Raw genomic sequence first — 57671 nt, forward strand, 5'->3', positions numbered from 1 at the left:
CGGCTCCTGGTGGCCCTACCGCCCCGCCGGTCACCCGGCGACCCCGGCCGGGGACCCGGTCGAACTCACCGCGATCCCCTACTACGCCTGGGCCAACCGCGAGGACGGCGCGATGCGCGTCTGGCTGCCCACGTCCTGATCCGCGCACCCGCGCACACCTCTCCCCCCGTCTCCCGACAACGAGGTCACCCCGTGAGAAGCACCCGCCGCACCCTGACCGCAGCCATAGCCACCGCCTGTGCCCTCGCCACCGTCACCGCGTGCGGCGGCGGCTCCGGCTCCTCCTCGTCCGGGTCGTCCTCGACGTACACCTTCTGGGACCCCTACCCGCAGTTCGACGCCTCCTCCGACTGGGGCAAGCGCGTCACCGCGTGCGGCACCGAGGCCGGGGTCAAGGTCAAGCGCACCGCCTACGACACCACGGACCTGGGCAACAAGGCCCTGCTAGCCGCCCAGCAGGGCAACGCGCCCGACGTGATGCTGGTCGACAACCCGGTCGTCTCCACCCTCGTCGAGGCCGGCATCCTCACCCGAACGAGCGACCTCGGCCTCGACACGGCCGCGATCCAGAAGAACATCATCGGCGCGGGCACCCTCGACAACGCGGCCTACGGCATCCCCATCGGCGCCAACACCCTCGCCCTCTACTACAACAAGAAGGTCCTGTCCGCGGCCCATGTCGACCCGGCCGGCATCAAGGACTGGCCCTCCCTCACCGCGGCCCTCAAGAAGATCAAGGCCTCGGGCAAGAAGGGCATCACCTTCTCGGCGATCAACACCGAGGAGGGCAGCTTCCAGTTCCTGCCGTGGTTCTGGGGCGCCGGCGGTGACCTCACCCGGCTCGACTCCCCCAAGGGCGTGGCGGCCCTCACCCTGTGGAAGCAGTGGGTCGACGCGGGATACGCCCCCAAGGACGTACTGAACAACACCCAGACGACGAGCTGGCAGGAGTTCGCCACCGGGGACTACGCCTTCGGCGAGAACGGCACCTGGCAGCTCGCCAACGCCGAGAAGGCCGGATTCCCGTACGGGATCGTCAACATCCCCGCGCAGAACGGCGGTTCGGCACCGGTCCCCACCGGCGGCGAATTCGTCACCGTTCCCGTCCAGAAGGACACCGGCCGCTACGACACCACCAAGAAGATCGTCGGCTGTCTGACCAGCGCGGAGAACCTCCTCGCGAGCGACACGACGCTGACCTATGTGGCGCCGACCGCGGCGGTCCAGGCGCAGCAGGTCAAGGCGAACGCGAAGCTCAAGCCGTGGGTGGCCGCGGTGGCGGCGGCGCGCGGCCGCACCAGCGGCGGCCTGGGCACCAAGTACCCCACGATCTCCCAGCCGATGTGGACCGCCGTACAGGCGGCCCTCTCCGGCTCCAAGAGTCCCGCCGCGGCCCTGTCCGACGCCCAGACCGCGGCCTCCAAGGGCTAGCCCACCAGCACTGTTTCGCCCCGCCGCCCCTACCCGACCCGAACCTGGAGCCTCGCCGGCCGGGGCTGTGACCGTCCGGGTCCCGCACCCGCAGCCGGGTACGCGCGTGAGGGGCCGTGCCGGTACATCACATGCCCGCAGGCCGGACGGATCACCACCCACGAACACGTAGCAACCCCGCTGAGATCCGTTCGGATGCGGGCGGATGTACCGGCACGACCCCGCCCCACAACGCACCCGCCACCCGCCACCCGGCACCCGCACCCGCACCCGCACCCGGCAAACCGCAGAGGCATCGCATGCTCACCCACCACCACCGAAGCCGGCTGACCGCGCTCGCCTTCCTGGCCCCGCTGGCCGCGTACCTCGCCGCCTTCTACGCCTACCCGCTCTACCGCAACCTCGACCTGAGCCTGCGCGACTACACCGTCCGGTCCTTCGTCGCGGGCGACGCCCCCTTCTCCGGCTGGGACAACTTCTCCACGGTCCTGAACGACCCGTCCTTCGCCCCGGCCATGTGGCACACGACGGTCTTCACCTTCGCGTCCATCGCCGTGCAGTACGCCGCCGGCCTCGCCCTCGCCGTCTTCTTCGACCGCAGGTTCCCGCTCGCCCCCACCCTGCGGGCCCTGTTCCTGATCCCCTGGCTGCTGCCGCTGATCGTGTCGGCGTCGACCTGGTCCTGGATGTTCAACAGCGAGTCCGGCGTGGTCAATTACGCCCTGCACCTGATCGGCGTCGCGCCCGTCGGCTGGCTCACCTCACCGCACTGGGCGCTGGCCTCGGTCATCATCGCCAACATCTGGATCGGCGTCCCCTTCAACCTGGTCATCCTCTACAGCGGCCTCCAGAACATCCCGGCCGAGCTGTACGAGGCCGCCGCCCTGGACGGGGCGAACGCCTGGCAGCAGTTCCGCCGCGTCACGTTCCCGCTGCTGCGCCCGGTCTCGGCGATCACCCTGCTGCTCGGCCTCGTCTACACCCTCAAGGTCTTCGACCTGATCTGGATCATGACCAAGGGCGGCCCCGGCGACTCCTCGACCACCCTGGCGACCTGGTCGTACCAGCTCGGATTCGGCACCCTGCTGCCCAAGTTCGGCCCCGGCGCCGCCGTCGGCAACATCCTCATCGTCATCGCCCTCGCCTTCGGGCTGCTGCACGTCCGCGTCCAGAGGAGGCAGGAATGGTGAACTCCCGTACGGACAGGCGCCGTCACACCGTGCTCGGCGTCGCCCTCACCGCGCTCATGCTCTTCCCGGTGTACTGGATGCTGAACGTGTCCCTCACCCCGCAGCGGAACATGCGCAAGAGCCCGCCCGACCTGATCCCGCTGCACCCCACCTTCGAGGGCTACCGAGCCGTCCTGAACGACCAGTTGCCGTACCTGGGCACCAGCCTGCTCATCGGCCTCGGGACCGTCGCCCTCACCCTGGTCCTCGCCGCACCGGCGGGCTACTCGCTCGCCAAGCTGCGCCCGCCCGGCGCGGGACCGCTCGGACTCGCGCTCCTGGTGGCCCAGATGATCCCGGGCATCGTCATGGCGATGGGCTTCTACGGGTTCTTCCTGGACCTCGGGATACTGAACTCCTGGTGGGGCCTGATCATCGCGGACTCCACCATCGCCGTGCCGTTCGGCGTCATGATCTTCGCCGCGTTCATGTCGGGCATCCCCGGCGAGCTCATCTCCGCGGCCCGCATCGACGGCGCCGGCACCTGGCGGATCTTCCGCTCCGTCGTCCTGCCGGTGAGCCGCAACGCGATCGTCACGGTCTCGCTCTTCGCCTTCCTGTGGGCCTGGTCCGACTTCGTCTTCGCCAACACCCTCGACGGCGGTGGCGACATGCGCCCCATCACCCTCGGCATCTACCACTACATCGGCAACAACAACCAGGAATGGAACGCGATCATGGCCACCGCCGTCGTCGCGTCGATCCCCGCCACTGTCCTGCTCGTCCTCGCACAGCGTTATGTGGCCGCGGGCGTGACCGCGGGCGCGGTGAAGGACTGAGCAGGCGTTCCCCGCTCCCCACTTCAGGAGGCTCCTCCATGAGCCGCACGAGCCGCTTAGCCCGGACCCGACGAGTCCTCACACCCCCACCGGTCACCACACCCACACCCACACCCGTCACCGCACCCGCACCCGCACCGGACACCAGAGCCGGAGCCACCTCCCCGGCCGTCGTCGCCGGACTCCATCGGGCCCGTGCGCTCGCCGCCCTGGTGGCGTTCTCCCTGGCCTCCGGCGCCGCCCTGTTCACCGCACCCGCCGCCCAGGCGGCCCCCACCGCGGCCACCACCCTGGTGGTGAACGCCGACCAGACCCTCCGTCCGGTCACCCACGTGGCGAGCGGCAGCCTGTACGGCCTCGCCGACGCGAGCACCCCGGCCGACGGTCTGGTCACCCCGCTCAAGCCGAACACCTTCGTGCAGATGGCACCGGGCGGTTCCCAGCTCCCCAACGGCGAACCCGCCCCCGGGGGCGACGCGCTGAAGGTGGCGTCCAAGGCGGCGCGGGCCGGCGCCGGGGTCGTCGTCCGCATGCCGGACTGGTATCCGAACTTCCCCTACAAGTGGGTGAGCTGGAGCAACTGGCTGTCGGCCGTGGACACGCAGATCGCGTCGGTCAAGTCCTCCTCCGCCACGAACATCCGCGCCTACGAGCTGTGGAACGAACCCGACTGGACCTGGGACACCACGAACGCCGGTACGTTCGAGGCGGGTTGGACGCGCACCTACAAGGAGGTCCGCGCCAAGGACGCCACCACCCCGATCCAGGGTCCCAGCCACTCGGCGTGGAACCAGAGCTGGATGAGCACGTTCCTCACGGCCGCCAAGGCCGCCGGCACCGTGCCCGACATCATCGCCTGGCACGAACTCCAGGGCTCCCAGGACATCGCGGCACACGTCGCCGCGTACCGCTCCCTGGAAAGCGGCCTGGGCATCACCGCGCGGCCGATCGCCATCGAGGAGTACGGGACGCCCACCGAGGCGGGTGTGCCGGGTTCGCTCGTCGGTTATGTCGCCAAGTTCGAGCGGGCCGGCGTCCACGACGCCGAACTCGCCTTCTGGAACCACTACGGCACCCTCGGCGACACCCTCACCGACACCGGCGGATCGCCCAACGGCTCGTACTGGCTCTACAAGTGGTACGGCGACATGTCCGGTTCCATGGTCCCCACCACGCCCCCGGCGCAGACGGGCATCGACGGGGCCGCGTCCCGCACCGGGGACGGCCGGCAGATCAGCGTCGTCTTCGGCGGCGGCACCGGTTCGACCGCCGTGACGGTCAAGGGCCTCGGCTCCCTGTCCGCCTTCGGCAGCACCGTGCACGCCAAGCTGGAGTACACCCCGTCCAAGGGCCGCACCACGGCCGTGGCGGCCCCGTACACGATCTCGGAGGCCGACTACGCGGTCTCGAACGGGTCCGTCACCGTGCCCGTGGCCATGAACGCCTCGGACGGCTACCACCTGGTCCTCACCCCGAGCGGCAGCTCCACCTCGCTCGCCGGGACCTACCAGATCACCAACAAGAACAGCGCCCTCGCCCTGGACACCCAGAACGCGGGCACGGCCCAGGGCACCGCGGTCGTCCAGGCCACGTCCTCCACCGCCGCCGGCCAGTCGTCGTGGAACCTCTCCTCCGCCGGCTCCGGCCTCTACAAAATCACCGGCAAGGCGAGCGGCCTGCTGCTCGGCATCTCGAACGCGAGCACGGCGGCCGGCGGCACGGCGCTGATCTGGGGCGACAACGGCACGGCCGACCACCTGTGGCAGTTGATCCCCGCCGGTGACGGCTACTACAAGATCGCCAACTACAACAGCGGTCTGCTGCTCGGCGTGAACGGCATGAGCACCTCCACCGGCGCCCAGGTCCTCCAGTGGGACGACAACGGCACCGCCGACCACCTGTGGAAACTGACCTCGCGCTGAGGCCGGCTCCCCAGGTACGGGTACGCCCCCGGATGTCGGCCGGGGGCGCACTCGTGGAGACAACCGCTTCGGAAACGGCTCCGGACAGCGCTCCGGACACCGCTCCGCGCTAGATGAACGAGTTGATCTCGATCGTCTCGGTGCGGCCCGGGCCGACGCCGATCGCGGAGATCGGCGCGCCCGACATCTCCTCCAGCGCCTTCACGTAGTCCTGCGCGTTCTTCGGGAGATCCGCGAAGGTCTTCGCCTTGGTGATGTCCTCGGACCAGCCGGGGAGGTTCTCGTAGATCGGCTTCGCGTGGTGGAAGTCGGTCTGGGAGTACGGGAGTTCCTCGACGCGCTTGCCGTCGATCTCGTACGCCACGCAGACCGGGATCTCCTCCCAGCCGGTCAGGACGTCCAGCTTGGTGAGGAAGAAGTCGGTCAGACCGTTCACGCGGGTCGCGTAGCGGGCGATGACCGCGTCGAACCAGCCACAGCGCCGGTCACGGCCGGTCGTCACACCACGCTCGCCGCCGATGCGCCGCAGCGCCTCGCCGTCGGCGTCGAGGAGCTCGGTCGGGAACGGGCCCGAGCCGACACGGGTCGTGTACGCCTTGAGGATGCCGATGACCCGGCTGATCTTGGTCGGGCCGACACCGGCGCCCGTGCAGGCGCCGCCCGCGGTCGGGTTGGACGACGTAACGAACGGATACGTGCCGTGGTCGATGTCCAGCAGCGTGCCCTGGCCGCCCTCGAAGAGCACGACCTTGTCCTGCTCCAGCGCCTCGTTGAGGATCAGGACGGTGTCCGCGACGTACGGCTTGAGCCGGTCCGCGTAGCTCAGCAGCTCCTCGACGACCTGGCTCGCCTCGATGGCGCGCCGGTTGTAGAGCTTGGTGAGCAGCTGGTTCTTGACCTCCAGCGCCGCCTCGACCTTCTGGACGAGGATCGACTCGTCGTAGAGGTCCTGGATGCGGATGCCGACGCGGTTGATCTTGTCCGCGTAGGTCGGACCGATGCCGCGTCCGGTGGTCCCGATCTTCCGCTTTCCGAGGAAGCGTTCCGTCACCTTGTCGACAGTGACGTTGTAAGGCGTGATGATATGAGCGTTTCCGCTGATCAGCAGCTTGGAAGTGTCGACGCCGCGCTCGTTCAGTCCGTTCAGCTCGGAGAACAGGACGGACGGGTCGATGACGACTCCGTTGCCGATCACCGGAGTGCACTCCGGCGTGAGGATTCCGGAAGGGAGGAGGTGGAGAGCGTATTTCTGGTCGCCCACGACTACCGTATGGCCGGCGTTGTTACCGCCCTGGTAGCGAACCACATAGTCCACGGATCCACCGAGCAGGTCGGTGGCCTTTCCCTTGCCTTCGTCACCCCACTGAGCACCGAGCAGCACAAGTGCGGGCACAGGCGTACACCCCTTCCGGGCGGGGCATGTCCAAGGTCGGGGACGTACGCGGCTGGTTCTGGCTACGGCTGCGTACGCCGGCGACCACCATTGGCCGCGACCGTCGGACCGGATGCCCCGGAATAGACGAAGCCCCTGGCGCAAAGGCGCAAGGGGCTCTTGCACAAAGATGCTACCCGAGGAAGCGAGGCATGACCGAGGTGGCGGCTTCCGACCAGCTCCTGGTGGTCATCGACCCGGTCGCCCGACGGACCGACGGCGAGTCCGTACGGATCGCGAAAGACGTGCTCAGCGCGGGTGCGGCGACGAAAGTGTGCCTTCCGGAGGGGCCCGAGGAATTCGCCCGGGCGCTGATCCGACGGGGTGCTCGCCGCCCTGTCGTCATCGGTGACGACGGGGCCCTGCTGCGGGCGGTGTCCCTGCTGCACCGGCGGCGGGAACTGGCCACGTGCGCGCTGTCCTTCGTACCCGTGGGCGGTGGTCTGGCGCTGTCCCGTTCGCTCGGGGTGCCGATGGGGGCCGTCGCGGCGGCCAGGGCGGTCCTCGACGGGGCCGAGCGACGCCTCGACCTGCTCGTGGACGACAGTGACGGCGTGGTGCTCGGCGCGCTGCGCATCCCGTCGCTGCCCTCCCGGCCGCCCGCTCCGGTGCACGTGGGAGCCCCCGGAGAGGCCGGGGCGCACCCCTGGCTCCGCACCTGCCAGTCCCTCGTGCGGACCTTCGCCACCCGTCCGTCCCGGCTCGCCTCCACACCCGGACTCGGGCCCTCCCGGCTGCGGATCGAGGTCGACGGGGTGTGCGTGGTGGATCTGGACCAGCCCGTGGAGGCCGTGTCCGTGACGCCGGGCGGATCGGGAACCGGAGCCGAGATCGAGGTCCGCGCGGTGTCCGTGGGGGCCGAGTCCTCGCCCCTGCGGCTGCTGGGCCACAAAGTCACCGTCTCCGGCGCCGACTTCCGCTACCGCGCGGACTCCGTGGTGAGCGGCCCGGTCCGCACCCGGACCTGGACGGTACGCGAATCGGCCTGGGGCCTGACCCTGCCGACCCCACACTGACGCGAGACGGGTCCGCCCGGCCGACCGGGATACCGGTCCCCCACGACAGTGAGAGCCCGGCTCACTCGGCCGGGCGGGACCCCCGGCCCACCCTGTCCAGGCAGGACACCATCCGCTCCGGCCGACCGGGACACCCGTCCCCCACGACAGGGAGAACCCGGCTCACTCAGCCGAGCGGGACACCCGGCCCACCCTGTCCAGGCAGGACACCGTCCGCTCCGGCCGGGCGGGACACCCGTCCCCCACGACAGGGAGAACCCGGCTCACCGGCCGGGCGGGACACCCGGCCCACCCTGTCCGGGCAGGACACCGTCCGCTCCGGCCGACCGGGACACCGGTCCAACCTCACGGGGAGAGGCCGGTCCACCTGGCCGGGCGGGCTGCCGGTCAGGCCTGGTGGGGGCGGTTCACTCTGGTGGGGAGGCCGGCTTGCCCCGGCGGCACGGGACGCCGGTCCCCCCGCACGGGGCGGGACTCCGGACCACCCTGGCGGCACGGCACGGAGTCCGGGACCGGGGTACCCGGTACAGGCCCGTCACGCGTCGCCGTACAGCGTCTCGCGGTGCGCGCGCCAGCGTTCCATCATCGCGGCGATCTCACCGTCGATGAACTCGAAGAACGCGAGGGTCTCGGAGAGCCGCCGCCCGGCGGGGGTCGTGGAACCGAGGGAGTCGACGCCGACGCGCAGCGCGAGCTCCCAGCGCTTGAGCACCGCGTCGCGGTTGGTCAGGGCCTCGTACCACTGGTTGCTGTGCACCCGGTACCGCTCGCGCCGCGAGCCTGGTTCGCGCTCGCGCGAGACCATGTGCTGCTGCGCGAGATACCGCACCGCGCCGGAGACCGCGGCGGGGCTGACCCGGAGCTGCTCGCCGAGTTCTGCGGAGGACATCGCGCCCGCGTCGGAGGCCAGCAGTGCCGCGAAGACACGGGCGGGCATCCGCTGCATGCCGGCCTCGACGAGCTGTGCCGCGAATCCCTCGACGAACTTCGAGACCGCCTCCGGATCCCGTTCCGCCGCAGTCGGTTCGGCCATCTGTCGATCATCTCCCCTGCTCACGCGTCGCCGTCGAGTGTATCCAGGATTTATACGCTTCCTTAACTTCACAAATTTCTGAAAGAAGCGTACGTTCTGGGCCATGACGAAGGCAATCAGCGTCGCCGGACTGCACAAGTCGTTCGGCAGGACGCACGCGCTGGACGGCCTCGACCTGGAGGTCGAGGCCGGCGAGGTGCACGGGTTCCTCGGCCCCAACGGCTCCGGGAAGTCCACCACCATCCGGGTCCTGCTGGGCCTGCTGCGCGCCGACTCCGGCACGGCACGGATGCTGGACATGGACCCCTGGGCGGACGCGGTCGAACTGCACCGCCGGGTCGCGTACGTCCCCGGCGACGTGACCCTGTGGCGCAACCTCTCCGGCGGCGAGGTCATCGACCTCTACGGACGGCTCCACGGCGGAGGCCGCGCCCGGCGCGGCGGACAGGGCGGGGGACGCGCCGGCGGCCTCGACCCGGCGCGGCGCGCCGACCTGATCGAGCGCTTCGAACTCGACCCCACCAAGAAGGGGCGCACCTACTCGAAGGGCAACCGCCAGAAGGTCGCCCTCGTCGCCGCCTTCGCCTCGGACGTCGACGTGCTCATCCTGGACGAGCCCACCTCGGGCCTCGACCCGCTGATGGAAGAGGTCTTCCAGCGGTGCGTACGGGAGGAACGCGACCGGGGCCGCACCGTCCTGCTGTCCTCGCACATCCTGAGCGAGGTCGAGGAACTCTGCGACCGGGTCAGCATCATCCGCAAGGGCCGGACCGTCGAGAGCGGTTCCCTCGCCGACCTGCGCCACCTCACCCGCACCAGCGTCACCGCCGAACTCACCGGCCCGCCGAACGGACTCGCGGCCCTGCCCGGGGTGCACGGCCTCGACGTCCAGGACACCGGCGTCCGGGCGGACGGAGTCCGGTGCCGGGTCGAACTCCACGTCGACACCGACAAGCTCAACGCCGTGCTGCGGTCACTGACCGACTCCGGCGTACGGTCCCTGACCTCGACCCCGCCGACCCTGGAAGAGCTGTTCCTGAGCCACTACCAGGACGATGTCCGGGCGCCGGATTCCGAAGGGGCGACGGCCCGATGACCGCCACGACCGCCGAGCCGGCCGGCGCCTTCGCCGCGCGAGCCGGAGGCTCCCGCCCGCTGGCCGGCACCGGAACCCTGCTGCGGTTCGCGCTGCGCCGCGACCGCGTGATGATGCCGCTGTGGATCGGCGTGACCGCCCTGCTGGTGCTCTCCCTCCCGGCCTCGCTGAAGACCGTCTACGGCACCCCGGCCGAACGCGCCACCCTGGCACGGCAGATGCTCACCAACAACTCCCTGCGCGCCACCTACGGTCCGGTGTTCAGCGACTCGCTCGGCGGCCTCACCGCCTGGCGCATCGGTGGCTACGCCGCAGTCCTCGCCGCCGTCATGAGCTTGATCATCGTCGTGCGGCACACCCGGGACGAGGAGGAGAGCGGACGGCAGGAACTCGTCTCCGCCGCGATGGTCGGGCGACGGGCCCCGCTGACCGCCGCCCTGCTCGCCGCCCTGGTCGCCAACGGCGTCCTCGCCCTGATCATCACGGCCGGCCTCGCAGGACAGGGCGGCTCCGGAGCCCTCGCGCTGGGGCTCGGGATCGGCGCGACCGGGACGCTCTTCGCGACCATGGCCGCGATCGTCGCCCAACTGACGGAGAGCGCGCGGCTCGCCAAGGGCCTGACGGGCGGTCTGATCGGCGCCGCCTTCGTCCTCAGGGCGGCTGGCGACTCGGCCACCGACGACGGCTCGTCCGTGCTGACCTGGCTCTCCCCGGTGGGCTGGCTGGAGAACCTCCGCGCCTTCGCCGAGGAACGCTGGTGGGTCCTGGCACTGTTCGTCGCGGCCATCGCCGCACAGGGCGCAGTCGCCTACGCACTCGCCGGGCGACGCGATGTCGGCATGAGCTTCCTGCCCACCCGGCCGGGGCCCGCGAACGGCCGCCTCGGCACCGCCGGGGCACTGGCCTGGCGGCTGCAACGCGGCGCGGTGCTCGGCTGGAGCCTCGGCTTCCTCGCCGCGGGCGCGGCGTTCGGCGGCATCACCAAGGGTGCCGCGGACCTGGTCGGCGGCAACGCCAAGACCCGCGAGATCATCGAGCGGATGGGCGGGCAGGCCGGGATCACCGACGCCTTCCTGGCCGCCATGGTGAACATGCTGGGCATGGTCGCCGCCCTCTACGTCGTCTCCTCCGTGCTCCGGCTGCACGGCGAGGAGACCTCGCAGCGCGCCGAACCGCTGCTCGCCGCCGCCGTCGGCCGACTGCGCTGGGCCGGCGGACACCTCGCCATCGCCTTCGGCGGCGCGGCCCTCATCATGCTGCTCGGCGGACTCGGCCTCGGGCTCGGCTACGGCGCCGAGCTCGGCGCGATCCTCGGGGCCTGCCTGGTCCAGGTCCCGGCGATCTGGATCCTGGGCGGCGTCACCGTCCTGCTCTACGGCCTCTCCCCCCGACTGGCCCCCGGCGCCTGGGCCGCGGCCGGCCTCGCCCTCCTCCTCGGCTGGATCGGCCCCGCCCTGAACATCCCCCAGGCCCTCATGGACCTCTCGCCCTTCGGCCACCTCCCGAAGCTGCCGGGCGGCACGATGGCCTGGACACCGGTCCTCGTCCTCACCGCGATCGCGGCCGCCCTGACGGCGGCAGGACTGACATCCCTGCGCCGCCGTGACCTGACGACCTGACCACCTGACGACGTGACCACCTGACGACGTGAGGGTCGGCGCGGTCCTGCGGAGGACGAGACCACGCCTCCCGGCGGGTCGGTGACGCCGTCAGACCTCGACCGACAGGCCCTCCAGTCCGCGGATCACGAAGTTCGGCTTGCGGACCGGTTCCTCCGTGAGACGGAGAGCGGGTGCCTTGGTCAGGAGGGCGCGCATGGACGCCGCCAGTTCGAGCCGCGCCAGCGGAGCGCCGATGCAGTAGTGGATACCCGCGCTGAACGAGATGTGCGGGTTCTCCGCCCGGGACAGGTCCAGCGTCTCCGGGTCCGCGAACACCTCGGCGTCACGGTTCGCGGAGCCGAAGAGCATCGCGACCTCCGCACCGCGCGGAACCGTCGTACCGTCGATCTCGATGTCGTCGAGCACCCAGCGCTCGAACAACTGGAGCGGAGTGTCGTAGCGCAGCAGCTCCTCCACCGCGGTGGGGATCAGTGTGTGGTCCGCCCGCAGCGCCGCCAGTTGCCCGGGGTGCCGGAACAGGGTCCACCAGCCGGTCACCGTCGAGTTGACGGTCGCCTCGTGCCCCGCGTTCAGCAGCAGCACGCAGGTGGAGATCATCTCCTGCTCCGTGAGCCGGTCGCCCTCGTCGTGCGCCGCGATCAGCCCCGAGATCAGGTCGTCCGCCGGCTCCTTGCGACGGTCCTCGATCAGCCCGCGCAGATACGCCGTGAACTCCTCCGACGCCCGCACCGCCTTCCGCGCCACCTCCTCGGACGGATTCAGTTCGTACATACCGCAGATGTCCGCCGACCAGGGCCGCAACGGCGCCCGTTCGGACTCCGGGATGCCCAGCATCTCCGCGATCACCGACACCGGCAGCGGCTCCGCCACATCGGTCAGCAGATCCCCGCCGCCCGCCCGCACCAGCCGGTCGACGAGCTCACCCGCCAGCCCCTCCACATACGGCTTCAGCCGCTCCACCGTGCGCGGCGTGAACGCCTTCGACACGAGCCGCCTGATCCGCGTGTGGTCCGGAGGCTCCAGATCGAGCATCCCGTGATCGTTGAGCACATGGAACGGCTCGTGCTCCGGCGGCGGCGCCGTCCGCCCGAAGTCCTCGTGCGTGAACCGGTGCTGATACGTCCGGCCCAGCCGACGGTCCCGCAGCAGCGCCGACACATCCGCGTGGTGCGGCACCAGCCACTGGTTCGTCGGCTCGTAGTAGTGCACCCGGCCCCGCGCACGCAGCTCCTCGTACGCCGGGTAGGGGTCCGCCACGAACGCCGGATCCCATGGGTCGAAGGCCCGCGAACTCTCCAAAGCTGCCATGATCGGACGCTAGCCCGACCCACCCCCCGCTGACCAGGGCCGCTGCACTACGGGCCGCCGCCTCCCCGCCCGGCCGGGGTCACCTCGGGGTGACCAGGCGTGCCTCGTACGCGAACACCGCCGCCTGCGTGCGGTCCCGCAGGCCCAGCTTCACCAGAATGCGGCTCACATGGGTCTTGATCGTCGACTCCGCGACCACGAGCCGCCCGGCGATCTCCGAGTTGGACAGCCCCTGCGCGATCAGCACCAGCACCTCCGTCTCCCGATCGGTGAGATCCCCGTACGCCGCGTGCGCCGTCGCCGACATCCGGGGCTGGTCCGCGAGCTTGGAGAACTCCGTGATCAGACGTCTGGTGACCGAGGGAGCGAGCAACGCCTCCCCGGCCGACACCACTCTCACCCCGTCGGCGAGCTGGCGGGCCGAGGCGTCCTTGAGCAGGAAACCGGAGGCCCCCGCCCGCAGCGCCTGGTACACGTACTCGTCCAGGTCGAACGTCGTCAGCACCAGCACCTTCGCGGCGCCGTCCGCGGCGACGATCTCCCGGGTCGCGTCGATCCCGTTCATCTCCGGCATGCGGATGTCCATCAGCACGACGTCCGGCCGCAGCTCACGGACCCGTTCGACCGCCTCCCGGCCGTTGACCGCCTCGCCGACCACCTCGATGTCCGGCATCGCGCCGAGCAGCACGGAGAAGCCCTCGCGGACCATCATCTGGTCGTCGGCGATCAGCACGCGGATCGCCGGGCTCGTACCGCCCGTCATCCGGTCTCCTCACCCGACGGCACCGGCAGGAACACCGCCACCTCGTACCCTCCGTCCTCCATGACGCCGGCCGTCATCTCACCGTCCAGCATCGTGACGCGCTCGCGCATGCCCGTGATGCCGTGCCCCGCGCCGTGCGTGGACTTCTCCAGGGTCGCCGCCGGAGCGGGACCGTTCACTATCCGCAGGCCGAGCCCGCCCAGGACGTAGCCGATCTCGACGCGGGCCGACGCGCCCGGAGCGTGCCGCAGGGTGTTGCTGAGCGCCTCCTGCACTATCCGGTACGCCGACAGCTCGACGCCCTGCGGAAGTTCACGCACCGCGCCGGTGACCGCCTTGTCCACGGTCAGACCCGCGTCCCCCACATTGGCGAGGAGGGCGTCCAGATCCGCGAGCGTGGGCTGTGGCGCGTCCGGTGCCTCGTAGTCCTCGGCCCTGACCACACCCAGCACACGGCGCAGCTCGGTGAGCGCCGCCACCGCGTTCTCCCTGATCGTGACGAAGGCCTGCTCCAGCTCCGGGGGCGGGTTCTCCACCCGGTAGGGCGCCGCCTCCGCCTGGATGGCGACCACCGACATGTGGTGCGCGACCACGTCGTGCAGCTCGCGGGCGATCGTCGTGCGCTCTTCGAGCAGTGTGCGCCGGGAACGCTCCTGTGCCGTCTCCGACTGGTGGGCCGTCACCTCCTGCTCGGCCTCCCTGCGTATGTTCAGCACCGTGACGACCAGCAGGGCCAGCGCGGAGACGAAGAGCAGCGGGAACGTGTTGACGTTGTAGTAGCCCCCGCCGAAGAGCGTATCGGCGGTGAGGCTGTACCCGGCGGTCAGCAGCCACATCCACGCCGCGACACGGGGGCGGGACCGCAGGGCCACGACCGTCATCACGGTGACGTGCGCCAGGAAAGTTCCGGGCGCCCACGGCCAGTTGTTCCAGGCAGTCGTGAACATGGCGACGACCGGGGCCGCCGCGATCGAGATCCAGAAGGCGCCGACCGGGCGGACGAGGGTCGCCAGGACCGGGAGCAGGGCGAGGAGCCCGCACAGCAGGGGTGCGATCGAACCCCGGTCGGGGCCGCCGGCGGAGCTGTAGCCCGCGGCCATCGCTATCAGGCCGGCCGCCGCCACCGTCCCGTGCGGGATCCAGGCCGCCTTCGCGCGCAGGCCTCCGGGGAGCCGTCGGGTGAGCGGGCCGTCCGTACGCATGCGGGGGAGCGGGCGGTAGGCGAAGGCGTCGTGGAACATGTCCTGCCGCAGGCCGCGCACGGCGTCCGCGGCGAGGCGGTACTCCGGGCTGCGGGACTTGGTCCCGGCGCCGCCGCGGGGCGGGGGTGTCGTCTGCGTCTGGGTCGTCTCGGTCACGTTCAAAACGGTAGGCCCGGGTGGGGGGTGGGGTCGTCACCTGCGAGGAGGGTCCTTGGAGGTCCGTCTCAGGTACTACGGGTAGGGCCGGGGGATCCCGGGTGGACCGATGGTCCCCCGTGGGGCCGGGGCCGGGTGGGTCAGTAGCCCGTGGGGCGGATCAGGCCCGATTCGTAGGCGAAGACCGCGGCCTGGGTGCGGTCGCGCAGGCCCAGCTTGACGAGGATGCGGCCCACGTGGGTCTTCACGGTCTGCTCGGCCACCACCAGACACTGGGCGATCTCGGCGTTGGAGAGTCCCTGGGCGATGTGCGCCAGAACCTCGGTCTCCCGCTCGGTGAGGTCGCCGACGCGTTGCTTGAGAGGCGCGCGCGGGGTGGAGTCGAGACGGGAGAACTCGGCGATGAGCCGACGGGTGATGCCGGGGGCGAGGAGGGCGTCGCCGGCCGCCACCACGCGGACCGCTTCAGCGAGTTGATCGGCCGAGGCGTCCTTGAGGAGAAAACCGGACGCCCCGGCCCGGAGCGCTTCGTAGACGTACTCGTCGAGGTCGAACGTGGTGAGCACCAGGACCTTGATGTGCGGAGTGTCGGTGGTGATGCGGCGGGTCGCCTCGATGCCGCCGAGTTCGGGCATGCGGATGTCCATCAGGACGACGTCCGGCGCCAGTTCGGCGGCCTTGAGGATCGCGTCGAGTCCGTCGACCGCCTGACCGACCACCTCGATGCCCGCGTGGGTGTTGAGCAGCACGGTGAATCCCTGCCGCACCATCTGCTGGTCGTCGGCGATCAGTACGCGGATGGTGCCGCTCACGGTCGTCATGGCGTCTCTTCTCCTGTGCTGCCGGTGAAGCCGTCGTCGGGCCGGGCGCCATCGCGACCGGGACCGGAGTCGTCCGGAGCCGCGATGCCGTTGCCCGGGAGGAAGGCCGCCACCGCGAAACCGCCGCAGGACGTCTCCGAGGTCACGAGGGTGCCACCCAGCATCGCGACGCGTTCCCGCATGCCGAGCAGTCCGTGTCCCGCGCCCGGGGACGGCGGAGCGGGACGCTCGGGCCGCGAGTTGACGACTCTCACCTGGAGGCCCCGCGGGAAGTGCCAGAGTTCCACCTTGACCGCGGAACCCGGCGCGTGGCGCAGGGCGTTGCTCAGCGCCTCCTGGATGATCCGGTACGCCGACAGCTCGACGCCCGGTGCCAGCGGAAGCTGTTCCCCGGTGATCTCGGTGGTCACGTGCAGTCCCGCGGCGCGCGTGTTCTCGACCAGGGCGTCCAGACGGCCCAGCGTGGGCTGCGGAGCGTCCGGCGTCGCGCCCGCGCCCGCGCCGAGGCCGTACGGGTTGTCCGGATTCTCCGAGCGCAGCACTCCGAGCACCCGGCGCAGCTCGGTCAGCGCCTCCAGGGCGTTCTGCCGGATGCCTTCCAGGTTCTCCCTCAGTTCCTCGGTCGGGTTCTCGACCAGGTGCGGGGCGACCTGCGCCTGGATGGAGATCACCGACATGTGGTGCGCCACCACGTCGTGGAGCTCGCGCGCGATGCGGCTGCGCTCCTCCAGGACGGTGCGGCGGGCCCGCTCCTCCTCGGTCAGTGAGGCCTGTTCCACGAGTTGGGTACGGGCCTCACGGCGGCCGCGCAGCGCCGTGCCGAGCAGGACGACGGCGGCGAAGACGACGACCGCCAGCATTCCCGTCGGGTGATACGCCGGCCCCGGGAGCATGACCGCCGGAGAGTACGACGGTCCTCCGTCGAGGCCCTGCAGCCCGTAGGTGGCCAGACAGGTCAGGGACAGCGCGCCGGCAGCGACACGCGCGGGCAGCCGCAGGGCGAGCAGGAAGAGCACGAAGGCCTGCGCCGTGATCGCGGGCGTGCTCCACGGCCAGTCCGGTCCCGGTGACGGTCCCGGGATGTCCGCCACGATGTCCGAGCGGGCCGCCGCCGCGGCGATCACGCTCGTGCCCAGGGACACCCACCAGGCGGGCACGGGACGCCACAGCGCGAGCGCGACCGCCACGCCCAGAGCGAGGCCGCTCATCGTGCCCAGCGGGAAACCCAGTCGGTAGCCGTCGCTCAGCTCGTCCATGGCCGCGAGTCCGAGACCGAGGGCGATCAGGCACACCACGGCGTGCGGCAGCCTGCGCAGCAGGCGGGGCCGGGACAGCGGCGGCAGCGGCGCGGCCGCCGGCACCGCGAGCTCGGCCAGGATCCCGCGCAGGAACGGGAGAGGTGCCTGGACCAGCGCCTGTACCCGGGTTCCACGGGAGACACGAGTATCGCGTCGGACAACGGAGTCGCGGACGTCGGGCACGGTGGTCGGGCTGCCGCGCCGGGGTCCGGTCGGGGAGGCGGGTACCTCGGGCGGGCGTGCGGGGTCGTCCGGGAGCGTGGCGGGCTCGCTGTCCGGGGGCCGGTGCTCCTGGCTGGTCACGCCGTCAACCCTAGGCACGCGGCGCCGCCCCGGACGCTGCCGGGCCGGGACCGCGTCCGGAACGGTGGACGCGGACGACTCGGGACGGGCGGCCGACGGGGCGGCGGGGTCCCCGCTCGTGCACGCCGAAGGCGCACCAGCACAGGGCGAGGGCGCAGACGAAGACGGGCAGCCAGGCGGCTCTCGCGGCCACCCAGGCGAGCGAGTCGGGGGCGGTGTGCAGGCCGGGGAGCCGGCCCAGGAGCAGACCGAGGGCGGTGACGGCCATCAGGGACGTCTGGTGCCAGAGGAATATCGTCATCGCGGAGAGGTTGGCGAAGGCGGTCGCCGCCCAGACCGCGGGGCGCCGCATTCCGCGTCGCAGCGGCTCGCGCAGCAGCAGGGCGAGTCCGCACTGGGCGAGGCCGAAGGTGACGGCGGCCAGCGTCGGCGGGTTCAGGTTGGACACCGCGGACCCCGGTATGCCGACCATGGACGCCGGGTATCCGGCCCACGTCACCAGCACCACCGTCGTCACGACGCCGCCGCCGAACAGCACCCAGCCCGCGCGACGCCCCTCCAGCTCGCCGCGTGTCCAGGCGGCGCCCAGGGCGTACGGCACCAGCCAGCCGGCCGCGAGGTTCACCCAGCCGAGCCACGCCGGGCCTCCGAGCCCGAAGCGGATGACGTCCACATGGAGGACGACGGCCAGCGGCCACAGTGGACCGAGGCGGGTCAACAGCGGTGTCGCGGCGGTCAGTCCGGCGAAGACCACCAGGAACCAGAGCGGGGACAGCGCCAGTTTCACCAGCGTATGAATCGTGACGAGGTCCGCGCCGGACGCGAACAGGCAGGCCGTCGCGACCGCCCAGAGTGCCAGCACCGCCGCCACCGGCCGCAGAAGACGGCTCGTCCGGGCGCGCAGCCACTGCCCGTACGTCGTACCGCGTGCCTGCGCCGACGCGTAGCTCTTCGTCGCCAGATGGCCGCCCACCAGGAAGAACACGGCGAGCGTCTGGAAGGCCCAGGAGATCGGGGCCAGCCACGGCATTTGCTGCAACGGGCTCGCCGCGTGCAGGGTGCCGCCGTCCTCCACCAGCGCCGTCACCAGCCAGTGGCCCAGGACGACGCCCAGGATCGCGAGGGCGCGCAGGGCGTCGACGGCGCGGTCCCGCTCGACGGAGGTGGCCCGGTCGATGCGGCGGATCGCGGTCCGTACGCCGGTCAGGGCGGTCGTGCCGGTGATGTCACGCACGGGTGACCTCCGAGGGGTCGCCGAGGACGATGCGGGCGAGGTTGGCCAGGGACACCGAGCCCGGTGCGAAGTAGTCGCTGTGGCCGCCGGTGCCTGCCTGGAACACCCGGGCGCCGAAGGCCGGGGACACCGGGTCGGGGCCGAAGCCGACGGTCGTGCCGAAGAGGCCGAGGCTCGCGTGCGGCACGTGCGCGATCCAGTCGGCGGAGCCGCGGGCGGCCCAGACGCGGGCGGAGGTGCGCAGCGCGGCGGCGTCGGACGCTCCGGTGCCCGGGCTGCCGACGAGGACGATGTCGCTCACGTCCAGGCCCGGGGCCGCGCTGCCGCAGACCACCGTGCCGTACGAGTGGCAGAGCAGGGACACCCGCGCCGATCCGCCGACGACTCCGCGCAGTCGGTGCAGGAAGGCCCGCAGGAGCGGGGCCGCTTCCTTCGCTCGGTCCGTCGTCAGGACCGTGGTGCTCACGGTGCCCGGTGTCTCGTACCCGAGCCAGGCGAGGACGGCGCCGCGTCGGCCGAGCCGTGCCCGCAGCGCGGCCGCGCCGGCGCGGAAACGGTCGTACGTCTCCAGGGTGGTGTCCGAACCGGGGACCAGGACGGCCACGCGGTCGGCGTGGGCGAGGTCGCCGAAGACCTCGACGGCCCGGCCGGATCCCCGGCCGTCGAAGGAGAGGAAGCGGCGGGAGGGTGCGGTCATGGCGCGGTCGGCGGCGGCACGGGTGCGGTCGCCGTGGTCCGCGGCCATCCGTGCCGCCGCCGCGGCGTCGGCACGGTTCGCCTCGTATGCCTTGTCCAGCGTCGATGCCGTCAGCGGTGCGAGGACCGCGGGTGCCGGCGCGGGGATCTCCGGCCGGGCGGCCGCGGACACCGGGACCACGACGGCGGCCGTGACGAGCGCGGCGAGCGCCGTCCGGCGCAGCCGCCGGGCGATCCGGCCTCCGGCGCGACGGCGCGGGGGTTCCGTGGGGTGGCCCGGGTCCCCGGTGAGGGGGTGGCGCCCCGGGTCCGCGGGGTGGCCCGGGTCCTCGGCGCGACGGCGAACGGGTTCGGTGGGTGGTGTGCTCGGCCTGGCCCTCGGCGGGTCCGAGCGGGTGTCCGCTCTCCCGCGGGCGGTCGGTCGCGCCCGGAATTCCATGGTGTCCGTCCCTCCCCGTCCGCCCGTTCATCGGGCGCCGCTGGAAGGGAAATTACGGATCGTCACCTGTCGTCCGCGTCCCGCTGCGGACCTCATCCGGGAAGTAGCTCTCAGGTACTACGGGTATGACCGGGGTTCGAGAGGACGCCCAACACCCTTACCCATCAAGGGAGTTGAACAAGTTGAACAACTTCGAAGACTCCCTTCCCTCCCGGCCCGCAACCCGGCAGGCCGCCCGTCCACCCGGCAGGCCACCCGCCTACCAGGCCAGCTGGGCGATCTCATCGGCCACCACGGCGCAGGCGTCGGCGGCCGGGTCGATCAGCGGAAAGTGACCGACGTCGTCGAGGAGGGTCAGGCCGATCACCTCGCCCGCCCTGGCGGCCGCGTCCGCGTACGACTCGGCGACGGCCTGGGGCACGACGAGGTCGGTACGGCCCTGGACGACCGTGGTGGCGATGCCGGTCGGCAGCAGCCGCGCCGGGTCGGCGTACGGCAGGCGTTCCGCGAACGTGGCCTCCCCGCCCAGCAGTTGGCGGGACGCCCCACCGCAGACGGCGAGCTTCTCCGCGACCTGGAAGTCGGCGATCGGGGCGAGGGCGACGACGCCGCGCAGGGGTGCGGGGCGGTCGGTGCGCCAGGGCGCGTCGGCGGGCAGGAGGTGCCGGGCCGCCGCCCACAGGGCGAGGTGACCGCCCGCCGAGTGGCCCGTGACCACCATGCGCCGGGGGTCGGCCTGCGGGAGGGCCACGCGGACGAGCGCGGGAAGCGCGTCGAGTGCGGCCGCCACGTCGTCGAAGGTGTCGGGCCACCGGCCGGCGACCGGAGCGCCGGCCTCGGCCCCGGTGTCACCGCCGTCGGCGGTTCCGTCCCGGTCGCCGGTTCCGTCGGTCGGGGAACCGGCCTGCGCGGGGATCAGGAGCCTGGCCGCAGCGGGTGGCGTCTCCTCGCCGCGGCGGTACTCGACGTTCGCCACGGCGAGTCCGCGGCGGGTCAGGAAGTCCGCGAACGGAGTGATGTGGCGGCGGTCGTACGGGGCACGCCAGGCGCCGCCGTGCAGAACGACCACGAGCGGGGTGGGGACCGTCGGGTCGGGGTCGCGCGGAGCGTAGAAGTCGATCACCTGGTCGGGGTGGTCGCCGTACGCCATGGTGACGTCGGGGTCCACCGGCGGATGCGAGAAGGCTGACGCCTCTTCGGCGGCGTCGCGCGCGATCGCGGCGTCGTCGCCGTCCCGGGGTGCGGCGTCGTCCTGCATGCTCCAACCTCTCAGCGGTGAAACGGATTTGGCCGACGAGGGAACAATTCGGCCGTTTGCGGGGACGGTATCAGGCCGCGCACGTGGGTCGGCGGCGTGCTGTCGCTCTCGGTCAAGGGGGAACGGTTCTCCTTCCATGGCTCCGGGGCGCGGCAGGAACCCGGCGTACGGGTGGGGGCGGAGGGTGTCCGCCCCCTCCGCCCCCACCCGTCCCGCACTCGGGGCTCCGCCCCGGACCGCTCCTCAAACGCCGGAGGGGCTGCAATCTCCGCCCGGCGCGGGTTGGAGTCCGCCCGGCCGGGCGGACTCCAACCCGCGGCCGGTTCAGCCCAAAATCTCCGCCAGGACCCTCGCCGCCCGTTCCGTGTCCTGGAAACCGACGTACAGGGGGGTGAAGCCGAAGCGCAGGATGTCCGGGTGGCGGAAGTCGCCCACGACACCCCGGTCGATCAGGCTCTTCATCACGGCGCCCGCGTCGGCGCAGCGCAGGGCCACCTGGCTGCCCCGTTCCGCGTGGGCGGACGGGGTCACGGACTCGACCCGGCCCTCGGGGACGTACGCGGAGACGCACTCCAGGAAGAAGTCGGTCAGGGCGAGCGACTTGGCGCGGACGCTGTCGATCGAGACGCCCTCCCAGACCTCCAGCGCCGCTTCCAGGGCCAGCATCGAGAGGATGTCCGGCGTGCCGACCCGTCCGCGCAGGGCACCCGGTGCCGGGGCGTACGACGGGCTCATGCCGAAGGGGTCCGCGTGCGAGTTCCAGCCGGGGAGCGGGGAGTCGAAGCGGTCCTGGAGGCCGGCTCGGATGTAGAGGTACGCGGGCGAACCCGGGCCGCCGTTCAGGTACTTGTAGGTGCAGCCGACCGCCAGGTCCACCCCGTGCTCGTCGAGACCGACCGGCAGGGCTCCCGCGGAGTGGCACAGGTCCCACACCGATACGGCGCCCGCCGCGCGGATCGCGGAGGTCAGGGACGGGAGGTCGTAGCGCCGGCCCGTGCGGTAGTCGACGTGGTTGAGCAGCACCGCCGCCGTACGGGAGCTGAGCGCCGAGGGCACCTCGTCCGGGTCGACCGGACGCAGCTCGCAGCCCGTCATCCGGGCCGCCGACGCCGCGATGTACCCGTCCGTCGGGAACGTCGTGGCGTCGACGACGATCTCGTCGCGCCCCTCGCCCGCCATCCGTACGGCACCCACCAGCGCCTTGAACACGTTCACGCTGGTCGAGTCACCGACCACGATCTGTCCGGCCGCCGCGCCGACCAGCGGGGCGATCAGGTCGCCGATCCGCTCGGGCGCGGTCCACCAGCCGCTCTCCTCCCAGGAGCGGATGCGCAGTTCGCCCCACTGCCTGCGGACGACGTCCTCGACCCGGCCCGGGACCCCGGCCGACAGCGCGCCGAGCGAGTTCCCGTCCAGGTAGACCACGTCGTCGAGCACGAACTGCTCGCGCAGTCCGGCGAGTTCGTCCGCCGCGTCCAGTTCCGCCGCCCGCGCGCCCAGCGCTGACACAGCATCCGGCTCAGACACCCGCTCCGGCACTCGCTCAGCCACTGGCTCAGACATGGGACCTCGCCGTCCACAGCTCGGGGAACACGTTCTTCTGCGCGCGCTTCTCCAGCCAGGCCACCCCGGCGGAGCCGCCCGTGCCGGTCTTCGAGCCCATCGCCCGCCGGGTGGCGACGAGGTGGTCGTTGCGCCAGCGCCACACCAGCTCGGCGACATCCGTCAGCGCCTCGCCGAGCCGCGCGAGCTCGTCGCTGTCGTCACCGGAGTACAGAGCCGCCCAGGCGGCCTCCACCTCGGGCACGGGCTCGTAGCGCTTCGACACGTCACGCTCCAGCACGGAGGCCGGGATCGCGTGCCCGCGCCGCGAGAGCAGCCGCAGCACCTCGTCGTACAGGCTCGGCTCGTGCAGCGCCTTCTCCAGCTCGGCGTACACCCGCGAGGCCCCGCGGTGCGGGACGAGCATGGAGGCGGACTTCTCGCCGAGCAGGAACTCCATGCGCCGGTACATCGCCGACTGGAAACCGGAACCCTCGCCGAGGGCCGAACGGTAGGAGTTGAACTGCGCGGGGGTGAGCTGTCCGAGCGGGCGCCAGGACGCGTTGAGCGCGTCCAGCTCGCGCACGGACCGCTTCAGCGCGGCCACCGCGACGGGGACGTCGTCGGCGCGCAGCGCCTTGGCCGCCGTCTCCCACTCGTGGACGATGACCGTGAACCACAGCTCCATGACCTGGGTCGTCACCAGGAAGACCATCTCTCCGGGATCGTCGGAGAGGGTGTGCTGGAGGTGGGTGAGCACGTCCGCCTGTACGTAGTCCTCGTACGGCGTGGTGCCCTGGAAGTCGAGATGCGGAGTCTCGGGCTCCTGAGCCTGCGTGGGCTGAGCCTGGTGGGACATCGCTGTCTCCTGCAATGTGCTCCGGGTAGCGGTCCGCCCCTGCCGTTACCGACACGGGGGCCCCGGTCCCCATCGGGCATCCTCCACAATCGTCCCCCGAAACCGCAAGGTCCGCCTGGTCACACCAGGCGGACCCGCGGCGGAGCCCCCGTGGGCGGCCCCTGGCCGACCCCTAGCCCAGCGTCTGGGCCGCCGTCGGCGAGGAGTCCTTCAGGAACTGGCTGCAGCGCTCGTACTCCTCCTGCTCGCCGATCGCCTGCGCGGCGCGGGCGAGGGCGTGCAGGGCGCGCAGGAAACCGCGGTTCGGCTCGTGCTCCCAGGGCACCGGACCGTGCCCCTTCCAGCCGCTGCGGCGCAGGGCGTCCAGGCCTCGGTGGTAGCCGGTACGGGCGTAGGCGTACGACTCGACGACGCCGCCCCGCTCGAACGCGTCGTCGGCGAGCTGCGCCCAGGCGAGCGAGGAGGTGGGGTACTTGGCGGCGACATCGGCGGGGGCCGTGCCGTTCGCGAGGAGCTCGCGCGGCTCCGGGTCGTCGGGGAGATGGGTCGGGGGCGGTCCCCCGAAGAGGTTCTCGTGAATCGTCATGGGTTCCAGTCTGCTGCATTGCCGGTGATCGGTAACGGTTGCCCACGGCGCTCGGGGAACGATCCGTTCCGTGGTCGGACCTCGATCAGAGGCCGCCGCACGTGTTCACGCCAAACGGGGGAATCGTCATGCGTACACCGACCGCTGCCCGGATCGGCAGAAGTGGCGCCCCGGGCTCCCTCGCCGCCGCCCTTCCGTTCGCGACGACCGCCTGCGGACCCGGCGACGACACCGTCGCCGACACCGCCGGAACCTCCTCCCCGCCGGCCTCCGCCCCGCCCACGGCGACCGCGGCCTCGACCGCCGGCCGCGCGCCCGCGGCCTCCGCGTCGAAGATCTCCGCCGCCACCCCCACGGCCACCACCGCGGCCCTTCCGACGGCCCCGCCTGCAAGGGGTGGGCCGGTATCGACATCACGTTGTGCTGCCCGGCACGCGCGTCGCGAAGGACGGCTCGTACATCGCGGTCCAGGAGGGCACCTGGACCCTGCCCGCGGCCCGACGCCCCCGTCTGGCACGCGATGGGCCCGCGACGGGCCCGCGGCACGAGATACGGCTCTCCGGGACGGCGTCGATCTCCGTGGACGAACCGTTCTACGACACCGACGTGAACAGGCCGATCGACGTCCGCGCCTTCCTCGGCGAGGCCGACGCCTCCGCCCGTGCGAGCCGGATGCACTTCGCCTACCGGATCGACGCCTCCGGCACGATCACGAAGCTGGACCGGTGCTGGAAGGCGTAGAACCCGGGGAGCCGGGAGGACCGGGTGAGCCCGGGGCCCCGAGGACGCCCCGGGAGCGTTCCGGCTCCAGCGGGGGTGCCGTCACCGAGCCGTGCGTGTGGCACTCGGGGCGGAGACAGCCGGGCGCCGGGCGGCGTACGGCCGTGAAGGCCAGCACCGAGCCGATCACCAGCACGCCCGCGCACAGCGGCATCGCCCGGCGGAAGGCCGCGTCGAAGGCCTCCGCCGAGCGGTACGCGTCCGGTCCCATCCCGGTGAGCAGCGGCAGCGCGGCCACCGCGACGAGCCCGGCGGCGCGGGCCGCCGCGTTGTTGATCCCGCTGGCCAGGCCCGCACGCCCGACGTCCACGGAAGCCAGGACGGTCGCGGTCAGCGGAGCGACCAGGGTCACCATGCCGAGGCCCATCACGAGCAGCGCGGGCAGCACATCGGTCACGTACACGGCGCCCTCCCCCACGCGCAGCATCAGCAGCATGCCCGCGGCACACAGCAGCGGACCGACGGTGAGCGGAATGCGCGGGCCGATGTGCTGGGCGAGCTCGCCGGAACGGGCGGAGAACAGCAGCATCAGGACCGTGGTCGGCAGCAGCGCCGTACCGGCCTGGAGCGCGGAGTAGCCCGCCACGACCTGGAGCTGGAGCGCGGTCAGGAAGAAGAAGCCGCCGAAGGCCGCGTAGACGCAGAGGGTCACCAGGTTGACCACCGTGAACTGGCGCGAGGCGAAGATGTCCGGCGGCATCATCGGATCGGGCCGCCGCCGCTCGACGTACACGAAGGCCACCCCGGCCGCCACACCGCCGACCGCCGCCACCCACACCAGCGGGGAACCGCTCCTGGCCTCGATCAGGGCGTACGTCACCAGGGCGAGCGAGAGCGCGCCGAGGACGGCGCCCAGCACGTCGAACCCGCGGTGCGGCCCCCGTCCACCGCTCCCGGGTCCGGCCGGGGCTTCGGCCGTATCTTCGGCCGAGGCCCGGGCGGGAGCTCCGGCCCGAGCGGCTGTCGAGCGGGAGGCTCCCCCCACCGACTCCGGAACGTGCAGCAGGGCGATCGGGGCGCAGACCAGCGCGACGGGGATGTTCAGCAGGAAGACCCAGCGCCAGCCGGGCCCGTCCACCAGCCAGCCGCCCAGGAACGGCCCGACGGCGGCCCCGACACCCCCGAAACCCGACCACAGGCCGATGGCACGCGCCCGGTCGTCCGGGTGGAAGGAGGCCTGGATGATCGCCAGCGAGCCGGGGGTGAGGAGCGCCCCGCCGACGCCCTGGAGGACACGGGCGGCGATGAGCACGCCCACGTTCGGCGCGAGCCCGCAGAGCAGGGAGGCGGCCGCGAACCACACCACGCCGATGACGAAGACCCTCCGGCGCCCGAAGCGGTCCCCGAGCGAGCCGCCCAGCAGGATCAGCCCGGCCAGCGACAGCATGTAGCCGTTCACGGTCCACTGGAGGGCGGCGAGGCTGGCGTTCAGGTCCCGGCCGATGGTCGGCAGAGCGACGTTGACGACCGTCGAGTCCAGCAGGGCCATGCTGGAGCCGAGGACGGTGGTCAGCAGGATCCACTTCCCGGTCCGGGAGGCGATCCGCACCGCGGGCCCGCCGTCCGATACGTCCGATGCGTCCCGCGCAGGAACAGCCATACCTCGGAGCATACGGAAGGGCCCGGCACCGTGGCAGGTGCCGGGCCCTTCCCGGGGGACGGCCACCGGGTGGTCGTACGACCACCGGACGGCCCCCGGTCGACTACTTGAGGCGGGTGCCCGTGGAACGCAGGGCGGCGCAGGCCTCGGTCACCCGCGCGGCCATGCCGGCCTCGGCGAGCTTGCCCCAGGTGCGCGGGTCGTACTTCGACTTGGTGCCGACCTCGCCGTCGACCTTCAGGACAGCGTCGTAGTTGCGGAACATGTGGTCCACGACCGGGCGCGTGAAGGCGTACTGGGTGTCGGTGTCGAGGTTCATCTTCACGACGCCGTTCTCCAGCGCGGTGGCGATCTCCTCGGCGGTGGAGCCGGAGCCGCCGTGGAAGACGAAGTCGAACGGGCTCGCCTTGCCGTACTTGGCGCCCACACCCTCCTGGAGGTCCTTGAGGAGCTCGGGGCGCAGGACGACGTTGCCCGGCTTGTACACACCGTGCACGTTGCCGAACGAGGCGGCGAGCAGGTAGCGGCCCTTGTCGCCGAGGCCGAGGGCCTCCGCGGTGCGCAGGGCGTCGTCGACGGTCGTGTACAGCTCGTCGTTGATCTCGTGGCTGACGCCGTCCTCCTCGCCACCGGTCGGGGTGATCTCGACCTCAAGGATGATCTTCGCGGCGACGGCCTTGGCGAGCAGCTCCTGGCCGATGGCCAGGTTGTCGGCCAGCGTCTCGGCGGAACCGTCCCACATGTGGGACTGGAACAGCGGGTTCTCGCCCTTGGCGACGCGCGCGGCGGAGACGTCGATCAGCGGACGTACGTAGCCGTCCAGCTTGTCCTTGGGACAGTGGTCCGTGTGCAGCGCGACCGTGATGTCGTACTTCGCGGCGACGATGTGCGCGAACTCGGCGAGCGCGACGGCGCCCGTCACCATGTCCTTCTTGTGCTGACCGCCGAGGAACTCCGCACCACCGGTGGAGATCTGGATGATGCCGTCGCTCTCGGCCTCCGCGAAGCCGCGCAGCGCAGCGTGCAGGGTCTGGGACGAGGTCACGTTGATGGCCGGGTAGGCGAACTTGCCTGCCTTCGCCCGGTCGAGCATCTCGTTGTAGACCTCGGGGGTTGCGATGGGCATCTGTCCGCTCCTTGTATGTGCGGGTCTGCGTACTGCTGCTGCGGTACGACGGGACTGGTGCTTATGGCCCTGACCTAGGGGGGCGACGTCATCGTCGGCCCCATCTTTCCAGACATCGCCGGATGCTCCAGACCCCCATCCGACATGCGGGACCCGGCCGTCGGCGGGGTCCCGCGGGAGCTTCGTCAGTCGAGCCCCAACTCGCCCTTGGAGTAGGCGAAGAGGTACGGAACACCCGCTCCGGCCTCGATCTTCTCGGCGGCGCCGGTCGCACGGTCGACGATCGTGGCGACCCCGACGACCTCGGCCCCGGCCTCCCGGACGGCCTGGACGGCTTCGAGCGGGGAGCCGCCCGTGGTCGAGGTGTCCTCGACGACGAGGACGCGCCGGCCCTTGATCTCGGGACCCTCGACACGGCGCTGCAGACCGTGCGCCTTGGCGGCCTTGCGGACGACGAAGGCGTCGAGCCTGCGCCCGCTCGCGGCGGCGGCGTGCAGCATGGCCCCGGCGACCGGGTCGGCGCCCATCGTCAGTCCGCCGACCGCGTCGAAGTCCAGGTCGGCCGTGAGGTCGAGAAGGACCTGGCCGACGAGCGGGGCGGCCTCGCCGTCCAGTGTGATGCGGCGCAGGTCCACGTAGTAGTCGGCCTCAAGACCCGAGGAGAGGGTCACCTTGCCGTGCACCACGGCCTTGTCCTTGATCTGCTGCAGCAGCGCTCCGCGTACGTCACTCATGGACGCCAGCTTAGAGGCGCCGCCAGCTCCAGGTGGTGGCGGCTTCGAGGGGTTCGATCGGTGTGACCAGGCGGGGGTGGGTGTTGAGCCCGTTCGGCGGACCGGTCTGCGGCTCCACGCACACGGCCGCCTCCTGCTCGTCGTAGACGACGGCCCACTCCTCGCGGCTGCCGACCTTCAGCTCCAGCCGCCCCGGCCAGGTGAGCGTGACGTCGACGCCGCCCGGCATGCCGAAGCAGTCGTCCCAGGGGCCCGGCTTCGGGTCGACGCGGTTCCCGGTGGGCAGGTGGTCCTCGCCCCGCTCCTCCTGCCAGGCCGGCCGGAAGTCGACGCGGACGTCCTCGCCGCCGTCCCCCAGGTTCCTGTTGAACCAGGGGTGCCAGCCGATCTGGGCCGGGAACGAGTCCCCGTACGTCTCCACGGACATGGTGATCGTCAGAGCGTCCTCGGTGAGGGCGAAGGCCTGGGTGACGCGGGCCGGGTGCGGCCAGGGGTCCACCAGGTCGTACGTGATCACGGCATCGTCCGCGGTGACGCGCGCGGTCTTCCAGGCACCGTCGCGGGCGGTGCCGTGGATGGCGTGCGGCGGGGAGTTGAGCGGCATCTGCCGTACGGCGGCACCGTCGAGGAACCGGCCGTCGCGGATCCGCCCGCACCACGGGACCATCGGGAAGCACCCGAACTTCGCTCCCTGGCGCAGCAGTTCGACTCCGCCGACCCGCAGACTCCCGACCCGTCCGCCGTTCCCCGGCGCCACGGTCACCTCCGCGTCACCCGCGGTCAGCGTGATGTCTTCGTTACTCACGGGGTCGACCCTACTGGGGCAGGCGTGCCGTGTGGTCCGCCGCCCTCAACGGCGTCTGCGCAGCGCCCGGGACACCACGATCGCCGAGGCCAGCGCCAGGGCCGCCGCGGGGGCCGCCCAGCGCAGGGTGGCGCGGGCGGCGGTGGCCTCCGGGGGCGGCACGGGGGCGTAGCGGCCGCGCGGCGGCGCGTGGTCGACCTCCTCCGCGCTGCGTCCGATCATCGTCCGGCGCGCGTGGGCCGCCTCGGCCATCGCGTCCGAACGCCCCGGCCCCCCGACCTCCGCCACGAAGTCCTCCTCGTCGAACTCCTCGCCGGCGGACGAGGACCCGCCCGAAGACGGCACGCCCCCCTCAAAGAGCGGCCCCACCTCGCCCCCGTCCCCGACCTCGGCTTCGGGCCCGACCTCGGCTTCAACCTCGGCCCCGGCTTCGGTTGCGGCCCCGGCTTCGGGCCCGGCTCCACCTTCGGCCCCGGCTTCGGGCCCGACCTCGGCTTCAACCTCGGCCCCGGCTTCGGGCACGGCTTCGCCTTCGGCCTTGGTCCCGGCTTCGCCTTCGGCTCCGGCTTCCGGTTCGGCACCGGATGCGGAGTTGGCTTCCTGTCCGGGCCCGGACAGGGCTCCGGCTCCGGTCTCAGGTGCGGCTCCCGCCTCGGATCCTCCGTCAGGTTCGGATTCCGGTTCGGTGCCGGATACGGCTTCGGCGTCTGTTCCGGCTTCCGGACCGGTGCCGGATACGGCTTCCGGGCCGGGCACGGACGCGGACGCGGCTACGGCGTCGGCTCCAGCTTCCTGTCCCGGCCCGGACAGGGCTCCGGCTTCGGCGCCGGATGCGGGTCCGGCGTCGGTTTCGGCTTCCGGGCCGGGTACGGACGCGGCTCCGGGCTCAGCCTTGGGTCCTGGCTCGGGTCCAGTTTCCGGTTCGGGGCCGGACGTGGAGTCCGTTCGTGTCGCGAGGTCTGTGGCCAGGGATTCCGCGAAGCGGGTCAGCAGGCGCCGGCCCGCCGAGGACACCGCGTCGTGCGGGAGTTCGGCCACGCGGCCGTCAGCGGAGGCCGTGCCGCCGAACGCGAGGGTGGTACCGCCTTCGGCGGGCAGGAGCCGCAGGGTCAGCGCCAGTTTCACGGCGCCCCCGCCGCGCGCCTCCGTGGCGTCGCCCTCGACGGCGTACGAGTCGTCACCCTGGGCGGTGACGCGAAACGCGCCGCGATAGGTGATCGTGTGCCCGGCGACGCGGACCTTCAGCCGCCCGGCGACCCGCGCGGCCCCCGCTTCCCGCTCGCCCCCCGCAGGGGAGGACGTCCTCGCGGCGTCCCGCCCGGCGGTGGAGGCGGACGGCCCGGTACCGGGGACGGCGAGACCGGTACCGGAGACGGGCGGCGAACCCGTGTCCGTGTCCGGTGCGCTGTCGGAGACGGCCGACGCGTCCTGCTGGAGACCCGGGATCGCGCGGGCGACCCGGACGGGATCGGCCAGCGCCTCCCTCAGCCGCCCGGCCGGAAACGGAACGAACACCTCATGCTCCATGTCAGCCGAGCCTACCCAGCACGACCCGGAGCGCACTCGCGTATCCCGGGATTCCCGCGCCTCCACCTCAGTCGGTGTACCGCGGATGCACCAGCGTGGAAGGCGGGAGGGGGCGGAGGAAGCGGCTGCGGTAGGCGGCGCGCGCGTCCGCCGTGAGGGCCGCCTGGGTGAGGGTGCGCAGCCGCGGGCAGGAGATGTCCAGCCGCAGGGGGGCGGGCGTACGCGAGGCCAGGATGAAACCCCAGTCGCCCGCGGCGCCCCCGGAACCCCCCGAACCCCGTGCGTCGCCGGACCCGGCGGTGCCGCCTGCCCCGCGGTCGGGTCCGGCCGCGAAGCCCGGGTCCCGGCCGCCGACACGGTAGGGCCTGGTGAACAGCCCGGCCGCGCGGATCGTCGCGTCGACCGTCCAGAAGGCCCGGTGCCGGTCGGCCAGCGGGCCGGCGTGGACCACGAGGCGCCCGCCGGGGGCGAGCACGCGGCGGGCGAGGCCGTAGAACTCCTGCGAGTACAGCTTGGTGCTGGCGGTGAGGTCCGGATCGGGCAGGTCCGAGACGACGACGTCGTACGTCGAGCGGACCTCGCGCAGACGGCTGAAGACGTCCGCCGTCACCTCGTGCACCCGGGCGTCGTCGTACACATGGCGGTTGAGGGCGGACAGCGCGGCGTCGTGGCGTGCCAGCCGGACGACGTCCGCGTCGGGTTCGACGATGTCGACGCGGCGCACCCCGGAGTGGCGCAGCACTTCGCGGGCGGCGAGTCCGTCACCGCCGCCGAGGATGAGCACGCGCGCGTGCGGGCCGTTCATCGCGGGGTGCACGAGGGCCTCGTGGTAGCGGTGCTCGTCACGGCCGCTGACCCGCAGACGGCCGTCGAGGAAGAGGCGGAGCGGACGGCCGCGGGTGCCGCCGGTGAGGACGACCTCCTGGACGCCGGTGCGGAGCGCGACGCGTACGTCCGTCCCGTACAGGGCGTGCCGCGCGGCCCGTTCGAAGTCGTCGACCAGCATCGCGGCCGAGGCGAGGAGGCCGAGCACGACGACGTTGGCGACGACCAGGGTCCAGCGTGCGCGGCGGGTCAGGTCCCCCCGGAACAGGCCGAGCACGAGGGCCCCGCCGGCGACCGCGTTCACCGTTCCGGTGAGCAGCGCTCCCGTGAGCTGGCCCAGCAGGGGCAGCAGCAGGAACGGGAAGGCGAGGCCTCCGACGAGGGCGCCCACGTAGTCCGCGGCGAAGAGGTCCGCCACCGCGCCGCCGGGATCCTGGCGGCGGATGCGCTGTATCAGCTCCATGAGGAGGGGGACTTCGGCGCCGATGAGCAGGCCGATGGCGAGCGAGAAGGCCACCAGGAGGCAGCGGGGCCCGTCCGCCCACAGGCCGCCCCACGCGCCGGTCCAGGCGAACACCGCGTACAGGCCCATCGCGCTGCATCCGCCGACCAGCGCGAGCGCCGCCTCGACGGCGCCGAAACCGGCCGCGGCGCGCGGGCGCAGCCGCTTCGCGGCCAGCGAGCCGACCCCCATGGCGAAGACCATGACGGAGAGCACCACGGAGGCCTGGGTGACCGAGTCGCCGATCAAGTACGAGGCGAGGGCGACGAGTTCGAGTTCGTACACGAGTCCGCACGCCGCGCAGACGAACACCCCCGCCAGGACGAGGAACCTGCCGACGCCCGGCCGGACGGGCAGCCGCGCCTGGCCCTGGACGCCCCAGGGCGGCGGCACGCCGGGGGGAGCTGGCGCGTGCGGTTCGATCACGTCGTGAACGCTACGTCACGTCGCCACTACGTCTCGTCACCCACACGTGTGGAAACCGTTGCTCTTCCTGGCGCACGGAGTTGACCTGGGCATCTTCCCGGCCCCACGGCGCGCGAACCCCACATCCGCGCCTACCGGGTCCCACCGCTCGTCCGCCCCCCGGCGCCGGAGGCACTGAGGGCGTTCGTGCGTACGCCGACCCGCGTACGCGTCGCGACCAACTGGCCGTCCTGCGGATACGCATGCCACGTACGCCAATGGACCTGGCCCTCGTGGTACTGGGCGAGCATCGCGGTGAAGGCGTGCGGGCTGCCGGGGAAGATGCCGGCGAGACCCTGCGGATGGTCGGCGACCAGGGCCAGCAACTCCTGGGCGCGGCCCGCGAAGGAACCCGGCGACAGGATCTCGACGCGGGCCGCGAACTCGTACTCCCAGTCGTCGAACCGCTTCGCGACGCCGAGTGGCAGGGGTGTGCTGCTGCCGGCGATGCACGCGACGGTCTCCGAGCAACTGCCCCGCTCCTCCTCCAGAAGCACCTGGTGGGATGCGCCGAGCAGTCTCAACTGGAGTTTCGCTCCGGCGAGTTCGAGGTCGAGGGTGGCGAGGGCCGGCAGCGGTTCGCGGCCCAGGGTCCAGGCGAGATCGGCCGCGCGCGTGTCGGTGTACGAGGTTTTCAGGGTCGTGAGCATGGGTCGGCTCCGCTAGCACGCAAAGGTGAGGTGGGGTTCCGGCGCACCCGGTCAACACCGGGGGAACGGCCCGGTCAGCCCGGCCGGAAGGGCATCCGAAGGACGCGTCCGATAGGACCATCCGATGGACTTCCGAGGCCTGTCGGCCCAGGGCTGTCTGGTGCTGTACCAGGGCTGCTTTGGTGGTTTAGAGGGAATCATGAACTGTGGTGCCGCCACAGCGTTTTTACCCAACTTCGTGCGGTTTCCATCCCCCCGAGGGCTTCACAGCTCAACTGTTCAACAATGGCGTGCGCCCGGCGTACGGACGTGCCCGTCGGCATTCGTCGGCCGACGGGCACGTCCGTACGCCGGACGCGTTTTCCGCAGGGAGCTCAGCTGCCCCGTGTCAGCTGCCTCCGCCGCAGCCGCCCCCGCCGCACGAGGACCCGCCGCACGAGGACCCGCCTCCGCAGGACGAGCCTCCGCACGACGAGTGCCCCCCGCAGGAGTGACCCCCGCCTCCCCCGTGGTGCCCGCCCGACGAGCCGCCGGACGAACCGCACGAAGACGCGCCGTCCGCCCCGCCGGCCCACCAGCTTCCGGCACCGCCACCGCTGTTCCTGGAGCGGCGCCATCCCTTCCTGGCCCCGACGACGGCCCTCATGACGACAACGAGCACAACGACCGCCAGGATGATGCCGATGACCATGGCGTCACCCTCCTTCCGTTCCCCCGAAGCGGCCCCCCGTGGGCCGTTCTTCCCGTTTCCGGTGCTGCGTGACTGGGGGATGCCCGCACGCTCCACGGCGCAAAGCAGAGTTGAGGAACTCCAGAGCTTGGGCGCAGGATGGCCGGCATGACCTCCAGCGCGCGCCCCTTTCTGAACCGCCGGCTCGCCGAGTTCGGGACGACGATCTTCGCCGAGATGTCCGCTCTCGCGATGAGCACCGGCTCGATCAACCTCGGACAGGGCTTCCCGGACACGGACGGTCCCGAGGAGATCCGGGAGGCGGCCGTCCGCGCGCTGCGGGACGGACGCGGCAACCAGTACCCGCCGGGTCCGGGCGTCCCCGAGCTGCGCGCCGCGATCGCGGCGCACCACAAACGCCACTACGGACTGTCGTACGACCCCGACACCGAGGTCCTGGTGACGGCGGGCGCCACCGAGGCCATCGCCGCCGCCCTGCTCGCGCTCCTGGAGCCCGGCGACGAGGTGATCGCCCTGGAGCCGTACTACGACTCGTACGCGGCCTCCATCGCCATGGCGGGTGGGACCCGCGTGCCCGTGACCCTGCGCCCCGACGAAGGCGGAGATGGCGAGGGCGGCCACCGGCGCTTCCGGCTCGACCTCGACGAACTGCGCGACGCGGTCACCGGGCGGACCCGGCTGCTGCTGCTCAACACCCCGCACAACCCGACCGGCACCGTCCTCACCCGCGCGGAGCTGACGGAGATCGCGCGGATCGCCGTGGAGCGGGATCTGCTCGTGGTGACGGACGAGGTCTACGAACACCTCGTCTTCGACGACGCCGAGCACGTACCGCTGGCCGGCCTGCCGGGGATGCGCGAGCGGACGGTCACCATCGGCAGCGCGGGCAAGACGTTCTCGTTCACCGGCTGGAAGGTGGGCTGGGTGACCGCGCCGCCGGCCCTGGTCGGCGCCGTACGGTCGGCGAAGCAGTTCCTGACCTACGTGGCGTCGGGGCCGTTCCAGTACGCCGTCGCCGAGGCGCTCGCGCTGCCGGACGCGTACTTCGAGACCTTCCGCGCGGACATGCTGCGCAAGCGGGACCTGCTGGCGGCGGGCCTCACCGAGGCGGGCTTCGCGGTCTTCCGGCCGCAGGGCACGTACTTCATCACCACCGACATCCGCCCCCTCGGCGAGAGCGACGGCTTCGCCTTCTGCCGCGCCCTGCCCGAACGCGCCGGGGTCGTGGCCATCCCGAACGCCGTCTTCTACGACCACCGCGAACAGGGCGCGCCTTTCGTACGGTTCGCCTTCTGCAAACGCGTCGAGGTCCTCGCGGACGCGGCGGAACGGCTCCGCAAGGCATTCGCTCACTGACCGGCGCCGAACAGGCCGGTCGCCGTCCTCCTTCAGTGCAGCGTCCAGGCCCCGGCCACGAGAACGGTGAGGACGAGCAGGCCGGGGCCCGGAGGGAAGCCCCGGCCGCGCGGGGAGACGTGCTCGGTGGGCCGCAGTTCCGGGTGCGCGCGGAGCGCGGTGACCTCCTCGACCATGCGGAGGTAGGAGGGGTGAAGGCCGAGCAGGCGTTCCGCCCTCGGCACTCCCAGACCCGGCAGGCACCAGACGCCGCCGTCCCGCATTCCTATCTCCACGCTCCCTTCCTTCGTATAGCGGACCGACCGCAGCGATTCCCAGGGCACCTGCCGCACCCTCCACCCCCCTGACAGCCACAGCCCCGAACTGTCCGCTGTGACACGCCAGTTGAGCAGCTCGGCGGCGGACCGGCCCCATGCCACGAGGCCGAACAGGATGGCCGCGTGCCAGTCGATCCCATCCGTCACCAGTGAGCGGGTGACGGAAGCGACGACCGCCATCACGCACAGGGCCGAGACGGCACCACCGGCGCGCGCCAGGGCGCTGGGGCCCCAGCGCAGCGGGCGGCCCGTCGTGATCAGCGTCGCGGGAACGCGGTCCGGCGCGGGCGGGCCCTGCGGCTCCGAGTCCGGGTCCGCGGAGGCGGTGTACGAGTTCCCTCCAGTGGCGAGTGCCGGCTGCTCGCCGGGACGAGGCAGCCGTAGGTGAGCGGCCGTCCGCAGGACGACGGGCCGGTTGTCCGGGCCCGTCGTCACCAGGACCAGCTCTGCTCCCTCGTACGCCGATCCGAACATGACGGCCTCGCGCGGCCCGGTGCCGGCGGCGAACGGTTCCCCTCCGTCCGCTTCCCCGGCATGGCGCGCCGTCCCGTGCTCCCGTTTGCGCGGATGCCCGCGCTCGCCCCCACGCTCGTGTTCCTCCGCGTGGGACCGCTCCGGGACGAATCCGCCGACGAGAACAGGCGCACGGCCTGTCGTGTCGTCGCCTGCGTGGATCCAGGTCCTCCCCGCACCGTCCATGCGTTCCAGCACGCGCAGGACCGGAACCGGCGTACGGCGCAGCGCGGCGGCCCGGCGGCGGGCGAGAAGGCCGGTGGCGAGCAGGGAGAGACCCGGCAGGCCGACCGCCAGAGCCGCCAGTTGCCAGCCGACGGCGTCGTACGGCTCGGCCGACAGCCGCCGCCACGCCCCGTCCTCCAGCACGGTCACGGCGCCGCCGACGCGGTAGTCCTCCGGATAGAACGAATCGAGCGTGAGGCGCCGCGCGTCGTCGGTGCGCACCCGAACCGACTCGTCGTCCCGGCCGATCACCGTCGCCACGATCCGCACGGCACGATCCGTGTGGTGCCGGTCGGCGCGGATGCCGGCGAATCCCTGAGCCAGGCAGAGGGCGGCCGCCCCGAGAAGCAGCAGCCCCGCCGCGATCGGGATGGTTCCGCGCCGCAGCGGGCCCGGCGGCCCTGGCAGCGGGTGCCGCACGCCCGCGGCGCTCTCCGACAGGGCGCGCTGCCGACGGCGGGCGGCGATCCGTTCGAGGGCGGCGGCCCATCCGAACGCCAGGGCGACGAGCACGCAGACGTTCGCGGCCAGGGAGTTCGGCTCCGCGCCCCACAGTTCCACGCTCGCCACGACAGCCGCCAGGGCGGGTGCGGCGATCAGCGTCATCTCCGGCAGCCGGGCGAGCCAGTACACGAGTCCGGCGGCCAGACCCCATTCCGCCATGCCCACCCAGTCCGTGCCGCAGGGCGCGGCATCGCCGCACGCCGGGTCCGGCGAGGCCGCGATCGCCCACACCACGGTGATCAGCAGCGCCGCGATCGACCACAGGGGCCGCGCCCAGGGCGCGCTGCGGGCGCGCGACCACCGGGCTGCGTCCTCGGCGGACCAGACGCGCGCGCCCGCGGGAACGGAGCGGGCCGGAATCGGGGCGGGGGACGGGCCGGAGGCCGGAATCGGGGCCGGCGTCGGGGCGGGGACCGGAGCAGGGCCCGGGACGGGGTTCGGGGCCGGTATCGGGGCAGGGGTCTCGGACACGCGAGGATTATGCGGTACGGCCACCCGCTCGCCATTGCCGGTGCACGGCAATGTTCCGGCGCCCGAACCGCACGGCGCCGGCAGCTCAGGAGAACCGGAGGCCGAGGCCGGAACCGGCGCGGGAACCGGCGCGGGAACCGAACCGGCGCCGGAAGCGGGGAACGCGCGCGGCGGGGCCGTTTAACACCGGTGCCACCCCGTGTGCGGGCGGCGCGCCGGGACCCTTGGAACGAAACCCGCACGGACGCCCAAAGCTCGCGAATACCCCGTAGGGAACGCACAGTTCGGGTGTGACCCAGCCGAGTACCCTCGCTCGCCCCGCTCTCAGGGAGCCCGGCGACCGTGTCGTCCGTCCGTCCCGCGCCGTACGCAGTCTGCCGTCCGCCGCGATCACGGCGCTCGGGCTGTTCGCCGCCGTGCGCCTGGCCGGCCTCCTCGTGCTGGCCGGAACCGCCTGGGCCACCGGCAACCACCCGGTCGCCCTGCTCGCACGGTCCTGGGACTCGGCCTGGTACCTGGGGATCGCCGCGCACGGCTACGGCCGGACACTCCACTTCCATCCCACGGTCGTGCACAGCGACCTCGCGTTCTTCCCGCTCTACCCGGCCCTCGTACGGGCCGTCACCACGCTGACCCCGTTGACCGGGGGCTCGGCGGGCCTGCTGGTCTCCTGGCTCGCGACGGCGGCCGCCGTGTGCGGGGTGTACGCGATCGGGGCCCGCCTGTACGGCCGGGCGGTCGGTACCGCGCTGGTGCTGCTGTGGGGTCTGCTGCCGCACTCGGTGGTGCTGTCGATGGCGTACACGGAGCCCGTGCTGACGGCGTTCGCCGCCTGGTCGCTGTACGCGGTGCTCGACCGGCGCTGGCTGTGGGCGGGCTCGCTGGCCGCGCTCGCGGGGCTGTCCAGGCCGAACGGCTTCGCGGTGGCCGCGGCGGTCCTCGCGGCGGCGGCGCACGAGCTGTGGCGGAGCCGCGGAAAAGTTTCCCACAGGCTGTGGACGGGCGCCGCGCTCGCGCCGGTCGGCTGGGGCGGCTACGTGCTGTGGGTGGGGCACCGCGAGGGCGACTGGCTCGGCGGCTACTTCCAGGTGCAGCGGCTGTGGGGCTCGCGCTTCGACTTCGGGGCAGGGTCGCTCCATTTCGTGAAGCACCTGCTGCTGCGCGGGGACCGGTTCGTGTTTCCCATGACGATGGTGATCGTCGCGGCGGCCGTGCTGCTGTGCGCGCTGCTGATCGCGGACCGGGCGCCCATGCCGCTGCTGGTCTACAGCGGCCTCCTGCTGGTGATCGCGCTGGGCGGCTCGGGGTTCTTCGAGTCGAAGCCGCGCTTCCTGCTGCCGGCGTTCCCGCTGCTGCTGCCGCTGGCCCGCGCCCTGGTGCGGACGGCGAGAGCCCGCCCCTGGCACGCGACCCTGGTGGTCGGTGCCCTGGCCGGGCTCTCGTTCGCCTACGGCGCGTATCTGGTCGTGATCGCGCACACCCCGCTCTAGGAGCTGTCCCAGGGGCCGGTGCACGCCGTGCGGAGCGCCGCCGCGCGGACGGGCCTACTCGTCTTCGGCTTCGCCGTCGTCCTCGGGCTTCTCCGCCTCGTTGATCTCCTGCTCCAGGCCGAGCTGCTCGACGAGCCACTTGTCGAACTCGATGGCGGCGCGCACCCAGCTCACCGTGGAGGACACGAAGTGCTCCAGGCTGACGCCGGTGCCGATCAGCATCTGCGCCTCGCCGATCAGGCGGACGGTGCCGTCGTCGTGGGTGTGGCTGTAGACCTTGGGCCACAGGGTGCGGCGGTTCCAGTCGTCGATCGACTCAAGAAGCGCGTGCTTCTCGTCGAGCTGGTGCGGCCGGTCGTAGAACGTCCGCACCGAGAAGACCTGCTGGTCACCCTCGCCGCGGAACATGAAGTAGGTGCGGAACTCCTCCCACGGCGCCGCGAGGTCACCCTCGTCGTCGACGACGTACTTCAGCTCCATCTGTTCGAGGAGCTGCTTCACGAGGTCCTGATCCGGGACCACGGGGCCCGCGGGGCCGCCGGACTGCGGCTCGGGCTGGCCCCCGAAGTTCGGAATCGAGGACGGGTCGATGCTCACCGTGTATTTCCCTTCGTACGGATGGTGCCATCCTCCCCCATCCGGGGCGGGGAGCGGCAACCCCTGACGGGGCCTGTCCGCCGGTGGCTGACAAGATCCGGTCATCCACGGGTCCCGGGCCCGGCGGGGAGGGTCCGCGCGGGCACGCCGGGAGTCGCCCGCACAGCGGCCCCGTGAACACACGAAGAACCCGCGGCGGGTGCGCCACGGGTCCTTCGCCCGCCGGGTTCCGGTAGGAGAGATACCGGTACGGGGTTCGGGTAGGGGGTTCCGGTACGGGGTTCGGGTATCCCCCGACCGGCTAGAGCGTCTTGCCCGTCGCCGGGCCCACGATCAGGCCGTCGCCGAAGGCGTCCACACGGACCGTGTCGCCGTCCTTGACCTCGCCCGCCAGGATCTCCTTGGCCAGCCGGTCGCCGATGGCGGTCTGGACGAGGCGCCGCAGCGGGCGCGCTCCGTACGCCGGATCGTTGCCCTCCTCGGCCAGCCAGGCCAGTGCCGCGTCGGTGACCTCCAGGGTGAGCCGGCGCTCGGCCAGCCGCTTCGCCAGGCGGTCGATCTGGAGCCGGGCGATGCGCTCCAGCTCCGCCCGGTCGAGCGCGGAGAAGACGACGAGGTCGTCCAGCCGGTTCAGGAACTCCGGCTTGAAGGAGGCGCGGACGACGTCCAGAACCTGTCGCTTCCTGTCCTCCTCGGAGGACAGCGGATCGGCGAGGCTCTGCCCGCCGAGGAACTGGCTGCCCAGGTTCGAGGTGAGGATCAGGATGGTGTTGCGGAAGTCGACCGTCCGCCCCTGACCGTCCGTCAGGCGCCCGTCGTCCAGCACCTGGAGCAGGATGTCGAAGACCTCGGGGTGCGCCTTCTCCACCTCGTCGAGCAGGATCACGCTGTACGGGCGGCGGCGCACCGCCTCGGTGAGCTGGCCGCCCTCCTCGTAGCCGATGTACCCGGGCGGCGCGCCGACCAGCCGCGCCACGCTGTGCTTCTCGCCGTACTCCGACATGTCGATGCGGACCATCGCCCGCTCGTCGTCGAAGAGGAAGTCCGCGAGGGCCTTGGCCAGTTCGGTCTTGCCGACACCCGTCGGGCCGAGGAAGAGGAACGAGCCGGTGGGCCGGTCCGGGTCGGCGATACCGGCCCGGGTGCGCCGCACGGCGTCGGACACCGCCCCCACGGCCTCGGTCTGGCCGATCAGCCGACGGCCCAACTCCTCCTCCATGCGCAGGAGTTTCTGCGTCTCGCCCTCCAGGAGACGGCCGGCCGGGATGCCGGTCCAGGCGCCGACGACGTCCGCGATGTCGTCCGGCCCGACCTCCTCCTTGACCATGGTGTCCTTGCCGGCCTCCTCCTCGGCCTGCGACGCTTCCTCCAAGTCCCTCTCCAGGGTGGGGATCTCGCCGTACAACAGCTTGGAGGCGGTGTCGAAGTCACCGTCGCGCTGGGCGCGTTCGGCCTGGCCGCGCAGCTCGTCGAGCTTCTCCTTCAGCTCGCCGACGCGGTTCAGGGACTGCTTCTCCTTCTCCCAGCGGGCGGTGAGACCGCGCAGCTCCTCCTCCTTGTCGGCGAGGTCGCGGCGCAGCTTGTCCAGGCGCTCCCGGCTGGCGGCGTCGGTCTCCTTGCCGATCGCCAGCTCCTCCATCTTCAGCCGGTCGACGACCCGCTGGAGCTCGTCGATCTCGACCGGGGAGGAGTCGATCTCCATGCGCAGCCGTGAGGCCGCCTCGTCGACGAGGTCGATGGCCTTGTCGGGCAGGAAGCGCGAGGTGATGTAGCGGTCGGACAGGGAGGCGGCGGCCACCAGCGCCCTGTCGGCGATCTGGACCTTGTGGTGGGCCTCGTAGCGGCCCTTGAGCCCGCGCAGGATGGCGATGGTGTCCTCGACGGTGGGTTCGGCGACCAGCACCTGCTGGAAGCGCCGCTCAAGCGCCGGGTCCTTCTCGATCCGCTCGCGGTACTCGTCGAGGGTGGTGGCGCCGACCATGCGCAGCTCACCGCGCGCGAGCATGGGCTTGAGCATGTTGCCGGCGTCCATGGCGGAATCGCCGCCCGCGCCGGCCCCCACGACGGTGTGCAGCTCGTCGATGAACGTGATGACCTGCCCGTCGGAGTCCTTGATCTCCGCGAGCACGGTCTTCAGGCGCTCCTCGAACTCTCCCCGGTACTTCGCCCCGGCGACCATGGCGCCGAGGTCGAGCGAGACGAGCCGCTTGTTCTTGAGCGACTCGGGCACGTCGCCCTTCACGATCCGCTGCGCGAGCCCTTCGACGACGGCCGTCTTGCCGACGCCGGGCTCGCCGATGAGGACGGGGTTGTTCTTCGTGCGGCGGGACAGGACCTGCACCACCCGGCGGATCTCGTGGTCCCTGCCGATGACGGGGTCGAGCTTGCCCTCACGCGCCGCGGCGGTGAAGTCCGTACCGAATTTTTCGAGTGCCTTGTACTGGCCCTCGGGATCCGGGGTCGTCACCCGGCGCCCTCCCCTGGTCTTCTGGAACGCGTCCAGCAGCTTCTTCGCACTGGCGCCCTGCTGGGAGAGTACGTCGGCGATCGCACCGCCCTTCGCGGCGATCCCGATGAGCAGGTGCTCGGTGGAGATGAACTCGTCGCCGAGCTCCTTGGCCCGCTCGGCGGCGTCGGCGATGACGGCGAGCACCTCGCGGTTGGGCTGCGGGGGCGCGACGGTGGATCCGGTCACGCTGGGCAGGCTCGCGAGCACGCGCTCGGCGCCGGCCCGCACGGACGCCTGGTCGGCGTCCACGGCCGCCAGCAGATCGATGATGTTCTCGTTGTCCTGCCCCTCCAGCAGAGCGAGCAGCAGGTGGGCGGGGGTGAGGTCCGGGTGCCCCTCCTTCACGGCGCGGCTGCTCGCCGCGTTGATCGCGTCCCGGCTCCTGTTGGTCAGCTCGGCGTCCACGTTCGCGTTCTCCTCCTCCTGATGTTCCTGACCGTTTCCTGACTCGGCCAACGTACACAAAGTTGAGTCTATTCCACTCAAGGCTGCAAGGGGAGGGAAATGGACACCGGTGAGGCGTAGATTCGGGCCTCATGGCTTCCTATCCGGTGGACTCGCGGCAGCCCGACGCCGCCTACCTGAGCTTCTGGCGCGAGCGCCATCTGTGCACCCTGACCACCCTCCGGCCCGACGGCAGCCCGCACGTGGTGCCCGTCGGGGTTACATACGACCCCGAGGCCGGTCTCGCTCGGATCATCACCAACAAGTCCAGCGCGAAGGTCGGCCACGTGCTCGCGGCGGGGCCGGGCGGGGCGCGCGCGGCGGTCTGCCAGGTGGACGGCCCGCGCTGGGCGACCCTGGAGGGGCGGGCCCGGGTCTCCACGGACCCGGCACGGGTCGCGGAGGCGGTTCGGCGCTACGCGGAGCGCTACGAGCGCATGCCGTCGCCGAACCCGGCCCGCGTGGTGATCGAGATCGACCTCACGGCGGCGATGGGCCGCGGATGAGCCCGCGAACGCGCGACCCGCTGCCGGTTCCGGCCCCGGCCGGGAGGCGGGCGGACCCGGAGGTCCGCGCACAAACTGCAGCGGCGTCACCGTGTTCAGGTCACGGTGACGCCGCTGCGGGGGGAAGTACCTGCGCGATCTACTACGACGGGGGAATCGCGTCAGGCACTGCGGGGGGTGGCTGCGATGGTCTCGACGTCCGGGACGTCCGGTCCGGCCAACTGGTGGTCACGCTGGTCGAGGTTCACAAAGATCATTCCGTAGCGGATGGCGCACCGGACCGGCTGCGGCGCCCCCCGAGGCCGTCGCAGACACCGGTAGGCCCGTACGTCCTCGTCGTCGTCGCGGGTGACGACGACGGGCTCGCCGAACACGGTCACCATCAGCGAGTCACCGCTGTAGGGGATGGCGGTGGCCAGGTCGATGAAGTGCCAGCCGGATCGGTAGGCGGTGGCCATTTCTCGGCGGAAGGAACGGTCGTCGGGGGGAATGGTCATGCTTCTGCGCCCGCGGAGATGATCGTCCAGCCGCTGTCCCCGGGGACTGCCGCCGCCTCGACATCGGTCCAGCCGCTGTCCGCGGGCGTCGCCTCCGCACCGGTCCAGCCGCTGTCCGCCGCGCTCGCCTTCACGCTGGTCCAACCGCTGTCCAGGGCGACCCCCGTGCGGGCACCGCCGGCATCAAGACCCGAGCCCCCCAGGGCGCCGGACGCCACAGCGACAGAGAAGACTGCGGCAAGCACTGAACCAAGCAATCTCGCTCGCATAGTCGGCTTCGTCCTCACTTGATGGAATCTTCTCCCCCGTCGTCACAAGACGATGGCTCATTCAGGCACGTCAATGCCACAGGAGCGATGCATCATGTTCCTGCACGTTCAGGACCCTGGGGGGTGGAGATTTGACCACAAAGAACTCACAACCGACACATCCCCACGCTGTCACCACGTTGTGTGACGAAGGAGCACGCCTTTACGCCAGTGCGCTGCACTCCGGCCGCATCACTCGGGTCGAAGTGGAAACAGCCCCTTGCCTCTTGGAGTTCGCACTGCTTCATCCCGACCCCGACGACGAGAAGTGGCTGCGCCCGGTTCCGCCGTCCGTCGCGCTCGCCCAACGCCTGCAGCCCCTGGAACGGGAGATCCAGGAACGCCGACGGCTGGCGATCGAACTGACCGATTCCTTCGATCCGTTCATCGCGATCACCACCCAGAGCGCTGCGAGCATCCACGCGATCACCGTCCTGGAGGGGTTCGACCGGATCAACGCGGCACTCAATTCGGCCACCGCCGAGTGCCAGACGGAGATGCTGACGATCCAGCCGGGCGGCGGCCGGCCCGCCGACGCCCTCATGCAGGCACTGGAACGCGACAGACCGCTCACCGACCGCGGGGTGCGCATCCGCACGCTGTACCAGCACACCGCGCGGCACAGCCAGGGCACGCTCGCCTATGTGGAGCGCATATCCGGCGGCCGGATCCAGGTCCGCACGCTCGAGGAACTCATCGAGCGGCTGATCATCTTCGACCGGACCGTCGCCTTCATACCGGCCAGCGACGACCGGCGGGTCGCCCTCGAACTCCGCCACCCCGGCCTCGTGCTGTACCTGAGCAAGGTCTTCGAGCAGCTCTGGCAGCGCGCGGTCCCGCTCACCGAGGACGTCCCGAACGACGTCGGCCCCAACGGCATCACCGGCGTCCAGCGCTCCATCGCCAAACTGCTCATCGAGGGGCACGTGGACGAGGCCATCGCCCGCCGCCTGGGCATGAACGTCCGCACCTGCCGCGCGCACATCGCCAAGCTGGCCTCCGCCCTCGGCAGCGGAAGCCGGGCCCAACTCGGCTTCCTGATAGCCCAGTCGGGACTCCTGGACCAGCCCGAGGGAGGGGAGTGACCCGGGCCGGCTCCAGAGCTCCGGCCGCCTTCGCCCCGGCGGCGCAGGCCGGACACGGCCCGCCGTCCTCAACGGCCGGTCGGGGAACTCCGGTCAGGGACGACGGGGGCTCCCGACACGGCCTCCGCGACCGTGACCGTCTCCGCGACCGTGACCGCCTCCGGTCCGGGGGAACGCTGGGGCCCGTCCAGTCCCGCCTGGGCGATCCGCACGCCCAACTGCGTCCGGCTCGCCGCGCCCAGCGTCTCCGACAGCCGGGCGATGTGCGCCCGGCACGTCCGCACACTGATGCCCAGCCGTTCCGCGACGACCGCGTCCTGGTGCCCCTCGGCCAGCAGCGCCGCGATGGACCGCTCCCGGTGGGTGATCCCCTCGATGCCCGTCGAGGGCATGGGTGAGGTCAACGGGATTCCCAGCCGCCACAGCCGCTCGAAGACCGTCACCAGGTAGTCCACGAGCGCCGGGTGGCGAAGCTCCAGGGCGATCGTGCGGTCCGAGTTCGCGGGGATGAAGGCGACCGTGCGGTCGAAGAGGATGAGCCGTTCGACGACCTCGTCGAGCGTGCGGGCCTCCGCCGCGTCGCCCATCAACTCCATGTAGTTCAGCAGGCCTTGGCCGTGCCGGGCCACATGGGTGTACAGATCGCGCATGCGCACCCCGCGCCGGCGCATCTCCAGCGCCCGGTGCAGGCCCTCGACGAGTTCGTCCTCGCGCCGGATTCCGCCCGGCTGCACCGTCAGGACCTCCCGGGTGCACTCCTCGGTCGCCTTGTCCATGGCGGCGTGAATGCGCGGCAGCCCGTCGAGGACCCGGATCGCCACTCCTTCGGCCGGCGCGCGCACCCGGCCGCCGAGGCCCGCGTACCACTCGAAGGCGGACACCGCGTCGCCCATCCGCGCCTGACTCGCGCTGACTTCCTCGTACACGCCCCGCAGGAGCCGCGTCATGACCTCCTGGGGCGAGGTCGGCACCAGCCAGCCCATGTCGTCCGGATCGGGGTGCAGCAGCGCCAGTTCCAGCAGACAGGGCACCGACTCGGCGTCCTCCCGGGGAACCCGGCCACGCCGCACGGCCCGGGAGTACACCCGGTCGCCCGCGTCGCACAGTCGGTCAGCGCCGTGCGGATGCCTGTCCGTCCCGTGCCCGGCCATCTCCCACCCCTGGCTCCAGCTCCAACCCCTGGCGTGAGCCCCGCGTCAGGGCGTCCTCCGCAGCGCAACTATGCGCGGACGCGTCCGGCACCGCAACAAGGCTGTGCCGCCCACGGGCGTCCGTTCACCCCTTCTCATCCTCATAAATATCGACCTGCGCCGCCCTGGTTGCAACAAGCTGAACGGGGGTGCCACCCGGACGTCCGGCACATCGCGAACCGCCCGCACGGACACCCCGGCCGGCGTCACGACCTCGACCGGAAGACGCAACTACCCCTGATTTTTGGGGAGTTACGACTGTCACGCACGGCACGGCGAAGGCGGCGGCCGCGATACGCAGGCGGAAGCGGAAGCTACGACGGGCCGGCGGCCGTGACCGGAAGTTCACTCGGCCCGTAGATCGCGTGAGCGGCGCCCGTGACGAGGGCCCAGTAGCGGTCGCCGTACGACCAGTGCCACCACTCGGTCGGGTAGTTGACGAGGCCGGCGGCGGTCAGCGCGCCGGCCAGGAGCCGGCGATGGGCGCGCGCCGTCGCGGCGAGGCCGTCCGCGTCGGTGTAGCAGGCGCCGCCGCTCTCCTCGGGGTCCGCGTTCACGCGCGTGCCCATGTCCAGTTCCCGGCCGTCGGCGTCGACGAGGGTGAGGTCGACGGCGGCACCGGCGCTGTGCGGGGCGATCTCCGGCGGGGACACGAAGCGGCTCGTCGCGTCGCGCAGGCGTCCGGGGTCCCACCCGGGGTGTTCCGCGCGCAGTCCGGCGGCGTACCGGTCGAAGTAGAGGCGCTGCAACGACGGCGGCCGGTAACCCTCGACGAACAGCAGCCGCACGCCGTCCGGCAGCAGGTCCCCCGCCGCCACGAGCCGGTCCAGCACCCCTTGGCGCAGATGCGCGTACGCCCCGGTGGCGTCGCTTCTGCGGGCGTCGACGGGGAAGGGCTCCCTCGTCCGTACGTCGAGGAGCGGCTCGCCGCAGTCCACGACGGGTATGGCGGCGATCTTCGGGTCGGACATCAGCACGATCCTGGGCATGAGCCGATCATGCCCGACCGGCCTGTACGGGCCCAGGGCGCGCCGCGGACGCCGGGTGCGCGTGGAGGCCGGGGCCGACGGGTCCTGTGCCGCCGAACGGCCGCACAGCTCCCCTCAGGGGCCTCCTGTGCCGCCGGCCGGCCCGAGGCCCACGGGGAAACCCCATCGTCCCGGCACCGGGACGATGGGGGGAACGGCTCTACTTGATGCCGAGCGAGGCGCACGCCGACCGGTAGGGAGCCGTGCAGATCTCCTTGGCGGTGTAGATGCTGTCCTGGATGACCGTGTTCCTGATGTTGTCCGTGGTGAGGGCCACCACGGGCACGAGCTGGGCCGGGATGTTCTTGTTCGAGGGGCTGTCGACCTTGTCGCGGGTGAGCGCGTCGAACTCGATCGAGCGGCCCTGGACCCGGGCGACCGCCATCTCGGCGGCGGCGCTGGCCTCCTGCGGGTACGACTTGTAAACGCTCATGTACTGGTCGCCCTTGATGATCCGCTGCACGGCGACGAGCTCGGAGTCCTGACCGGTGACCGGCGGAACCTTGGTGACGCCATCGGCCTTGAAGGCGTCGATGACCGCGCCCGCGATGCCGTCGTTGGCCGCGTAGACACCGGCGATGTTGCTCAGACCGATGTCATGGATGGCCTGCACCATGTTGGCCTTGGCGTTCTCCGGCTTCCAGTCCTTGGTGTTGTACTGGGCGGCGATGATCACCTTGTCCTCGAGCTCGGACTTGGCGCCCGCCTTGAACTGCGCGGCGTTGGGGTCGGTCAGCGACCCGTTCATCATGACGATCTTCTTCGACGCGGAGCCGGAGCCCAGGGCGCCGACCAGGGCCTTGGCCTGGGTCTCGCCGACCAGCTCGTTGTCGAACGAGATGTAGGCGTCGATCGGACCCTGCGCCAGACGGTCGTAGGCGATGACCGGGATACCGGCCTCCTTCGCCTTGCTCACGCCCTTCGCGATGGACACCGAGTCCACCGAGTCCACCAGGATCACGTCGACCTTGTCGTCCACCATCTGCTGGAGCTGGCGGAGCTGCTTGGCGGCGTCGGCCTCGGCGTTCTCGTAGACGACCTGGCCCTTGCCCTCGGTGAGCTTCTTGACCTGCTCCCGGATGATCGGGTAGTCGAACTTGTCGTAACGGGAGTTCTCCTTCTCGGGAAGGAGCAGGCCCACCTTGATGTCGTCGCCCTTCGTGGGGCTTGCCGAGGTGCCGCTCCCACCGAGTCCGACCAGGCCGCAGCCCGCGACGGAGACGGAGACGGCGGCGGACGACGCCACGGCTATGACGGTACGGCGGAGGCCGGTGTTACGAGTGTTCACATCAGGTGCCTTCCGGGCGAGGTTGCAGCATTGCGACCCAGGTGGCTGAAAGCCAACGCGGCGATCACCTCAGCGTCAAGGAGTAACCACTTAACGAGATGGCAACGGCGTTTCGTGTTCCACAAGTGAACACGACGGGAAAAGACTACGCCCAACCTTCGAGCAATCCCCTCAGCTTCACCTTCCGTCATTCACTCCCGCGGCCAACTCCCGCTCCCGGGGGTCGTGATCGCCAACGGTTTTTAACCACCGTTGACGATCGGGCGGACCGGAGGAACGCCTGGACAGAGCCACCGGCACGACGCGCGCCCGCCCCACGGCCCCCGCGCCCGGCCCCGGGGCGGAGGATCCACCGCGCCGGGCCCGGCGGCCTCCGCCGTGACGAACCGCACACCGCTCAGCCATAAGCGGCATTTCGATCCGACCGCCGCATTCCCGGGCGCACCCGAAAGAACATCCCGGTCACTCATTCCAAAACGGTCAACGTCGCCATTCCGCTTGGACATCACATTCCGCACATTGCTTTCATCAAACGGACGGTCCAGGCAAACCTGACTTTCACCAACAAAGCAGTCCACCTCTCCCGCCACCGACGAGTTCAAGCCACCCGTGTCCACTTACGACCACTCGCGACCACTCGGGACAACGGGTGCTTCGGCCACGGGGGAGGGGGAGGCGAAGTGAGGTGAGCGCGTCCGGGCACGCGCAGGGGCCCGGAGGTCGATGACCTCCGGGCCCCTGTGGAGTCCGCGTCCTACTCGGGCGCCCGCTTGGGACGCCACACGACCAGCGCGCTGGTCTGCTGGACCTCCTGGTACGGGACCAGGTCCCGCCGGTAGGAGGCGTGCACGGCGGCCTCACGCTGCCGCATGGCGGCCGCGGCGCCGTCGAGGGCCGACTCCATCTCCGCGACACGGGACTGGAGCGCGGCCACCTGGTTCTCCAGTTCGATGATGCGCTTGATGCCGGCCAGGTTGATGCCCTCGTCCTGCGAAAGCTGCTGGACGGTGCGCAGCAGCTCGATGTCGCGGGCCGAGTAGCGGCGGCCCCGGCCCGCCGTACGGTCGGGAGAGACCAGACCGAGCCGGTCGTACTGACGCAGGGTCTGCGGGTGCAGTCCGGAGAGCTGGGCCGCCACCGAGATGACGTAGACCGGAGTCTCCTCCGTCAGTTCGTACGGGTTGCGTCGACGACCGGTCGTGTCCATGGCTCCGTCATGCTCCCTTCGCGGCCTGGAACAGCTCCGCCCGCGGGTCCTCACCCGCGGTCGCCTCGCGATACGCCTCCAGAGCGTCACGAGCCTTGCCGGACAGATCCTGGGGAACCGTCACTTCGACGGTGACCAGGAGGTCGCCCCGCGTGCCGTCCTTACGAACCGCGCCCCTGCCCCGGGCACGCATGGTGCGTCCGTTGGGGGTGCCCGGCGGCAGCTTCAGCGTCACCGGGGGGCCGCCCAGCGTCGGCACCTTGACCTCGCCGCCGAGTGCCGCCTCCGCGAAGGTGACGGGCACGGTGACGGTGAGGTTGTCCTCCTTGCGGCCGAAGACCGGGTGGGCGTCCACATGGACCGTGACGTACAGGTCGCCGGACGGGCCGCCCCGTTCGCCGGGCGCTCCCTTGCCGCGCAGCCGGATCCGCTGGTTGTCGCTGACACCCGCCGGGATCCGGACCTGCATGGTCCGGGACGACTTGGCACGTCCGCTGCCCTTGCAGATCTCGCAGGGGTTCTCCGAGATCAGTCCGCGGCCCTTGCAGTCCGGGCAGGGGTCAGTGAGCGAGAAGCCACCGCCCGAGCCGCGGGCGACCTGGCCGGTGCCGACGCACGTCGGGCACACACGCGGTGTGCCGTTCGCGTCGCCGGTGCCCGAACAGGCCTTGCAGGGCGCCTGCGAGGTCATGCGCAGCGGAACGGTCGCACCGTCCACCGCCTCCGTGAAGGAGAGGGTGACCTCGGTGTCGATGTCCTGGCCGCGCCGGGGCTGCGTACGGGTGCCCGTGGTGGCGCCGCCGCGGTTGAACAGACCTCCGAAGACATCCCCGATGCCACCGCCGAAGCCGCCGGCTCCTCCCGCTCCCTGGCCCTGGGCACCGCCTCCGAAGAGGTCACCCAGGTCGAAGTTGAAGTTGCCGCCGCCCGCGCCGGGACCCGGCCGGAAACCACCGTTGCCGAAGAGAGCGCGTGCCTCGTCGTACTCCTTGCGCTTCTTCGGGTCGCCGAGCACGTCGTTCGCCTCGGAGATCTCCTTGAAGCGCTCCTCGGCCTTGGCGTTGCCCTTGTTGGCGTCCGGGTGGAACTCGCGGGCGAGTTTCCGGTACGCCTTCTTGATCTCGGCCTCGGTGGCGTCCTTGGGGACGCCGAGGACCTTGTAGAAGTCCTTCTCGATGAAGTCCTTGGTGCTCATCCCCGACGTCCCTCCTCCCTCGTCCGTTCAAGCTCAGCCCTCGTCCGGGCCACCGCTCTCCTTGTCCTCGACCGTCTCGGCCGATTCCTCGGCCTTGACCGTCTGCGCCCCGGGCTGCGGCTCGGCGACAGCCACCCGCGCGGGGCGGATGGTGCGCTCGCCGAAGCGATACCCCGGCTGCAGAATCGCCACGCACGTCGTCTCCGTGACGTCCGGCGCGTACGAGTGCATCAGGGCCTCGTGGATCGTCGGGTCGAAGGGCTCGCCCTCCTTGCCGAACTGCTGGAGCCCCATCTTCGCCGCGACGGTCTCCAGCGATTCGGCGACGGACTTGAATCCGCCGACGAGCTCGCCGTGATCCCGCGCGCGGCCGATGTCGTCGAGTACGGGCAGGAGCTCGGTCAGGAGGCTCGCGACGGCGACCTCCCGGACCGCGATCCGGTCGCGCTCGACCCGGCGGCGGTAGTTCTGGAACTCGGCCTGGAGCCGCTGGAGATCCGCGGTGCGCTCGGTGAGCGCCATGCGGGCCTGGTCCAGCTGGGCCGTCAGGCCGACCAACTGTGCTGCTGCGTCCCCGTCCGGGGCCGCCGCCCCCTCCGCAGAGGGGGTGGCGGACTGCGGCTCGGCGTCGTCAGAGGTGGCGCCGGAAGGGACGTCGGGCTGCTCTTCGTAGCCCGGGGTCTCCTCCGTCACGCGGCACCGTCCCGGCGGTCCTCGTCGACGATCTCGGCGTCGACGACATCGTCGTCGGCCTTCGGAGACTCGGCGCCCTGGGCGTCGCCGCCCGCGGCCTGCGCGGCCTGGGCGTCGGCGTACATGGCCTGGCCGAGCTTCTGCGAGACCGCGGCGACCTTCTCGGTGGCGGTGCGGATCTCGGCGGTCTCCTCGCCCTTGAGCGCGGCCTTCAGCTCCTCGACGGACGCCTCGACCTCGGTCTTGATCTCGCCGGGGACCTTGTCCTCGTTGTCCTTGAGGAACTTCTCCGTCTGGTAGACGAGCTGCTCGCCCTGGTTGCGGGTCTCGGCGGCCTCGCGGCGGGCGTGGTCCTCGTCCGCGTACTTCTCGGCCTCCTGGCGCATCCGGTCGACCTCGTCCCGCGGCAGCGAGGAGCCGCCGGTGACGGTCATCTTCTGCTCCTTGCCCGTGCCGAGGTCCTTCGCGGTCACGTGCATGATGCCGTTGGCGTCGATGTCGAAGGCGACCTCGATCTGCGGGACACCGCGCGGGGCCGGCGGCAGACCGGTCAGCTCGAACATCCCGAGCTTCTTGTTGTACGCCGCGATCTCGCGCTCGCCCTGGTAGACCTGGATCTGCACGGACGGCTGGTTGTCCTCGGCCGTCGTGAAGATCTCGGAGCGCTTGGTCGGGATCGTGGTGTTGCGCTCGATGAGCTTGGTCATGATCCCTCCCTTGGTCTCGATACCGAGGGACAGCGGGGTCACGTCGAGGAGCAGGACGTCCTTGACCTCACCCTTGAGCACACCGGCCTGGAGGGCCGCGCCGATGGCGACGACCTCGTCCGGGTTCACACCCTTGTTGGCCTCGTTGCCACCGGTCAGCTCCTTGACGAGCTCGGCGACGGCGGGCATACGGGTGGAGCCGCCGACGAGAACGACGTGGTCGATCTCGGAGAGCTGGATGCCGGCGTCCTTGATGACGTTGTGGAACGGCGTCTTGCAGCGCTCCAGAAGGTCGGCCGTCAGCTGCTGGAACTGGGCGCGCGTGAGCTTCTCGTCCAGGTGCAGCGGGCCCTCGGCGGACGCCGTGATGTAGGGCAGGTTGATCGAGGTCTCGGTGGACGAGGACAGCTCGATCTTGGCCTTCTCGGCGGCCTCACGGAGACGCTGGAGCGCCATCTTGTCCTTGGCGAGGTCCACACCGTGACCGGAGCGGAACTGCTGCACCAGGTAGTCGACGACGCGCTGGTCCCAGTCGTCACCACCGAGGTGGTTGTCGCCGTTGGTGGCCTTCACCTCGACGACGCCGTCACCGATCTCCAGGAGGGACACGTCGAAGGTGCCGCCACCGAGGTCGAAGACGAGGATCGTCTGGTCGTCCTTGTCGAGGCCGTACGCGAGCGCGGCCGCGGTGGGCTCGTTGACGATACGAAGGACGTTGAGACCGGCGATCTCACCGGCTTCCTTCGTCGCCTGACGCTCGGAGTCGTTGAAGTACGCCGGGACCGTGATGACCGCGTCGGCCACCTTCTCGCCCAGGTACGCCTCGGCGTCGCGCTTCAGCTTCTGCAGGATGAAGGCGCTCATCTGCTGCGGGTTGAAGCTCTTGCCGTCGAGCTCGATCTTCCAGTCCGTGCCCATGTGACGCTTCACCGAACGGATGGTCCGGTCCACGTTCGTGACCGCCTGGCGCTTGGCGACCTCGCCGACGAGCACCTCACCGTTCTTCGCGAAGGCGACGACGGACGGCGTGGTCCTGGCGCCCTCGGCGTTGGTGATGACGGTGGGCTCGCCGCCCTCCAGAACGCTGACGACCGAGTTCGTCGTGCCCAGGTCGATGCCGACCGCACGTGCCATTTCAATTCCTCCAACAATGACTTGAGTGGAACGGACTCAAGTGTGCACGACACCCGCCTCCCGGTCAACAGACATGAGTCGTAGGGGCTCAACTCTTATCCGCTCCTTACACGCATGGCAGCCCTGACCTGCGCCTTTCGCGCAGAGTCAGTGCACCTTCACCGGCCCCGGAGCCTCCGGACGGGGCCGTCCGGGTCTGCCCAGAGATCTCGGGGCGGGTCCCCCGGGAGCGGGGATCGCATGCGGATGGGGGCGGCGCGGGCGGGGTCCCGGACGTACGGCCCCGGCGACGGCGACCAGCGCCACGGCGCCCGCCGGCCACCAGGCGGCCCCCGCCCCCAGCCACCCCAGATCGATGAGCAGCCCCACCAGCGCACCCGCGAACGCGGCGAGCCCCGTCAGGACCATGACCCCCTGCCGGGTGAGCCCCGCCCGGCGCAGCCGGTGCACCAGATGGTCCGGCGCCGGACGCAGCAGCGGCCGTCCCGCCCGGCGCCGCGAGACGAGGACCAGGACGGCGTCGGCACTGGCCACGGCCGTCAGAGCGAACCCGGCGCCGAACCCGGGCCCGGCCGGGCGCTCGGCGTGCACCTGCACGACCGACGAGGCCAGCACGAACCCGGCGAACAACGCCCCGCAGCGCCCCGGCGCGATCCGGGCCGGCGGCCAGCCGTGCATCAGGAAGCCGGTGAGCGCGGCGGCCAGCACGCTGAGCAGCGCCGCGAGCCCGTCCATGACCTCGGCGGCCGCGCAGCCGCTCAGCGCGAACGCGGTGATGACGCCGACCGTCCCCATCACCCCGTCGGCGTGGTCGAGCGAGCGGAAGGCCTGCGTGACGAAGACGACCCAGCCCACGGCCAGGACCCCGGCGGGCATGCCCAGTTCGTCATAGGGGACGGTCAGCGCGGCGGCGACGGCGACACCGGCCACGCACACCACGGGGGGCACGGGCAGCAGATCGGCGGCCAGGCCGAGCAGGGCGACCACGATCCCGGCGACCAGCAGCCGTCCGGCCTCCGGCCCGAGCGGGGCGGCACCGGTCCAGTTCCCGGCCCAGCCGACGAGCGCCGTCCCGCCCACCACGGCCACCCCGCCGAGCAGGGGAACCGGCCGCCCTCTCCCGGGCGCCCGGGGTTTCGCCCGGCGCGCGGGAAGCCCCGTTCCGTCGACCGCGCCGAAGCGCAGGGAGAACGACCGCAGCAGCGCGGCGAGCGCGGCGGTCAGGAGCAGAGCGGCGGTGGCGGCCGTGATTCCGTACAGCACGTCGCCAATTTAGGGGTAATTGTCACAGTATTGGGTGAATAACACGATCGGGTTTACGTGTCCTGTCGCCCCGGGGCGAACCGGACCTTCTGCCCGTCGCCCGCGCGGCCACTCAGGCATCCCTCAGCGACGCAGATCACCGCACCTCTGGCTACAGTGCGGCGAAGGAAGTGGGTAGTCTCAGACGGACTGCATAAGTTACCGCTTAGTAATCACTTCGAGGTCACGCTCGAAGCAACACCTCGCAGGCCCGAGGAGCCCCCGAATGCAACTCGCCGCGATCATTGTGTCGCTGGTCCTGACCGTGGTCGGCGTCGCGCTGATCGCGCGGGCCGTCGCGCAGATCTACCGGTTCATCAAGCTCGGCCAGCCCGTACCCGCCGGGAGCCGCACCGACGACTGGAAGGCCCGCAGCGTCACGCTGGCCAAGGAGTTCGTCGGCCACACCCGTATGAACCGGTGGGGGATCATCGGCGTCGCGCACTGGTTCGTGGCCGTCGGCTTCCTGACCCTCGGCCTGACGATCGTCACGGCCTACGGTCAGCTGTTCAAGGCCGACTGGACGCTGCCGGTCGTCGGCGGCTGGCTCCCGTACGAGCTCTACACCGAGTTCATCGCGCTGTTCACGACGCTCGGCATCATCGTGCTGATCGCGGTCCGTCAGCTCAACCGGCCGTCGAAGCCGGGCCGCAAGTCGCGCTTCGCCGGCTCCAAGACGGGCCAGGCCTACTTCGTCGAGGCCGTGATCCTCGTCATCGGCCTCGCGATCATGACCCTGCGCGGCCTGGAAGGCGCGATCCACGGTGTCGACCACTACGAAGCCGCGTACTGGGCCTCGTACCCCCTGGTCGCCGCCTTCAAGGGCCTGAGCTACGGAACGCTGCAGAACCTGGTCTACCTGACCGCCATGATCAAGCTCGGCGTCACCATGGGCTGGGCGATCACGGTCGGCCTGAACACCAACATGGGTGTCGCCTGGCACCGCTTCCTCGCCTTCCCCAACATCTGGTTCAAGCGTGACGCCAAGGGCGCGACCGCCCTCGGCGAACTGCTCCCGATGACCAGCGGCGGCAAGGCCATCGACTTCACCGACCCCGGCGAGGACGACGTCTTCGGCGTCTCCCAGGTCGAGCAGTTCTCCTGGAAGGGCCTGCTCGACTTCTCCACCTGCACCGAGTGCGGCCGCTGCCAGTCGCAGTGCCCCGCCTGGAACACCGGCAAGCCGCTCTCCCCCAAGCTCCTCATCATGTCGCTGCGCGACCACGCGCACGCCAAGGCCCCGTACCTGCTGGCCGGCGGCGGCAAGGACATGGAGGGCAACGAGAAGGCCTCCGAGGAGCAGCTCAAGGACGTGCCCGCGGCCGCCCTCGCCGAGGCCGAGCGCCCCCTCATCGGCACCGCCGAGGAGAACGGCGTCATCGACCCGGACGTCCTGTGGTCCTGCACCACCTGCGGCGCCTGCGTCGAGCAGTGCCCGGTCGACATCGAGCACATCGACCACATCGTCGACATGCGCCGCTACCAGGTGATGATCGAGAGCGCGTTCCCGTCCGAGGCGGGCACAATGCTCAAGAACCTGGAGAAGAAGGGCAACCCCTGGGGGCTGGCCAAGAAGCAGCGCCTGGAGTGGACCAAGGAGGTCGACTTCGAGATCCCCGTCGTCGGCCGCGACATCGAGGACCTCAGCGAGGTCGAGTACCTGTACTGGGTCGGCTGCGCCGGCGCCCTGGAGGACCGCGCCAAGAAGACCACCAAGGCCTTCGCGGAACTGCTGCACATGGCGGGCGTCAAGTTCGCGATCATGGGCGGCGACGAGAAGTGCACCGGTGACTCCGCCCGCCGCCTCGGCAACGAGCCCCTGTTCCAGGAGCTCGGCATGGAGAACGTCGCCGCGCTGAACATGGCCTTCGGCGAGTCCCTCAACGAGGAGGGCGAGGTGGACGAGTCCACCAAGAAGCCCAGGACGGCGAAGAAGATCGTCGCCACCTGCCCGCACTGCCTCAACACCATCGGCAACGAGTACCCGCAGCTCGGCGGCGACTACGAGGTCATCCACCACACCCAGCTTCTCCAGCACCTCATCGACGAGGGCAAGCTGCTCCCGGTGACCCCGGTCGAGGGCCTCATCACCTACCACGACCCCTGCTACCTGGGCCGCCACAACAAGGTCTACACGCCCCCGCGCGAGATCATGTCCGCCGTCCCGGGCCTGCGCCAGCAGGAGATGCACCGCCACAAGGAACGCGGCTTCTGCTGCGGCGCCGGTGGCGCGCGGATGTGGATGGAGGAGCGGATCGGCAAGCGCATCAACAACGAGCGTGTCGACGAGGCTCTGTCGCTGAACCCCGACATCGTCTCCACCGCCTGCCCCTTCTGCCTCGTCATGCTGACCGACTCGGTCAACGGCAAGAAGAACGAGGGCAAGGCCAAGGAGTCCGTCCAGGTCGTCGACGTCGCCCAGCTGCTCCTCGACTCCGTCCGTACCCCGGTCGAGGAAGAGCCCCCGGCGGGCACGGCCGACTCGGAGAGCGAGCAGGAACCGGAACCGGTGAAGTGACTCCGGGACCGGTGAAGCAGCGCCGCGGCCGACGGTCCGACACGACCGCCTGACGCGACCGCCTCGCACGACCGCTCAATACGACCGCTCGATACGACCGCTGAAGCGACTGGCCGACACAGCCGCCTGACCTGGCTTTCGGACACCGCCGACCGGCCTGATCGGATCGGTACGACCGACACCCCCGTGCTCTCCGGAGCGCGGGGGTGTCGCCGTATCCAGACTGGGTGCCTCATTGCCCAGCCGTTCTCGAGAGCCGCTCGGCGTCGGGCCGGAGTCGGGGCGGAACCGAGCGGGATCAAGCCGGAATCGGTCCGAAGGCAGGACTCTCGTGTCTCCCCTTGCACAGGAAACGCGAGATTCACCGAACACACGTACAACCCTTGCCGATCGTGGCGGGTCTCCTCACCATCGGCCGACCGTGCGCCCAGGGACTCCCCGGGCAGGAACGGACGGCCGCACCCATCAACTGGGGAGGCCTCCCGGGCGTCCCCGCGTGCCGCAGGAGAACCCCGCACATGCACAGACGCACCCCGGCGTTACTGGCCACCGCCCTCCTCGCCGCGGGCCTGGCCCCGCTGACGCTCGCCGTTCCCGCCTCCGCCGCGCCCTCCGGCCTGTCCGGGGACTTCAACGGCGACGGCTACCGCGACGCGGCGATCGCCGCCCCGGCCGCCACCGTGAACGGCAAGGCGTGGGCCGGGCAGGTGGCCGTGGTCTACGGCACCGCGACCGGGCTGAACCCGGCCAGGCACCAGGTGATCAACCAGAACTCCGCGGGCGTCCCGGGCGACGCCGAGACGGAGGACGAGTTCGGCGACGAGATCGCCACCGCCGACCTCAACCGGGACGGCTAC

General features: G+C 71.4%; 49 protein-coding genes (2 of these 49 cut by a window edge). 15 read left to right on the plus strand and 34 right to left on the minus strand.

Annotated elements, in window-relative coordinates; translation table 11 throughout:
* The 5 genes from OHT01_RS19105 to OHT01_RS19125 form a co-directional block, all read left to right on the plus strand.
* Nucleotides 1-139: the 3' end of a glycoside hydrolase family 127 protein gene (locus OHT01_RS19105; protein WP_328554347.1), read on the plus strand. The gene continues 1799 nt to the left of window position 1, outside the view; the window shows 139 of its 1938 coding nt (coding positions 1800-1938); its start codon lies beyond the left edge, outside the window; the stop codon is at nt 137-139.
* A gap of 53 nt (nt 140-192) precedes the next feature.
* Complete coding sequence (locus OHT01_RS19110) at nt 193-1431, plus strand: sugar ABC transporter substrate-binding protein (RefSeq protein WP_328554348.1); 1239 nt, start codon at nt 193-195, stop codon at nt 1429-1431.
* A gap of 299 nt (nt 1432-1730) precedes the next feature.
* Nucleotides 1731-2621 carry a carbohydrate ABC transporter permease gene (locus tag OHT01_RS19115; protein ID WP_328554349.1) on the plus strand — a complete coding sequence of 297 codons (891 nt, stop codon included), beginning with the start codon at nt 1731-1733 and terminating at the stop codon, nt 2619-2621.
* Nucleotides 2615-3439: a carbohydrate ABC transporter permease gene (locus OHT01_RS19120; RefSeq protein WP_328554350.1), complete on the plus strand. Its 825-nt coding sequence runs from the start codon at nt 2615-2617 to the stop codon at nt 3437-3439. The genes OHT01_RS19115 and OHT01_RS19120 overlap by 7 nt, the downstream gene beginning before the upstream one ends.
* A 38-nt stretch (nt 3440-3477) precedes the next feature.
* Complete coding sequence (locus tag OHT01_RS19125; RefSeq protein ID WP_328554351.1) at nt 3478-5361, plus strand: RICIN domain-containing protein; 1884 nt, start codon at nt 3478-3480, stop codon at nt 5359-5361.
* Nucleotides 5362-5470: 109 nt separating this feature from the next.
* On the opposite strand, the gene OHT01_RS19130 is transcribed toward OHT01_RS19125, so the two are convergent.
* Nucleotides 5471-6754: an adenylosuccinate synthase gene (locus OHT01_RS19130; RefSeq protein ID WP_328554352.1), complete on the minus strand. Its 1284-nt coding sequence runs from the start codon at nt 6752-6754 to the stop codon at nt 5471-5473.
* Nucleotides 6755-6945: 191 nt separating this feature from the next.
* Here OHT01_RS19130 and OHT01_RS19135 point away from each other — a divergent pair, with 191 nt between their 5' ends.
* Nucleotides 6946-7809: a diacylglycerol kinase family protein gene (locus OHT01_RS19135; RefSeq protein ID WP_328554353.1), complete on the plus strand. Its 864-nt coding sequence runs from the start codon at nt 6946-6948 to the stop codon at nt 7807-7809.
* A 535-nt stretch (nt 7810-8344) separates the two neighbouring features.
* Here OHT01_RS19135 and OHT01_RS19140 read toward each other — a convergent pair.
* Nucleotides 8345-8842, minus strand: coding sequence for a GbsR/MarR family transcriptional regulator (locus OHT01_RS19140; protein ID WP_328554354.1), 498 nt, complete (start codon nt 8840-8842; stop codon nt 8345-8347).
* A gap of 103 nt (nt 8843-8945) precedes the next feature.
* On the opposite strand from OHT01_RS19140, the gene OHT01_RS19145 reads away from it, so the two are divergent.
* Complete coding sequence (locus tag OHT01_RS19145; protein WP_328554355.1) at nt 8946-9938, plus strand: ABC transporter ATP-binding protein; 993 nt, start codon at nt 8946-8948, stop codon at nt 9936-9938.
* Nucleotides 9935-11557 (plus strand): ABC transporter permease, encoded by a 1623-nt coding sequence (locus tag OHT01_RS19150; protein ID WP_328554356.1) that lies wholly within the window; start codon nt 9935-9937, stop codon nt 11555-11557. The genes OHT01_RS19145 and OHT01_RS19150 overlap by 4 nt, the downstream gene beginning before the upstream one ends.
* A gap of 90 nt (nt 11558-11647) precedes the next feature.
* Here the strand turns inward: OHT01_RS19150 and OHT01_RS19155 are convergent, their stop codons facing one another.
* The 12 genes from OHT01_RS19155 to OHT01_RS19210 all read right to left on the minus strand — a co-directional run bounded on the left by OHT01_RS19155 (nt 11648) and on the right by OHT01_RS19210 (nt 24374).
* Nucleotides 11648-12868, minus strand: coding sequence for a cytochrome P450 (locus OHT01_RS19155; protein WP_328554357.1), 1221 nt, complete (start codon nt 12866-12868; stop codon nt 11648-11650).
* Between the two features lie 79 nt (nt 12869-12947).
* Nucleotides 12948-13631 (minus strand): response regulator transcription factor, encoded by a 684-nt coding sequence (locus OHT01_RS19160; protein ID WP_328554358.1) that lies wholly within the window; start codon nt 13629-13631, stop codon nt 12948-12950.
* A complete protein-coding gene (locus OHT01_RS19165) occupies nt 13628-14989 on the minus strand; it encodes a sensor histidine kinase (protein WP_328554359.1) in 1362 nt (453 codons plus the stop codon). Before OHT01_RS19165 ends, OHT01_RS19160 begins: the two co-directional genes overlap by 4 nt.
* A 140-nt stretch (nt 14990-15129) precedes the next feature.
* Nucleotides 15130-15810, minus strand: a complete 681-nt coding sequence (locus OHT01_RS19170) for a response regulator transcription factor (protein WP_328554360.1) — start codon at nt 15808-15810, stop codon at nt 15130-15132.
* Nucleotides 15807-17171 (minus strand): sensor histidine kinase, encoded by a 1365-nt coding sequence (locus OHT01_RS19175; protein WP_328558173.1) that lies wholly within the window; start codon nt 17169-17171, stop codon nt 15807-15809. The genes OHT01_RS19170 and OHT01_RS19175 overlap by 4 nt, the downstream gene beginning before the upstream one ends.
* 250 nt (nt 17172-17421) lie before the next feature.
* Complete coding sequence (locus OHT01_RS19180) at nt 17422-18636, minus strand: acyltransferase family protein (RefSeq protein ID WP_443043535.1); 1215 nt, start codon at nt 18634-18636, stop codon at nt 17422-17424.
* A gap of 1 nt (nt 18637) precedes the next feature.
* Nucleotides 18638-19780, minus strand: a complete 1143-nt coding sequence (locus tag OHT01_RS19185; protein WP_328554362.1) for an alpha/beta hydrolase — start codon at nt 19778-19780, stop codon at nt 18638-18640.
* A gap of 259 nt (nt 19781-20039) precedes the next feature.
* Nucleotides 20040-21038 carry an alpha/beta hydrolase gene (locus OHT01_RS19190; RefSeq protein WP_328554363.1) on the minus strand — a complete coding sequence of 333 codons (999 nt, stop codon included), beginning with the start codon at nt 21036-21038 and terminating at the stop codon, nt 20040-20042.
* 324 nt (nt 21039-21362) lie between these two features.
* Nucleotides 21363-22547 (minus strand): kynureninase, encoded by a 1185-nt coding sequence (kynU, locus tag OHT01_RS19195; RefSeq protein WP_328554364.1) that lies wholly within the window; start codon nt 22545-22547, stop codon nt 21363-21365.
* A gap of 46 nt (nt 22548-22593) precedes the next feature.
* Nucleotides 22594-23439, minus strand: a complete 846-nt coding sequence (locus tag OHT01_RS19200) for a tryptophan 2,3-dioxygenase family protein (RefSeq protein ID WP_328554365.1) — start codon at nt 23437-23439, stop codon at nt 22594-22596.
* 172 nt (nt 23440-23611) lie between these two features.
* On the minus strand, nt 23612-24025 hold the full coding sequence (locus OHT01_RS19205) for a DUF3151 domain-containing protein (protein ID WP_328554366.1): 414 nt from the start codon (nt 24023-24025) through the stop codon (nt 23612-23614).
* A gap of 85 nt (nt 24026-24110) precedes the next feature.
* On the minus strand, nt 24111-24374 hold the full coding sequence (locus OHT01_RS19210; protein WP_328554367.1) for a hypothetical protein: 264 nt from the start codon (nt 24372-24374) through the stop codon (nt 24111-24113).
* Nucleotides 24375-24445: 71 nt separating this feature from the next.
* On the opposite strand from OHT01_RS19210, the gene OHT01_RS19215 reads away from it, so the two are divergent.
* Nucleotides 24446-24766, plus strand: coding sequence for a hypothetical protein (locus tag OHT01_RS19215; RefSeq protein WP_328554368.1), 321 nt, complete (start codon nt 24446-24448; stop codon nt 24764-24766).
* On the opposite strand, the gene OHT01_RS19220 is transcribed toward OHT01_RS19215, so the two are convergent.
* From OHT01_RS19220 to OHT01_RS19250, 7 genes are all read right to left on the minus strand, one after another.
* Entirely contained in the window at nt 24735-26405 is a 1671-nt protein-coding gene (locus OHT01_RS19220) for an MFS transporter (protein ID WP_328554369.1), read from the minus strand. The two genes, OHT01_RS19215 and OHT01_RS19220, sit on opposite strands and share 32 nt — an antisense overlap.
* A gap of 103 nt (nt 26406-26508) precedes the next feature.
* Nucleotides 26509-27531, minus strand: a complete 1023-nt coding sequence (gene fbaA, locus OHT01_RS19225; RefSeq protein WP_328554370.1) for a class II fructose-bisphosphate aldolase — start codon at nt 27529-27531, stop codon at nt 26509-26511.
* Nucleotides 27532-27716: 185 nt separating this feature from the next.
* Nucleotides 27717-28265 (minus strand): orotate phosphoribosyltransferase, encoded by a 549-nt coding sequence (gene pyrE, locus OHT01_RS19230; protein WP_328554371.1) that lies wholly within the window; start codon nt 28263-28265, stop codon nt 27717-27719.
* A gap of 10 nt (nt 28266-28275) precedes the next feature.
* Entirely contained in the window at nt 28276-29070 is a 795-nt protein-coding gene (locus tag OHT01_RS19235; protein ID WP_328554372.1) for an aldose epimerase family protein, read from the minus strand.
* Between the two features lie 45 nt (nt 29071-29115).
* Nucleotides 29116-30597, minus strand: coding sequence for a carbon monoxide dehydrogenase (locus tag OHT01_RS19240; RefSeq protein WP_328554373.1), 1482 nt, complete (start codon nt 30595-30597; stop codon nt 29116-29118).
* 67 nt (nt 30598-30664) lie between these two features.
* Nucleotides 30665-32350 carry a polyamine aminopropyltransferase gene (locus tag OHT01_RS19245; protein WP_328554374.1) on the minus strand — a complete coding sequence of 562 codons (1686 nt, stop codon included), beginning with the start codon at nt 32348-32350 and terminating at the stop codon, nt 30665-30667.
* 131 nt (nt 32351-32481) lie between these two features.
* Nucleotides 32482-33039 carry a DUF2617 family protein gene (locus OHT01_RS19250; RefSeq protein ID WP_328554375.1) on the minus strand — a complete coding sequence of 186 codons (558 nt, stop codon included), beginning with the start codon at nt 33037-33039 and terminating at the stop codon, nt 32482-32484.
* 829 nt (nt 33040-33868) lie between these two features.
* Here OHT01_RS19250 and OHT01_RS19255 point away from each other — a divergent pair.
* The gene (locus tag OHT01_RS19255; protein WP_328554376.1) at nt 33869-35086 is read left to right on the plus strand and encodes a pyridoxal phosphate-dependent aminotransferase; all 1218 of its coding nucleotides are present in this window, start codon (nt 33869-33871) and stop codon (nt 35084-35086) included.
* A gap of 32 nt (nt 35087-35118) precedes the next feature.
* On the opposite strand, the gene OHT01_RS19260 is transcribed toward OHT01_RS19255, so the two are convergent.
* On the minus strand, nt 35119-37116 hold the full coding sequence (locus OHT01_RS19260; RefSeq protein ID WP_328554377.1) for a hypothetical protein: 1998 nt from the start codon (nt 37114-37116) through the stop codon (nt 35119-35121).
* A 290-nt stretch (nt 37117-37406) separates the two neighbouring features.
* Between OHT01_RS19260 and OHT01_RS19265 the strand changes: the two genes are divergently transcribed.
* Nucleotides 37407-38606 carry a glycosyltransferase family 39 protein gene (locus OHT01_RS19265; protein ID WP_328554378.1) on the plus strand — a complete coding sequence of 400 codons (1200 nt, stop codon included), beginning with the start codon at nt 37407-37409 and terminating at the stop codon, nt 38604-38606.
* 54 nt (nt 38607-38660) lie between these two features.
* Here the strand turns inward: OHT01_RS19265 and OHT01_RS19270 are convergent, their stop codons facing one another.
* On the minus strand, nt 38661-39203 hold the full coding sequence (locus OHT01_RS19270) for a YbjN domain-containing protein (RefSeq protein WP_328554379.1): 543 nt from the start codon (nt 39201-39203) through the stop codon (nt 38661-38663).
* Nucleotides 39204-39504: 301 nt separating this feature from the next.
* Nucleotides 39505-42117 carry an ATP-dependent chaperone ClpB gene (gene clpB / locus OHT01_RS19275; protein WP_328558174.1) on the minus strand — a complete coding sequence of 871 codons (2613 nt, stop codon included), beginning with the start codon at nt 42115-42117 and terminating at the stop codon, nt 39505-39507.
* 131 nt (nt 42118-42248) lie between these two features.
* Here clpB and OHT01_RS19280 point away from each other — a divergent pair, with 131 nt between their 5' ends.
* A complete protein-coding gene (locus tag OHT01_RS19280) occupies nt 42249-42662 on the plus strand; it encodes a pyridoxamine 5'-phosphate oxidase family protein (protein WP_328554380.1) in 414 nt (137 codons plus the stop codon).
* A gap of 161 nt (nt 42663-42823) precedes the next feature.
* Here OHT01_RS19280 and OHT01_RS19285 read toward each other — a convergent pair whose 3' ends face one another.
* Entirely contained in the window at nt 42824-43159 is a 336-nt protein-coding gene (locus OHT01_RS19285; protein WP_328554381.1) for a hypothetical protein, read from the minus strand.
* Nucleotides 43156-43377 (minus strand): hypothetical protein, encoded by a 222-nt coding sequence (locus OHT01_RS19290; RefSeq protein WP_328554382.1) that lies wholly within the window; start codon nt 43375-43377, stop codon nt 43156-43158. Before OHT01_RS19290 ends, OHT01_RS19285 begins: the two co-directional genes overlap by 4 nt.
* Nucleotides 43378-43559: 182 nt before the next feature.
* Here OHT01_RS19290 and OHT01_RS19295 point away from each other — a divergent pair, with 182 nt between their 5' ends.
* Nucleotides 43560-44552 (plus strand): helix-turn-helix transcriptional regulator, encoded by a 993-nt coding sequence (locus OHT01_RS19295; protein WP_328554383.1) that lies wholly within the window; start codon nt 43560-43562, stop codon nt 44550-44552.
* A 68-nt stretch (nt 44553-44620) separates the two neighbouring features.
* On the opposite strand, the gene OHT01_RS19300 is transcribed toward OHT01_RS19295, so the two are convergent.
* From OHT01_RS19300 to OHT01_RS19335, 8 genes are all read right to left on the minus strand, one after another.
* A complete protein-coding gene (locus tag OHT01_RS19300) occupies nt 44621-45703 on the minus strand; it encodes a helix-turn-helix transcriptional regulator (RefSeq protein WP_328554384.1) in 1083 nt (360 codons plus the stop codon).
* A gap of 353 nt (nt 45704-46056) precedes the next feature.
* A complete protein-coding gene (locus tag OHT01_RS19305) occupies nt 46057-46731 on the minus strand; it encodes a M15 family metallopeptidase (RefSeq protein WP_328554385.1) in 675 nt (224 codons plus the stop codon).
* 199 nt (nt 46732-46930) lie between these two features.
* On the minus strand, nt 46931-48058 hold the full coding sequence (locus tag OHT01_RS19310) for a substrate-binding domain-containing protein (RefSeq protein ID WP_328554386.1): 1128 nt from the start codon (nt 48056-48058) through the stop codon (nt 46931-46933).
* A 754-nt stretch (nt 48059-48812) separates the two neighbouring features.
* Complete coding sequence (locus tag OHT01_RS19315) at nt 48813-49265, minus strand: heat shock protein transcriptional repressor HspR (protein ID WP_328554387.1); 453 nt, start codon at nt 49263-49265, stop codon at nt 48813-48815.
* A 7-nt stretch (nt 49266-49272) separates the two neighbouring features.
* On the minus strand, nt 49273-50460 hold the full coding sequence (gene dnaJ, locus OHT01_RS19320) for a molecular chaperone DnaJ (protein WP_261706695.1): 1188 nt from the start codon (nt 50458-50460) through the stop codon (nt 49273-49275).
* Between the two features lie 33 nt (nt 50461-50493).
* The gene (gene grpE / locus OHT01_RS19325; protein ID WP_328554388.1) at nt 50494-51153 is read right to left on the minus strand and encodes a nucleotide exchange factor GrpE; all 660 of its coding nucleotides are present in this window, start codon (nt 51151-51153) and stop codon (nt 50494-50496) included.
* On the minus strand, nt 51150-52994 hold the full coding sequence (gene dnaK / locus OHT01_RS19330; protein WP_328554389.1) for a molecular chaperone DnaK: 1845 nt from the start codon (nt 52992-52994) through the stop codon (nt 51150-51152). The genes grpE and dnaK overlap by 4 nt, the downstream gene beginning before the upstream one ends.
* Before the next feature lie 147 nt (nt 52995-53141).
* A complete protein-coding gene (locus OHT01_RS19335) occupies nt 53142-54257 on the minus strand; it encodes an MraY family glycosyltransferase (RefSeq protein WP_328554390.1) in 1116 nt (371 codons plus the stop codon).
* A 265-nt stretch (nt 54258-54522) separates the two neighbouring features.
* Between OHT01_RS19335 and OHT01_RS19340 the strand changes: the two genes are divergently transcribed.
* A complete protein-coding gene (locus OHT01_RS19340; protein WP_328554391.1) occupies nt 54523-56814 on the plus strand; it encodes a (Fe-S)-binding protein in 2292 nt (763 codons plus the stop codon).
* 518 nt (nt 56815-57332) lie between these two features.
* A protein-coding gene (locus tag OHT01_RS19345) for an FG-GAP and VCBS repeat-containing protein (protein ID WP_328554392.1) crosses the window boundary here: on the plus strand, nt 57333-57671 show its beginning. The gene runs 1101 nt beyond the window's last position; only the first 339 of its 1440 coding nucleotides appear in the window; the start codon lies at nt 57333-57335; the stop codon falls past the right edge of the window.

This window comes from Streptomyces sp. NBC_00358, assembly GCF_036099295.1.
GTDB lineage: Bacteria > Actinomycetota > Actinomycetes > Streptomycetales > Streptomycetaceae > Streptomyces.

What these genes read in the sequence shown, in the direction of transcription:
- OHT01_RS19115 (WP_328554349.1), top strand. Translation starts at nt 1,731, where the DNA reads ATGCTCACCCACCACCACCGAAGCCGGCTGACCGCGCTCGCCTTCCTG.
- OHT01_RS19120 (WP_328554350.1), top strand. Translation starts at nt 2,615, where the DNA reads ATGGTGAACTCCCGTACGGACAGGCGCCGTCACACCGTGCTCGGCGTC.
- OHT01_RS19125 (WP_328554351.1), top strand. Translation starts at nt 3,478, where the DNA reads ATGAGCCGCACGAGCCGCTTAGCCCGGACCCGACGAGTCCTCACACCC.
- OHT01_RS19135 (WP_328554353.1), top strand. Translation starts at nt 6,946, where the DNA reads ATGACCGAGGTGGCGGCTTCCGACCAGCTCCTGGTGGTCATCGACCCG.
- OHT01_RS19140 (WP_328554354.1), bottom strand. Translation starts at nt 8,842, where the DNA reads ATGGCCGAACCGACTGCGGCGGAACGGGATCCGGAGGCGGTCTCGAAG.
- OHT01_RS19145 (WP_328554355.1), top strand. Translation starts at nt 8,946, where the DNA reads ATGACGAAGGCAATCAGCGTCGCCGGACTGCACAAGTCGTTCGGCAGG.
- OHT01_RS19150 (WP_328554356.1), top strand. Translation starts at nt 9,935, where the DNA reads ATGACCGCCACGACCGCCGAGCCGGCCGGCGCCTTCGCCGCGCGAGCC.
- OHT01_RS19155 (WP_328554357.1), bottom strand. Translation starts at nt 12,868, where the DNA reads ATGGCAGCTTTGGAGAGTTCGCGGGCCTTCGACCCATGGGATCCGGCG.
- OHT01_RS19160 (WP_328554358.1), bottom strand. Translation starts at nt 13,631, where the DNA reads ATGACGGGCGGTACGAGCCCGGCGATCCGCGTGCTGATCGCCGACGAC.
- OHT01_RS19170 (WP_328554360.1), bottom strand. Translation starts at nt 15,810, where the DNA reads ATGACGACCGTGAGCGGCACCATCCGCGTACTGATCGCCGACGACCAG.
- OHT01_RS19185 (WP_328554362.1), bottom strand. Translation starts at nt 19,780, where the DNA reads ATGGAATTCCGGGCGCGACCGACCGCCCGCGGGAGAGCGGACACCCGC.
- OHT01_RS19190 (WP_328554363.1), bottom strand. Translation starts at nt 21,038, where the DNA reads ATGCAGGACGACGCCGCACCCCGGGACGGCGACGACGCCGCGATCGCG.
- OHT01_RS19200 (WP_328554365.1), bottom strand. Translation starts at nt 23,439, where the DNA reads ATGTCCCACCAGGCTCAGCCCACGCAGGCTCAGGAGCCCGAGACTCCG.
- OHT01_RS19205 (WP_328554366.1), bottom strand. Translation starts at nt 24,025, where the DNA reads ATGACGATTCACGAGAACCTCTTCGGGGGACCGCCCCCGACCCATCTC.
- OHT01_RS19220 (WP_328554369.1), bottom strand. Translation starts at nt 26,405, where the DNA reads ATGGCTGTTCCTGCGCGGGACGCATCGGACGTATCGGACGGCGGGCCC.
- fbaA (WP_328554370.1), bottom strand. Translation starts at nt 27,531, where the DNA reads ATGCCCATCGCAACCCCCGAGGTCTACAACGAGATGCTCGACCGGGCG.
- pyrE (WP_328554371.1), bottom strand. Translation starts at nt 28,265, where the DNA reads ATGAGTGACGTACGCGGAGCGCTGCTGCAGCAGATCAAGGACAAGGCC.
- OHT01_RS19240 (WP_328554373.1), bottom strand. Translation starts at nt 30,597, where the DNA reads ATGGAGCATGAGGTGTTCGTTCCGTTTCCGGCCGGGCGGCTGAGGGAG.
- OHT01_RS19250 (WP_328554375.1), bottom strand. Translation starts at nt 33,039, where the DNA reads ATGCTCACGACCCTGAAAACCTCGTACACCGACACGCGCGCGGCCGAT.
- OHT01_RS19255 (WP_328554376.1), top strand. Translation starts at nt 33,869, where the DNA reads ATGGCCGGCATGACCTCCAGCGCGCGCCCCTTTCTGAACCGCCGGCTC.
- OHT01_RS19280 (WP_328554380.1), top strand. Translation starts at nt 42,249, where the DNA reads ATGGCTTCCTATCCGGTGGACTCGCGGCAGCCCGACGCCGCCTACCTG.
- OHT01_RS19285 (WP_328554381.1), bottom strand. Translation starts at nt 43,159, where the DNA reads ATGACCATTCCCCCCGACGACCGTTCCTTCCGCCGAGAAATGGCCACC.
- OHT01_RS19300 (WP_328554384.1), bottom strand. Translation starts at nt 45,703, where the DNA reads ATGGCCGGGCACGGGACGGACAGGCATCCGCACGGCGCTGACCGACTG.
- OHT01_RS19305 (WP_328554385.1), bottom strand. Translation starts at nt 46,731, where the DNA reads ATGCCCAGGATCGTGCTGATGTCCGACCCGAAGATCGCCGCCATACCC.
- OHT01_RS19315 (WP_328554387.1), bottom strand. Translation starts at nt 49,265, where the DNA reads ATGGACACGACCGGTCGTCGACGCAACCCGTACGAACTGACGGAGGAG.
- dnaJ (WP_261706695.1), bottom strand. Translation starts at nt 50,460, where the DNA reads ATGAGCACCAAGGACTTCATCGAGAAGGACTTCTACAAGGTCCTCGGC.
- dnaK (WP_328554389.1), bottom strand. Translation starts at nt 52,994, where the DNA reads ATGGCACGTGCGGTCGGCATCGACCTGGGCACGACGAACTCGGTCGTC.
- OHT01_RS19340 (WP_328554391.1), top strand. Translation starts at nt 54,523, where the DNA reads ATGCAACTCGCCGCGATCATTGTGTCGCTGGTCCTGACCGTGGTCGGC.